The sequence below is a fragment of the Providencia sp. PROV261 genome (genome assembly GCF_028477945.1).
In the GTDB taxonomy this organism is placed as follows: domain Bacteria; phylum Pseudomonadota; class Gammaproteobacteria; order Enterobacterales; family Enterobacteriaceae; genus Providencia; species Providencia stuartii.
Genome location: NZ_JAMPMC010000020.1, coordinates 57672 through 102219 on the forward strand (window position 1 = coordinate 57672; position 44548 = coordinate 102219).

Annotated in this window: 37 protein-coding genes, 1 tRNA gene and 1 other RNA gene (1 of these 39 running past the window's edge); 16 read left to right on the top strand and 23 right to left on the bottom strand. The window is 41.2% G+C overall.

All coding sequences use genetic code 11. The features are described 5' to 3' along the window. Positions 1–3841 carry the 5' portion of a glutamate synthase large subunit gene (gene gltB / locus PR675_RS12825; protein WP_036943074.1) on the bottom strand. It extends 623 nt beyond the left edge of the window, so 3841 of the gene's 4464 nt are visible here — the first part of the coding sequence; the start codon lies at positions 3839–3841; its stop codon lies off the left edge, out of view. 961 nt (positions 3842–4802) lie between these two features. Here gltB and arcB point away from each other — a divergent pair. The 3 genes from arcB (at position 4803) to mtgA (ending at position 8766) form a co-directional block, all read left to right on the top strand. Continuing rightward, a complete protein-coding gene (arcB, locus tag PR675_RS12830) occupies positions 4803–7148 on the top strand; it encodes an aerobic respiration two-component sensor histidine kinase ArcB (protein ID WP_014657582.1) in 2346 nt (781 codons plus the stop codon). Between the two features lie 233 nt (positions 7149–7381). After that, complete coding sequence (gene elbB, locus PR675_RS12835; RefSeq protein WP_014657583.1) at positions 7382–8032, top strand: isoprenoid biosynthesis glyoxalase ElbB; 651 nt, start codon at positions 7382–7384, stop codon at positions 8030–8032. Positions 8033–8040: 8 nt separating this feature from the next. Then, entirely contained in the window at positions 8041–8766 is a 726-nt protein-coding gene (gene mtgA / locus PR675_RS12840) for a monofunctional biosynthetic peptidoglycan transglycosylase (RefSeq protein WP_014657584.1), read from the top strand. A 60-nt stretch (positions 8767–8826) separates the two neighbouring features. Here the strand turns inward: mtgA and dolP are convergent, their stop codons facing one another. Genes dolP through PR675_RS12860 form a run of 4 tightly spaced genes read right to left on the bottom strand, consistent with a single transcriptional unit; the run spans position 8827 to position 12210 of the window. Further along, complete coding sequence (dolP, locus tag PR675_RS12845) at positions 8827–9402, bottom strand: division/outer membrane stress-associated lipid-binding lipoprotein (protein WP_004925393.1); 576 nt, start codon at positions 9400–9402, stop codon at positions 8827–8829. A gap of 9 nt (positions 9403–9411) precedes the next feature. Beyond that, complete coding sequence (gene diaA, locus PR675_RS12850; protein ID WP_036943080.1) at positions 9412–10002, bottom strand: DnaA initiator-associating protein DiaA; 591 nt, start codon at positions 10000–10002, stop codon at positions 9412–9414. 20 nt (positions 10003–10022) lie between these two features. Continuing rightward, the gene (locus PR675_RS12855) at positions 10023–10406 is read right to left on the bottom strand and encodes a YraN family protein (RefSeq protein ID WP_004925388.1); all 384 of its coding nucleotides are present in this window, start codon (positions 10404–10406) and stop codon (positions 10023–10025) included. 49 nt (positions 10407–10455) lie between these two features. Continuing rightward, a complete protein-coding gene (locus PR675_RS12860; RefSeq protein ID WP_036943084.1) occupies positions 10456–12210 on the bottom strand; it encodes a penicillin-binding protein activator in 1755 nt (584 codons plus the stop codon). Positions 12211–12270: 60 nt separating this feature from the next. On the opposite strand from PR675_RS12860, the gene rsmI reads away from it, so the two are divergent. The 3 genes from rsmI to PR675_RS12875 all read left to right on the top strand — a co-directional run bounded on the left by rsmI (position 12271) and on the right by PR675_RS12875 (position 14970). Beyond that, entirely contained in the window at positions 12271–13146 is an 876-nt protein-coding gene (gene rsmI, locus PR675_RS12865; protein WP_036943087.1) for a 16S rRNA (cytidine(1402)-2'-O)-methyltransferase, read from the top strand. A 49-nt stretch (positions 13147–13195) separates the two neighbouring features. Then, an RNA gene (gene rnpB, locus PR675_RS12870) (RNase P RNA component class A) lies at positions 13196–13568 on the top strand. 229 nt (positions 13569–13797) lie between these two features. Beyond that, positions 13798–14970, top strand: a complete 1173-nt coding sequence (locus PR675_RS12875) for a tetratricopeptide repeat protein (protein WP_060561390.1) — start codon at positions 13798–13800, stop codon at positions 14968–14970. Positions 14971–15602: 632 nt separating this feature from the next. Here PR675_RS12875 and dagF read toward each other — a convergent pair. The 10 genes from dagF to PR675_RS12925 form a co-directional block, all read right to left on the bottom strand. After that, a complete protein-coding gene (gene dagF / locus PR675_RS12880; protein ID WP_004925371.1) occupies positions 15603–16343 on the bottom strand; it encodes a 2-dehydro-3-deoxy-phosphogluconate aldolase in 741 nt (246 codons plus the stop codon). Between the two features lies 1 nt (position 16344). After that, positions 16345–17457 carry a DgaE family pyridoxal phosphate-dependent ammonia lyase gene (locus tag PR675_RS12885; protein WP_004925369.1) on the bottom strand — a complete coding sequence of 371 codons (1113 nt, stop codon included), beginning with the start codon at positions 17455–17457 and terminating at the stop codon, positions 16345–16347. Next, positions 17441–18580: an amidohydrolase/deacetylase family metallohydrolase gene (locus PR675_RS12890; protein WP_014657590.1), complete on the bottom strand. Its 1140-nt coding sequence runs from the start codon at positions 18578–18580 to the stop codon at positions 17441–17443. Before PR675_RS12890 ends, PR675_RS12885 begins: the two co-directional genes overlap by 17 nt. Before the next feature lie 25 nt (positions 18581–18605). Beyond that, positions 18606–19256, bottom strand: coding sequence for a DUF4310 family protein (locus PR675_RS12895; protein WP_004925362.1), 651 nt, complete (start codon positions 19254–19256; stop codon positions 18606–18608). 2 nt (positions 19257–19258) lie between these two features. Beyond that, entirely contained in the window at positions 19259–20050 is a 792-nt protein-coding gene (locus PR675_RS12900; protein WP_014657591.1) for a DUF4311 domain-containing protein, read from the bottom strand. A gap of 27 nt (positions 20051–20077) precedes the next feature. Next, complete coding sequence (locus PR675_RS12905; protein WP_004925357.1) at positions 20078–20374, bottom strand: DUF4312 family protein; 297 nt, start codon at positions 20372–20374, stop codon at positions 20078–20080. Beyond that, positions 20374–20739 carry an SFCGS family glycine-rich protein gene (locus PR675_RS12910; protein ID WP_004925354.1) on the bottom strand — a complete coding sequence of 122 codons (366 nt, stop codon included), beginning with the start codon at positions 20737–20739 and terminating at the stop codon, positions 20374–20376. Before PR675_RS12910 ends, PR675_RS12905 begins: the two co-directional genes overlap by 1 nt. An 18-nt stretch (positions 20740–20757) precedes the next feature. After that, positions 20758–21096: a transcriptional antiterminator gene (locus tag PR675_RS12915; protein ID WP_004925351.1), complete on the bottom strand. Its 339-nt coding sequence runs from the start codon at positions 21094–21096 to the stop codon at positions 20758–20760. Between the two features lie 648 nt (positions 21097–21744). Beyond that, positions 21745–23706, bottom strand: coding sequence for a BglG family transcription antiterminator (locus PR675_RS12920; RefSeq protein WP_004925345.1), 1962 nt, complete (start codon positions 23704–23706; stop codon positions 21745–21747). 183 nt (positions 23707–23889) lie between these two features. Continuing rightward, on the bottom strand, positions 23890–24591 hold the full coding sequence (locus PR675_RS12925) for a pirin family protein (protein ID WP_004925342.1): 702 nt from the start codon (positions 24589–24591) through the stop codon (positions 23890–23892). A 136-nt stretch (positions 24592–24727) separates the two neighbouring features. Between PR675_RS12925 and PR675_RS12930 the strand changes: the two genes are divergently transcribed. Next, positions 24728–25624 (top strand): LysR family transcriptional regulator, encoded by an 897-nt coding sequence (locus PR675_RS12930; RefSeq protein WP_272582758.1) that lies wholly within the window; start codon positions 24728–24730, stop codon positions 25622–25624. 94 nt (positions 25625–25718) lie between these two features. Here PR675_RS12930 and PR675_RS12935 read toward each other — a convergent pair whose 3' ends face one another. The 5 genes from PR675_RS12935 to PR675_RS12955 form a co-directional block, all read right to left on the bottom strand. Next, entirely contained in the window at positions 25719–26114 is a 396-nt protein-coding gene (locus PR675_RS12935) for a DoxX family protein (protein ID WP_004925336.1), read from the bottom strand. A gap of 231 nt (positions 26115–26345) precedes the next feature. Further along, a complete protein-coding gene (locus tag PR675_RS12940; protein WP_014657593.1) occupies positions 26346–26645 on the bottom strand; it encodes a YqjK-like family protein in 300 nt (99 codons plus the stop codon). Beyond that, positions 26638–27036 (bottom strand): phage holin family protein, encoded by a 399-nt coding sequence (locus PR675_RS12945; protein ID WP_004925329.1) that lies wholly within the window; start codon positions 27034–27036, stop codon positions 26638–26640. Before PR675_RS12945 ends, PR675_RS12940 begins: the two co-directional genes overlap by 8 nt. A gap of 5 nt (positions 27037–27041) precedes the next feature. Then, a complete protein-coding gene (locus PR675_RS12950) occupies positions 27042–27347 on the bottom strand; it encodes a DUF883 family protein (RefSeq protein ID WP_004925327.1) in 306 nt (101 codons plus the stop codon). Positions 27348–27606: 259 nt separating this feature from the next. Further along, positions 27607–28275, bottom strand: a complete 669-nt coding sequence (locus tag PR675_RS12955; protein ID WP_004925324.1) for a DedA family protein — start codon at positions 28273–28275, stop codon at positions 27607–27609. Between the two features lie 621 nt (positions 28276–28896). Between PR675_RS12955 and PR675_RS12960 the strand changes: the two genes are divergently transcribed. Beyond that, the gene (locus PR675_RS12960; RefSeq protein ID WP_036943093.1) at positions 28897–29856 is read left to right on the top strand and encodes a TerC family protein; all 960 of its coding nucleotides are present in this window, start codon (positions 28897–28899) and stop codon (positions 29854–29856) included. Positions 29857–30129: 273 nt separating this feature from the next. After that, positions 30130–31383 carry a serine/threonine transporter SstT gene (sstT, locus tag PR675_RS12965; protein ID WP_036943096.1) on the top strand — a complete coding sequence of 418 codons (1254 nt, stop codon included), beginning with the start codon at positions 30130–30132 and terminating at the stop codon, positions 31381–31383. Between the two features lie 84 nt (positions 31384–31467). Here sstT and PR675_RS12970 read toward each other — a convergent pair whose 3' ends face one another. Continuing rightward, positions 31468–33489 (bottom strand): NADPH-dependent 2,4-dienoyl-CoA reductase, encoded by a 2022-nt coding sequence (locus tag PR675_RS12970; RefSeq protein ID WP_036943099.1) that lies wholly within the window; start codon positions 33487–33489, stop codon positions 31468–31470. 249 nt (positions 33490–33738) lie between these two features. Here PR675_RS12970 and PR675_RS12975 point away from each other — a divergent pair, with 249 nt between their 5' ends. After that, a complete protein-coding gene (locus PR675_RS12975; protein ID WP_014657597.1) occupies positions 33739–34335 on the top strand; it encodes a GNAT family N-acetyltransferase in 597 nt (198 codons plus the stop codon). A 371-nt stretch (positions 34336–34706) separates the two neighbouring features. Beyond that, a tRNA-Ile gene (locus PR675_RS12980) sits at positions 34707–34783 on the top strand. Between the two features lie 1939 nt (positions 34784–36722). Here PR675_RS12980 and PR675_RS12985 read toward each other — a convergent pair. Next, positions 36723–37910 carry an MFS transporter gene (locus tag PR675_RS12985; RefSeq protein WP_060561392.1) on the bottom strand — a complete coding sequence of 396 codons (1188 nt, stop codon included), beginning with the start codon at positions 37908–37910 and terminating at the stop codon, positions 36723–36725. Positions 37911–38158: 248 nt separating this feature from the next. Next, entirely contained in the window at positions 38159–38500 is a 342-nt protein-coding gene (locus PR675_RS12990; RefSeq protein WP_014657599.1) for a tetratricopeptide repeat protein, read from the bottom strand. Positions 38501–39448: 948 nt separating this feature from the next. Here PR675_RS12990 and PR675_RS12995 point away from each other — a divergent pair. From PR675_RS12995 to PR675_RS13015, 5 genes are all read left to right on the top strand, one after another. Beyond that, positions 39449–39808: a helix-turn-helix domain-containing protein gene (locus PR675_RS12995; protein WP_014657600.1), complete on the top strand. Its 360-nt coding sequence runs from the start codon at positions 39449–39451 to the stop codon at positions 39806–39808. Positions 39809–40000: 192 nt separating this feature from the next. Then, positions 40001–40528, top strand: a complete 528-nt coding sequence (locus PR675_RS13000; RefSeq protein WP_014657601.1) for a fimbrial protein — start codon at positions 40001–40003, stop codon at positions 40526–40528. Between the two features lie 38 nt (positions 40529–40566). Further along, positions 40567–41106 carry a fimbrial protein gene (locus tag PR675_RS13005; protein WP_060561394.1) on the top strand — a complete coding sequence of 180 codons (540 nt, stop codon included), beginning with the start codon at positions 40567–40569 and terminating at the stop codon, positions 41104–41106. Between the two features lie 64 nt (positions 41107–41170). Continuing rightward, positions 41171–43696 (top strand): outer membrane usher protein, encoded by a 2526-nt coding sequence (locus tag PR675_RS13010; RefSeq protein ID WP_060561395.1) that lies wholly within the window; start codon positions 41171–41173, stop codon positions 43694–43696. Positions 43697–43775: 79 nt separating this feature from the next. Then, positions 43776–44540, top strand: a complete 765-nt coding sequence (locus PR675_RS13015; protein WP_014657604.1) for a fimbria/pilus periplasmic chaperone — start codon at positions 43776–43778, stop codon at positions 44538–44540. Positions 44541–44548 lie beyond the last annotated feature (8 nt).

Genomic DNA, 44548 nt, shown 5'->3' on the forward strand with positions numbered 1-44548 from the left:
CGCCAAAGCTCTGCCCCGCTGTTCCTGTAAAATAGAGTTGTAACGGCGTTGCTGCAAAGCCTTGGTCACCAAAACGACGAGCAATTTCACCAGAGAGTGCGGCACCAACGGAACGATCGGTATTCATGATATCGTAGAAAAAGGTTTTTGATTGTTTTTGGGCTAAATAAGGCTCTGCATCACGTAAAATACGTTGGTTTAATAAACCTTCATCAAAAGAAGGGTTCTTTTCAGTACAAAACACCGCTGTGCCAGCCTGTGGTACGCTCGTCGCTAATAGGCTTTGCAAGTTAATTTTGCTCTGTTTTGCCGTAGTACCTTCAATAATTTCAAGTAAATCTGTGCGACCAATTAAATCAGTCAGTTTAGTCACACCCAATGCCGCCATTAGCTCGCGGGTTTCCCTTGCAATAAATCGAAAGTAATTAATCACCCGCTCAGGTAACCCATGATAGTGATGTTGCCTCAGGGAATCATCTTGTGTTGCAACACCGGTTGCACAGTTATTGAGATGGCATATGCGTAAGTATTTGCAACCTAATGCAACCATGGGGCCTGTGCCGAAACCAAAGCTTTCGGCGCCTAATATAGCGGCTTTGATGATATCAAGGCCCGTTTTTAGGCCGCCATCTGTTTGTAGCCGAATTTTATGACGTAACCCATTGGCGACAAGAGCTTGCTGCGTTTCTACAAGGCCAAGCTCCCATGGGCACCCAGCGTATTTAACCGAGGTAATTGGACTCGCTCCAGTTCCGCCATCATAACCTGCGACGGTGATCAAATCAGCATATGCCTTTGCAACCCCCGTCGCTATAGTGCCAACACCCGGCTCAGACACCAGCTTGACGGAAATAAGAGCGTGAGGGTTGACTTGTTTGAGGTCAAAAATAAGCTGTGCCAAATCTTCAATTGAATAAATATCGTGATGTGGTGGTGGTGAAATTAAGGTGACGCCGGGCACGGAATAACGTAAACGTGCAATATACGGGGTGACCTTGTCTCCCGGTAATTGCCCACCTTCACCCGGTTTCGCGCCTTGAGCCACCTTGATTTGAATGACATCAGCATTGACTAAATAAGCCGGAGTGACGCCGAAACGCCCAGAGGCGACTTGTTTGATACGTGAACGCTTTTGTGTACCGTAGCGTGCGGGGTCTTCTCCGCCTTCGCCTGAATTGGAAAAACCACCGAGCGTGTTCATTGCGATGGCTAACGCTTCATGTGCTTCTGGGCTTAATGCCCCAATCGACATTGCAGCGGTATCAAAACGTGAAAATAGCGCTTCTTCAGGCTCTACATCGTCCAGCGAAATTCCATTATCTGAAAATTTTAAGGCGAGTAAATCACGGAACGTCGTGACTGGGCGATTATTCACCAGTTGCGCATATTTTAGATAATCGTTGTAGTCACCACTGTGGACGGCTTGCTGTAAGGTTTTTACCACATCAGGGTTGTAGGCATGGTACTCACCATTGTGCATATATTTGAGTAAACCGCCTTGCTCTATAGGTAGACGCGGTAGCCATGCTTTACGGGATAAATTAAATAGGTCTAATTCAAAGTCACTAAAGTTAGCTCCACTAACTCGACTGACTACACCGTCAAAGCACAGTTGGGTGACTTCTTCATGTAAGCCAACGGCTTCAAACAATTTTGAACAGCGATATGAGGCCACTGTCGAAATCCCCATTTTCGACATGATCTTATATAGCCCCTTATTAATACCATTGCGGTAATTCAGCAAAACGTTACCAAGAGGCTTATCAAACAGCTGTTTTTCCGCCATTGCTGCGAGTGATTCATAGGCTAAGTAAGGGTAGATAGCCGTTGCTCCAAAACCTAATAACACCGCAAAGTGGTGTGGGTCTCTGGCGCTGGCTGTTTCGACAATTAAGTTAGCATCGCAACGTAAATGGTTTTCAACTAAACAGTGCTGGACGGCACCTACGGCCATTGCGGCAGGAATAGGCAAGCGCTCTGGTGAAATATTACGGTCAGAAAGCACTAATAATACGGCGCCATCACGCACTTTTTGCTGTGCTTCTTGGCACAGATTTTCAATCGCTTGTTTTAATGAATAAACAGAAGGTGGATAGGTAATATCGACAGTGGCTGTTTGATAGTAGCGACTATCTTGTTGGCATAATTGCTGGAAATCAGAATAGAGCAAAATAGGGGATTTAAAACTGAGCCGATGCGCTTGCCCTTCCGCTTCACAAAACACATTCATTTCTCGCCCAATACAGGTGGCAAGCGACATCACATGTGCTTCCCTAAGTGGATCGATAGGGGGGTTAGTGACTTGTGCAAATGACTGGCGAAAGTAATCATAAAGAATGCGTGGACGCTGTGAAAGCACGGCAAATGGGGTGTCATCCCCCATTGACCCTGTGGCTTCTTGGCCATTTTCACCAAGGACTCGGATAACTTGCTCTAACTCTTCGCTGCTGTAAGCAAATTGCTTTTGATATGAGGCAAGGGTTTGGTTGTCCATGGAGCGTTGCCCTACCGCATCTTGCGCTTGCTCCATGGCTTCAAATGGCGTTAACCGAATAACGTTTTTTTCAAGCCACTCTTTGTACGGATGACGACTCTTTAGGTCATTATCTGTTTCCGCACTGTGCAAAATACGCCCCTCTTGGGTGTCGATTAGCATTAGCTCACCGGGGCCAACACGGCCTTTTTCGACCACCTCATCAGGTTGGTAATCCCAAATGCCAACTTCAGAAGCGCATGTAATGAGCTTATCTTTGGTAATCACATAACGGGCTGGGCGTAGACCATTTCTATCTAGGTTACAAGCAGCATAACGGCCATCAGACATGACTAAACCTGCTGGGCCATCCCAAGGCTCCATATGCATGGAGTTGAAGTCAAAAAAGGCTTTGAGATCTTCATCCATGTCGGGGTTATTTTGCCAAGCGGGAGGAACAAGTAAACGGATCGCTCGAATAAGATCCATCCCTCCATTGAGCAATAATTCGAGCATATTGTCGAGAGAGCTTGAATCTGATCCGGTTTCATTGACAAAAGGTGCCGCTGTTTGCAAATCGGGGATCAGGGGGGTACGAAACTTGTATGAGCGCGCCCGCGCCCATTGGCGGTTGCCTGTAATGGTATTAATTTCCCCGTTATGCGCTAAATAGCGAAATGGCTGGGCCAGTGGCCAACGTGGTACGGTATTGGTTGAAAAGCGCTGGTGGAAAAGGCAGATAGCAGATTCCATTCGTAAGTCGGCGAGATCAGGGTAAAAACGGGGCAGATCCGTTGCCATACATAACCCTTTATAAATGGTGACAAGGTTAGATAGGCTACAGATATAAAAATCATCGTCATGAATACGTTTTTCGATACGACGACGGGCAACGAATAAGCGTCTTTCAAGGTCTCGTGGTCGCCAGCCGGCAGGGGCATTGATAAATAGCTGCTCAATTTTCGGGAGGCTAGAAAGTGCAATGCTGCCAAGAATTTCACGGTTAATAGGAACTTCACGCCACCCAACAATCGCTAAGGTTTCATCTAAGATCTCTTCTTCAATAATACGTCGGCAATCTGCTGCAATGGTTTCATCTTGACTTAGAAAGATCATCCCAACGGCATAGTTACGCGCTAAACGCCACCCTTGCTCTTGTGCCACTAAATGGAAAAAGCGGTCAGGTTTCTGTAACAATAAGCCGCAACCATCGCCTGTTTTTCCATCAGCGAGGATTGCACCGCGATGCTGCATTCTGGCGAGTGCATGGATAGCGGTTCTGACGATTTTATGGCTAGGTTCACCTTCGATATGGGCAATCAGGCCAAAGCCACAGTTGTCTTTCTCTAATCTTTTATCGTACAGCATAGATTCTCCGTCGTCTTTCGTACTACAACGTTATTGCTATGTTTTTTCCGCTGAATAGAGAGTGTTGCTCTACTTTCAGGGAACCGGTTCTTTATGCCTAGTTGTAGCGCGAAATATCTAGGAAATAGCTACCGTAGAGGTTTTAACTACAACTGTATTGGCGTACTTCTTTGCTCTTCACTGTAAATAAATTCAATGGGTTATCTTGGTTTCTTCTATTTATTGCTCTGGCTTATTGCTTTGGGTTAATTCATTCATTTACTCATCTTTTTTGCTGGTTATCTTTTGAGCACACCAAACAACAGCGCCAATGAGTCGCTGTTTCTATTCTTAATAAAAAATAAACAGTGTATGGGAGTAATTGTTATGTATACGTCATCAGCAGAGAGGGCGGTACACGGTCAGGTTTTAACTTAGCGAGATTCTTTTTCTAGGTCAAATAGTGCGTAATAAGCATTATTTGCAAGATAAAATAATGTTATTTATTTGATAAAGAAAGAAAAACTTATCAAAAATGCTTTTGTGATGCACGTCTTGTTTTTGTAAATACTGTGATATACATCACCAATAAATTGATTTTTTTTGCGCTAACTCTATCGAGTTTTACTTATTAAATAATTAAATGTTTTTAGTTTAAGAGTTAGGCTGGTTTTTTATTCTGTTTTTTGTTGTTTTATAAAATTAATAATGTAGTTGTTTGTTATTATAAATGCTTATATTTTTGAAAAATAAAGTGTATTTTAGATAAGGAACGTGCTTCAATTAAAGAATATCGCGTATTATTTTATTTTTGAATAATAAGGTATCGAGCATAAAGACCGTGAATAAAGAGGGGTGGTAATCGTATGAGTAACAAAAAATCCCTTTTATTGATGAGCAGGATCGACATTTCTTATCAACAATGACTCGGATTTGCCTTATTTGATATATGATTCAATGAGTATCATATTAAGGGGTGGTTATGAAAGTACTTCGCGGTCTTGCGCAATATTATGTCGATTTAATGATGAAGCTCGGACTCGTCCGGTTTTCGCTCTTACTCGCATCTGCATTGGTTGTTCTCGCAATGATAATGCAAATGGCGGTGACAATTGTATTGCGTGGTCAAGTTGATAGCCTTGATTTGGTTGGCTCTATTTTCTTTGGTTTAATTATTACACCATTAGCTGTCTATTTTTTATCGGTGGTGGTTGAACAACTTGAAGAGTCTCGGCAGCGCCTTTCTCGCATGGTCGATAAGCTGGAAGTGATGCGTAAGCGCGATGCTGAACTTAATACGCAATTGCAAGGCAACATAGAGCAGCTTAATCAGGAAATTATTGAGCGGGAAAAAGCGGAAAGCGCGCATCTTGAATTGCTTGAGCAATTAAAACAAGAAATGAAACACCGCGAGCAAACACAAATTGAGCTTGAGCAGCAGTCCACATTATTGCGTTCGTTTCTTGATGCATCGCCAGATTTGGTCTATTACCGTAATGAAAACAATGAGTTTTCAGGGTGTAACCGGGCAATGGAGCTGTTGACAGGCAAGAGTGAAAAACACCTTGTTGGGTTAACCCCGTTAGATATTTATGATGTTGAAATCGCCTCTAAAGTGATGGAAACCGACGAAAAGGTATTCCGCCACAATGTTTCTCTCACCTATGAACAGTGGCTCGTTTATCCGGATGGGCGAAAAGCGTGTTTTGAGCTACGTAAAGTGCCGTTTTATGATCGGGTTGGTAAGCGACATGGTCTAATGGGCTTTGGGCGTGATATTACAGAGCGTAAGCGCTATCAAGAGGCATTGGAGAACGCAAGCCGCGATAAAACGACATTTATTTCAACAATTAGCCACGAACTTCGCACGCCGCTCAATGGTATTGTCGGGCTAAGCCGTATTTTGTTAGACACCGACCTAACGGCGGAACAAATGAATTATCTGAAAACCATCCATGTTAGTGCGGTCACATTAGGGAACATTTTCAATGACGTGATCGAAATGGATAAGATAGAACGTCGTAAAGTTCAATTAGATAATCAACCTGTTGCTTTACCTCAATTTGTCAATGACTTAGAAAATCTCAGTGGTCTTTTAGTTCAACCGAAAGGGTTGAAGTTTGTCATGGATGTGGCGGCTGGACTGCCTGAAAAAGTGCTGACAGATGGCACCCGACTTCGTCAAATTCTCTGGAATCTCATTGGAAACGCCGTCAAGTTCACTCAGCAAGGTGAAGTTAAATTGAGTATCTGGCGAGAAGGGGAAGATAAGCTATTCTTCCGTGTTCAAGATAGCGGTATTGGTATTCCGAAAGATGAGCTAGATAAAATTTTTGCGATGTATTACCAAGTAACAGACAGTGCGGGTGGCAAACCCGCAACAGGCACAGGGATCGGGCTGTCGGTATCACGCCGCCTCGCACAAAATATGGGCGGGGATATTCAAGTTGAAAGTGAAATTGGGCAAGGCTCAATTTTTACGCTATCCATTGTAGCACCTGTTATTGAAGAAGAAGTGATTGATTCACAAGTCAATGACGATGAGTATCCACTACCTGCTTTACATATCTTGCTTGTGGAAGATATTGAGCTAAATGTCGTCGTAGCCTGCTCTGTGCTGGAGAAATTAGGAAATACCGTTGATGTTGCCATGAACGGTAAAGAGGCATTAACGATGTTCGCTCCTGGTGAATACGATTTAGTGCTACTAGATATTCAACTGCCAGATATGACGGGAATTGATATTGCTCGTGAATTGAATCAACGCTACCAGAAAGAGGATCTCCCTCCATTAATCGCACTGACGGCGAATGTTTTGAAAGATAAGAAAGAGTATTTCGATGCAGGCATGGATGGCGTATTAAGCAAGCCATTGGCCGTCTCAGCCCTTAAACAGGTCATTGAGCAGTTCTGGGGTGAGCATGCGAATGAAACGCCTCAGAAGGGCATACAAAGCGTTTGCGGCGATACTGATGAGTCCGTGCTAGATTGTGAGATGCTGGAACAGTATATGGAGTTGGTTGGCCCGCAAGTTATTTATGACGGCCTCGAAGTCTTTGAAAAAATGCTACCAAGCTATTTAGCGATTTTAGATTCCAATATGGTGGCAAAAGATCAGAAAGGTATCGTCGAAGAAGCGCATAAAATTAAAGGGGCCGCAGGCTCTGTAGGATTGAAAAATTTGCAAAAAATTGCACAACAAATTCAATCACCTGAACTACCTGCTTGGTGGGATAATGTACAAGAGTGGGTGGATGAGTTAAAACAGGATTGGAAGTCGGATATAGAAACTTTGAGAAACTACGTTGACGGGCGTGCAAAAAAATAACCCCAACCGAAGTTGGGGTGCGCGAATACTGCGCCAACACCAGGGAAATCGTTGATCTACCTATGGTTTTCTTTTTGGGCAGACCTTTAGAATCTGTTTACTGCTTAAGAGAATAATACCAAGATACCAAATATTAGCGAATTTGTTACAAGATTCATTAAAATCTGTGATGAAGATTGATGTTTATTCCCTTTTTGCGGTTCAGTGATAATTTACTACAAATGGAGCGAGATATGAAATCAATTGCGGTTATTTTAAGTGGATGTGGTGTTTTTGATGGAAGCGAGATCCATGAGTCAGTATTAACTATGCTAGCTTTAAGTAAAAAAAATGTCGAAGTCCACTTTTTTGCACCAGATGAAGATCAACCTACTGTTATAAATCATATTACTGGTGAAGTAAAAACAGAAAAACGCAATCAAATGGAGGAGGCTGCAAGAATTTCTCGTGGGAAAATAGCGCCTTTATCCTCTGCGGATGCAAATAAGCTAGATGCCCTCATAATTCCTGGTGGTTTTGGTGCAGCAAAGAATTTATGTGATTTCGCGGTTAAAGGAAGTGACTGTGAAATTAATAAAGAACTATTAAGTTTAGTCCAACAAATGCACCAACAGAAAAAGCCATTAGGCCTAATATGTATTGCGCCCGTTATGCTTCCTAAGCTTTTAAATACATCAGTTGAATTAACAATTGGTAACGATAAGGAAACGATTGCCCACATTGAAAAGATGGGAGGTAAGCACATTACCTGTACTGTCGATAATATTGTGGTCGATCATGCTAACAAAGTCGTTACAACACCTGCTTATATGCTGGCTCAATCGATCTCAGAGGCTGAAATCGGTATTAATAAGCTCGTTGAGAAAGTATTAGAAATGGCATGATCAACTAAATGAGAGTGAAAATTTCTCTATTATGGCGCTGGTTAAGGAAAGTTTTTCTTTCATTAGCCGCTTTTTGGTTTTTGACTGTGATTGCATTTAAGTTCTTACCAGTGCCATTTTCTGCCGTCATGATAGAAAAGCAAATATCCGCATGGATAAACTTAAACTTTTCTTATGTTTCTCATTCTGAGTGGGTTGATGAAAATCACATTTCTCCCTATCTGTATTTGGCGGTAATAGCCGCCGAAGATCAAAATTTTCCTCATCACTGGGGTTTTGATCTCGAAGCGATAGAGAGGGCTTATAAGCATAATATGAGTAAAAAAAAGACGATTCAAGGCGCGTCAACTATCTCTCAACAAACAGTAAAAAACCTTTGGTTATGGAATGGGAGAAGTTGGATAAGAAAAGGGCTTGAAGCAACGATGACTCCTATTATGGAAGTTATGTGGTCTAAAACACGAATCCTTACTGTTTATTTAAACATAGTTGAGTTTGGTGATGGGGTTTTTGGGGTTGAAGAGGCATCAAAAAAATTCTTTAAAAAGTCAGCAAATCAATTAACTATGGAGGAAGCTGCACTATTAGCAGCAGTTCTACCAAATCCTCATCGATTTAAGGTAGAATCACCTTCTTCTTATGTGTTAAAGCGGCAGGCTTGGATCTTGAATCAGATGTACCTTCTTGGAGGTAGGAATTATCTGAAAAGCAACGCTATTGGTCCGACCAAATAAAAAAGTCATGAATTTTTACTCATGACTTTTGTTTTTATAACAATATATTATTGTTTATGATTAATTGAGATAGGTAAAAGCGGTCGTGACACGACGGACACCATCTGTTTCACTGGCAATTTTTGCAGCAGCATCACCTTCTTGCTTAGTTAAAACACCTAGCAAGAATACTTCACCATTTTCAGTAATCACTTTCACACTGGAGGACTTCACCGCATCGCTAGTGAGAATTTTGGATTTGATTTTGGTTGTGAGCCAAGTATCTTTTGACGCTGTTCCTAAAGTAACGGGCTCTCCTTGGCGGACCTCATTATAAACCGCATTGGTTCCCTCGACATTTGCTGCTATCTGCTTCGCTCGCTCAGCCCATGACATATCAGGACTTTGGCCGGTTAGCAGAACATTTCCCTTATATGCTGTCGCAATAATGCGCGCTTTGCCTGTAATGTCTTTATCTTTGTTGAGTTGACCACTGACACGAGCTTCTAACGTGCCATCATCAACTTGCTGACCGACCGTACGAGGATCTGTCGCACTTTTGGTGGCAACCGCCGCTGAACCAACAACGGCAGCGCCAATACAGCCTTGTAGCATTGTCATGCTGACAACAATGGCTACTATTGGGAGTAATCGCATTTTTGCTCCTTAATCATCCTGATGGGGGAAAAGTGTATTATCGATGAGATCACAAAGACAATTCACGGTAAGAAGGTGGACCTCTTGGATCCTGACACTACGTTGTGATGGAATGCGTATTTCCACATCTTGAGGGCCTAAGAGGCCAGCTAGCTCGCCACCATCATAACCCGTCAGTGCTACAATCGTCATATCTCGCGTCACAGCAGCTTCAACCGCTTTGATAATATCGCTACTATTTCCATGTGTTGAGATAGCCATTAAAACATCACCATGCTGACCCAGTGCTCTCACCTGTTTAGCATATATTTCAGCTGGTTGTTTGCTACCAGAAATCGCGGTTAAAACGGCATTGTCCGTATTTAGTGCGAGTGCGGGAAGACTCGGACGCTCAGTTTCAAACCGATGGATCATACTCGCGGCAAAACGTTGTGCTGTTGCCGCTGAAGCACCATTTCCACAGCACAAAATTTTATTACCATTTAGCAGTGATTGAACCATCATCATTGCTGCCCGTGATATTGCATCCGGCAATGCTTCTGCCGCTGCTATCTGAGTTTGAATACTTTCTGTAAAACAGACTTTAATTCTATCCAGCACTTGCTTATTTTCCTGTGAAATTAACCAACATGTTCACTATCGTTAAAGGCATTCTGTATCCATTCAAACTGACGACCAGTAATCGCACAGATATCAAAACGACATGCGGTAGTTTCGAAGCTTTCTTGTTTTTCGGCAAGCCAATATTTAGCGGTGGCAATCAGTTTTCTGCGTTTGCACCGATCAATTGATAACAGTGCTCCACCATATTGCTTATCTTGGCGAAAACGTACTTCAACAAATACCCAACCAGTGCTATCACGCATGATAAGATCAATTTCACCATGGCGATTTCTGGCATTTCGTTCAATAAATGTTAACCCCTGTTGTTGCAGGAAAGCCAGTACCCGATTTTCATAGTACCGGCCAGTTAACCATTTTAATGTTTTTTTGAGAGGTTGCATGACGTCCTTGTCTTAAAGTTTGGCAATTATCCTAATTGCGCGACAAAATTTATTTTGCCAATTTGATTTGCCCTTGATTGAATTGCAACCAAGGAAGATCGCGGTATACAACACAGTTTTTATCGACACTTAAGGCACCAGATGCACCTTGTAAGCGGAATTGAGCATTGTGTTGTAATTGATCATAGTTATTCGCGAGTGCCCAAGCATCGACCCCTAACGCATAAAGACGTAATAGGGAATAGTCATTGTTGAGCTTTTGTTGAGCTTGTTTGCGCAAATTATTATTTGCACCCGCTAACAATGGAATATCACTGAATTTAACCCCTTCCATTTCGAAACGGAAATCAGCGCCATTACCTGCTTGGTTACTGCGTGAGCTAGCATAGAGCGCAGGGCGTTGGCGGCTACTAATCGCCATTTCAATCATTGGTTTGATTAAAGTTAATTCATCACGAGTCGCCACAATATAGACCGCATCAACGGCACTCGCTGAACTTACTTGCGGCTCAGGCTGAGTAAGCTCAGGATAATTTTGTCCATCGATTGATTTTGCGGCCACTTGCTGATTAACAATAACAGGTATACCTGTCATGCGAATACCCGCACCGCGGTTTATCGACTCTTTGAGCGATGCAGTAGATCCAAAGGACTGTTTGAGTACGGTTGCGCCACCTTTTGATTGCCACTCTTCAGCGAATGCTTTAGCAATACGCTCACCAAAGGCATTTGAAGGAACGAGAAGCAATGGAGCACGTTTCCCATCGGCCATCATATGTGCAGCAGCATTTTTGGCCTCATCTTCTGGCGACAAGGAAAAATAGCAAAGATTTGGGCGTGGCTGTAGCTTATCGGCATCTAATTCATTCAGTGCCAGTACACTTAATGGCGATCCTGCTTGCGCAATCGCTTGTACTTCAGGTTTCAATAGTGGACCAACCACTAACGTGAAGCCTTCACTTTGTGCTTGTTGCAGTAACTGAGGCAGTGACTTCCCATTCGTATCAAAGACTTTGACACTTTGGGTATTGGTTGGCGCGGGCGCAATGTTCAACGAAGGATTGACCACTTCAGACTCACTGCTTGGGCTACTATTACCTGTGGTCGCTGCAACTTCCGCATAGATTTGCTCTAATACATCGTTACCGCTATTTGCCTCAGGTGTTGCTACTGGTGCACTATTGCTGGTTGCTACAGGGGCTTGTGGTAAGCCTTTTTGTGCATCCATAAAGCCCCGCATAATAGCTTCACCAAAGACTTTCCCTTGACCGCTCATAGGAAGGAAAAGCGCAATTTTTGGTGAGGTTCCAACTGGTGGTTGCAATGACTGAGTAAGTTGATTTGGTGGGGTTTTTACCGCTGGGTGATCCGCATAACGGATTTTCCAGTCATTAATACCGGCACGTAGTGCATCAATATCGTCACGGTTATTGAGGTAGATATCCAACAAATCAACCCATCCAGCGAGGGTATTTTCTTCGACTCCAATTCCCTCCACCTGATTAGGTGTCATTTGTGTTAACATTTGCCACGTACCATCGATATTTGCCTGATGAGCAGCTTGTTCTGTTAGCAATGGCTCTTGGCTGATATAGGCACGTAAAGCCTCAACGGAAGGCTTACCTTGTGCAGAATCAATGATAGACTGATAACGACTGACTTCAGAGCTGATTTGCTCAGGTGTCGTTGGGGTGATCGGTGCTCTGTTATCCCCTGTGAGTTGACAGCCTGACAACACTAAAGCAGATAGCATTGCCGTGCAGATTAACCCTTTTTTTACATGCAAAAAAATTGAAGGACGCATACTGTATCCAGTGGTGTATTTTCAGTTGCTTAATTTTAAACCGGCTATTCGGATGAAACAATGAATCAACCTAATCAAGCAGTGGTTATGGCATCCACGCTGTATATTGTGCCTACCCCTATCGGTAATATGGGCGATATCACGCAACGTGCGCTGGATGTTCTTAAACATGTTGACCTTGTCGCTGCAGAAGACACACGGCATTCAGGAATGCTGTTGCAGAATTTTGCCATTAATGCACGCATGTTTGCCTTACATGATCATAATGAACAGCAGAAGGCAGATCAATTAATTAGCAGACTTCAACAGGGTGATAGTATCGCATTAGTTTCCGATGCAGGTACACCTTTAATTAACGATCCTGGTTATCATTTAGTCACTCGCTGCCGTGAAGCCGGGATCCGCGTTGTTCCATTACCGGGAGCATGCGCCGCTATCACTGCCCTCAGTGCTGCGGGGTTACCTTCTGACCGTTTTTGCTATGAAGGTTTTTTACCCGCAAAAAGTAAAGGTCGTAAAGACGCCCTTAAAGCACTTGAACGAGAAACTCGCACATTAATTTTTTATGAGTCAACACATCGCTTACTCGATAGTTTAGCAGACATGGTTGAAGTGTGGGGGCCAGAACGGCATGTTGTACTTGCTCGTGAAATAACCAAGACTTGGGAGTCAATCGAAGGGCGTCCTGTCGGTGAATTATTAGCGTGGGTTAAAGAAGATGAAAACCGTCATCGAGGCGAAATGGTGCTGGTTGTTGAAGGCTATAAAGCGAATCTAGATGAGGATGATATTTCACCGGAAGTGATCCGTACCTTAAACTTATTACAGCAAGAGTTGCCACCGAAAAAAGCGGCTGCGATTACCGCCGAAATATACGGGGTGAAAAAGAACCGCTTATATAAATTGATGCTTGAACAATCAAGTGACGAGGAATAACGGTACAAACCCCTATACATGAATAGATAAAGTGCCTATAATCCGCCTCGGAGTTGGCTAGACAACCGCTGCTTTATCGTTGTCCTTTGGGAGACGGGTAGAGGGGAGGAAAGTCCGGGCTCCACAGGGCAGGGTGCCAGATAACGTCTGGGAGGCGCAAGCCTACGACTAGTGCAACAGAGAGCAAACCGCCGATGGCCTGTTTACAGGCTCAGGTAAGGGTGAAAGGGTGCGGTAAGAGCGCACCGCGCGGCTGGTAACAGTCCGTGGCACGGTAAACTCCACCCGGAGCAAGACCAAATAGGGGTTCATATGATGCGGCCCGCATTGAACTCGGGTAGGTTGCTGGAGCCAGTGCGCAAGTGCTGGCCTAGATGAATGGTTGTCCACGACAGAACCCGGCTTATCGGCCGACTCCTCAAATAAACGCCCCAACGTGCATGAGTACGGTGGGGCATTTTTTATACTCATATGCGATAGTGCCTATCTTTTGGGGGCCTAAAGGCTGCATCTTTTTTCATTGGTACGTTTTTATAGGGTGTCATGCATACCAAATTTTTATAGTAAATTATCGTATTCGAATAATATTGGTAATACCATATAATGAAGTCCGATAAGAGAAATATCCCATTCTAAAAGAGAGTTTATACAATGAAATATCTCGCTTTATTTCTAAGTCTTATAGTGATAGACGCGAATGCTTATTTACTTGATTATAAGCCAATTGATATAGAATCAATAATAAATGAAAAAGCGACAACACAAAAAATTAATCTTTTTTCAATAATTGAAAGTTGCGATAATGTTAATTTATTAAAAGAACAAGTCACAGAATTAGAAAATACTAAATTTATTGACTGTTCAATGATTGATGGGCGAGATTTCCTTGTGCTTGAAACGTCGATTGATTTAGGGGGAAGTTCATCACCAAAGACATTATCACTTCATGCAAATGGTAACGATGAATTTGGATTAGACGTCAATGATGAATGGATGATGAAGCTCAATGAAATTGCTCATAACTATTTATTTCTAATTAAATTAAAAAATAATAGTGATAAGCATTATCAAAGTGTATCAAGTACATCTGCCCCCATATTCAATAATTATCCTTCTAATGTGAATCGTCATTGGCTAAAGCCTGACGAAGAAGTCAATGTTATCGTTCCGTTATTATCGCCTAATTATAAGCCATTAATGGAAGGGCAAAAATTAAGAGAACCCTCTAAGCTGTTTATTAAAACCAATAAACTGGCAGATACTGGGAATGCTGAGGCGCAGTATCAGCTAGGTAACATGTATGAAAAGGATACCGTTCATATTCAGCGTGATAGAGATATGGCATTTGAATGGCATAAAAAGGCGGCAGATCATGGGGATGCTATTGCGCAATATATCACCAGTGAAAACGATTATTGGATGGCTAATGTTAAAAATAAGGTCAATATGAAACGCCTCAGCATTGAATATTTAAACAAATCAGCCGCTCAAAATGACCCCGTTGCACAAAAACATCTTGCTGAACATTATCTAACAGGGAGCTATCTTAAAAAAGATCCGCAAAAAGCATTATTACTATTGAAAGCCTCGGCGGAACAAGGAAATGAGCGCGCTCAAACAGATTTGGGGCGACAAACTTTTAACATGGGAGATAAAGTTACAGGTTACGCATGGTATTCGATAGCTGCTTATTCCGTTAAATACGATGAGGATACGTTAAATAACATGGAAAAACAGATGACCATTGATGAACTAAGAAAAGCAACGATATTATCGAAAGAGCTTAAGCGCAAATACCCAGTGAAAAAAATTGCATATGAATAGCTAATTAAATAGCTCATATATAATAGCGTATTGTCCGTCAAATAAGCTATATTTTTGCTTTGTGTATTTCTTTTTTTGCCTTTTTATAATGTGTAAGTTGAGCGCTTTAAAAATAATAAAAACGTTATCACTATTAAAGATAAAGTAATGCTGGAAAAGTGATGAGTAGAAAATAGTATATTTAGTCATGAATGGAGATTAAGTCAGTTAGATGGAATTTAAAAGTGTCGTTTGTTTAAGAAGTAATAAATAGGTGAGCCAGTCATTATTAATGATACAGAAAGAAAAATACGCAACTATCGCGATGAAAAAACTTTAATTTAGATATAGCCTGTTGCAGTAAAAAATTAATAGAGTTTTTTGCGAATAAGGATATTCATTACTTTATTAGAAAAATATTTTTCAGTTTCCCCGTTGGTAATATGGGTTTACAAGAGAAATGAATGAGATAAAAAATTATCGGTCTGATTTTGGTTCCGGTGGAAAAGCGATATACCAGTCAACATAGTTATGGGCGATTAATAGGGGGAGCTATGGATATGAATTTTATTCTTTATGATAGACAAAATAATAGATGTTTATTGTAGAGGGGAAAATATCCCCCTCTACTCTTTGAGGCAAAGTGATTAACGCTATTTTAGTGCTTGTTTAACCATTGTGAGCAGTTGGCGTACATCTTCTGGACGTGTATTTCCACTCTCTTTATCAATGATTGAACTATAGATATGAGGGATGATTTTTTTCACACCAGCATCTAATGCAATCTGTAAAATTTGGGAAAAGTTTTCCAAATCAATCCCCCCTGTAGGTTCAAGGGAAAAGTCAAATTTGGCACAGGCTTGTGCAACGACTTTATACTCTTCAATATAAGTTAACCCTTTCATATTAAAGAATTTGATTGAACTAGCTCCCATGTCTTTAAGCATCATAATCGCCGTTTCTACCGGCACGATACCATCAGGTGCTTGGGAGCTTAATGGCCCCGTTGATATTTTCACCATGCCTTTTGTTCCACTTGGTGAAACCAGCGCATTGACAAAGGTTTCATCCTGCCCAAGCAGGGCGCGGCTAATTGGAGCGCCTGTGAAGACTTGGTTAACGTGTTGCGGTTGGATCGCTTTTGAAATCAACGAAACCATTGTGGATTGGTTAGGGTCACCGGCCCCTAAACCAACAGAAAGCGCATTATTGGTTTCTTTTGCATAGATGCGCATATCTGCAATGGCACTGGTTAAATCAGGGTAATTTTTAGAGAGCACGCCAACGACCACAAAGGTTTCCGCGGCTTCATAAATATCTTTGGCATTTTGATGGCTGCCTGCGAGTACATTTAAACATACCCGATCTTGATAAAAATTTGGTGATAATTTCATACTACATTCCTTTAACTAACAATCGGATACGTTCAGCAATCGTATTAAGTTGCTCATTGCTAACACTACGAATATCAGCTTCCACTTTGCCTTCATTCGCTTTGTATTCACGGAAATAGATTGCCGTATCCCCTTGTTTTAATTCATTCATGATTTGGTAAGTTGTTTTACCTATCATTTTTTCATCGAAACTAATTTCAGCACGTGCAATATCACGTCCAGCCGCATCCCAAACGATACGTGCTGAAATGGCAGGCAGCGAATTGAGTGCTTCGATAAATTCACCCATGCGCTCAACCATCTCCGCGCCAGTTTCTTTAGTGGCTGTCAAATATTGCTCGATCGCGAGCGTCAGGCCTAAAATCCCTTCTTTTCCGACTTTCATGGCTCGGCCAATACCTTGGCTCTGACGTTTTACCCATTCCACATAGGTTTTTTTACCGATCACTAACCCACTTGTAGGGCCTTCAATGGCCTTTGCGCCACTGTAAATAACTAAATCAGCGCCGGATTGGTAGTAACTGGTGAGATCTTCTTCCGCAGCAGCATCAACAATTAAAGGAAGATTGTGTTGGCGAGCAACGGCAGCCGCTTCGCTAACACTGAGCATACTTTTTTGAACTGTATGGTGAGATTTAATATAGAGGATGGCTGCTGTTTGTGGCGTTACCTTAGCTGATAGTTGTGTAGGTGAACACTCATTGGCAAAGCCCGCTTCGATAACCTTACCACCACCTAATGCCACCATAGTATCGACAGGCGCACCGAAATTCACATTATGGCCTTTCGGTAAAATGATTTCCCGTGGTACGTTTTTTGACGATGAGTGCAGATTTAGCAGTAAATCATCATCATCACGCACGATCACCGCAGCAATCGCCTGTGCTATCCCTGCTGAAGCACAAGAGACGACAACGGCGCTTTCGACATTGAGCAATTTGGCAATATAATCGCCCGTTTTATTAACCAGATCTTTGATCTCAAAGTAATGGTTTAGGCCGTAAGCTACGCGTTCGACAACTTCTGGACTCGGCGTAGAGACGCCGAGTATGGTCATGCGGCCAGAGGCGTTAATCACATGTCTTAGCTGATATTTCTCATAAATCGATTGCATATTCAGATTCACCTTCTGCATGAACAATATGTTTTCCGCCAATAATTGCCGCTATAGGCACAAAGCGATGAGTGCCAGTACGACATTCTCCTTCTGCATCCGTCAGCTCTGTGCGTTCTTCTTTCAGGTCAAATAGCGTGATATCAGCATCAAAACCAGGTTTTAAGTAACCTTTTGCGGGAAGCGCTAATAAATCGGCAGCTTTTTCTGTTACACAACGAATTATTTTTTCAGCACTAAAGCCCATGCAAAGGAATTTCGTCATCACAAATGCAAGGCTGTAGACAGGGCCATTAACGCGGTTACGGTGGTAGATATCGGAACTAATAATGTCTGGGTAGGTACCAATACGCATGGCTTGTTCGGCGACTTTAAAACTAAAGCTTTCAGCGCCATGACCCACATCCAAAATCACTCCTCGAGCTAATGCTCGGGCAATAGAGGGTTTTAAGTTACCATCACTACCGAGAATTTGATTCGGTTTACCGTTGAAACAGTGAGTAATAATATCGCCGCGTGTTAAGAGATCGGCAATTTCATCAATATTGGGTGGGTTATTACCGATATGTACCATAAGTGGCAGTCGATGTTTTTTCTGCATTTGTTTCGCTTTAAGCAGCGGTTCAATACCGTTATCACCAACAACACTTTTACTCATGCGAGCCTTCATACCAACGACAAAACCCTCATGGCGCTCAATCGCTTGCTGAAAACAGGTTTCATCAATATTCTTCATATCTGATAACTCATTTTGCGCGATAATACCGATACGAGAGATATTTAATAATGAAAAGACGTTGGTTTGGGCTTTTTGGGTTAATTGATAAAATTTGTCGATATCATCAGCACCAACACTGCCTGCATCAACTAATGAAGTAACACCTCCTGCAGCACCGGCTAAATCTGGTTGATCGAAATAGATAGGAGACTCAACAAAACAGTGAGCATGTGAATCAATCCATCCGGCACTGACGTAGATTTTTCCTTTCAGATCAATCCATTTTTCAGCTTGTTGGTTGCAGGCCAACTCAGGGCCTGCAGCTTCGATTTTTCCATCTTTAATAAGAATATCAATGTGTGTTCCATCGATACGTTTACCCTGTTTGATGATTAGAGAATACATAGTTACCTTCTTTTTTATCATGAGGTTAGGCTGCAAGAGGGAAGAAATACCCAAATAGCATCGCCCCTAAAATTGCGCCACCTGCGACGGGTTTTTGCCATACATAGAAGATCAATGAACCAATTAGTGACCCAATACCAATTGGTATCGATGCAGCCATAGCGGCGAGGATAATCAAAGGCCCTAAGAAGCGACCTGAGGTATTACCAGCCCCCATCATGATGTCTGCACCAAAGGTGGAGTTGGCTTGTGCAATGGTAAATTTACGCGCAAAGATAATGATCAGGCCGATAATTAAACCAAGCACTAAACCTGTGACCAGTGAGATCCAGAAATTGGTAACTAAAATATCCCATCCGGCGGCAAGGAACAGTGCAGGAACACCGAGGCCTATCCCTGTTTGTAGTGCACCGCCAATATCTAAAATACCAACCAATGAACCTTCGATAATACGAGCAAATAGGAAGCTGGCACCAAATGCGGCGACCGCACCGTAAACCCCCGTATCTAAGCCGGCTTTTAACATTGCCACGAACGCAACTTCGTTAAATGCCCCGAACCCATAAACAACATACATATGAGTACCGGCAAAAATTCCAGCAGATAACAGTCCGACAAAGATTGGGAAGGACCACTCCGCGTACCAAAAATCTTGTTTGTTAATTTCAGTTGTCATGATTATTTCCCGCTCAATAGTCCATGGATGTATTCAAGCCACAGAGGTTTATCCAGATGGAAAGAGGTGATCATCTTCAAGTCAAATTCACGGAAGAAGCCACTCAAAACAAACAGCAATACGACAGTGATCATCATTGTGCGTGTCACACGGTTCCAGCCGTTATCATCAACGCCTTTACCGATCAGGATACCGAGGACTAAACCTGGGATAGCATTTCCCATAATCAGCTGAGCACAACCACCGAAAAGGGTTGCCCAGAAGCCAGAGCGTCGACCTGCATCCATAGCGGCTAGCCAGAAAATCACAGGCATCACTGTGTTAACCAACAGGTTTGCCGCAGGAACTAACACATTAATTGCGGTTGTTTGCAGCGCAGCAGGAACAGCAGAAGCGGTCGTATTTAAGAACGCGACGACTAAGGCCCCGATCACGGTACAGGCAATCGCCATTTTTTTCGGGTTATGCAGTGTTTCAGCCACATTACGATTTTTGGATAATAAAGCGGCTGCCCCCCAGTTAGGAATAATGCGGTGATCAACGTCTTGTGTGAATGCACCCGCGGCCACGGATGATGCCCATGCGTTGAAAAAGAATCCTAAACCGAATGAGAAGTGAGATGCGGGATCTCCTTCACAGGCATTAAGTTCCCCAAGTGTACGGAATGCCCCCATTCCTTGCACTGTAGGGGCATGGAACATACGAGCAGCCCCTGCACCAAGGCCAAAGCCACATAGGCCGCCGATGATGAGGGACATACCCAATATTTCTAAGAAAGATGCAGTTTCACTCATAGAAATGCCTCCAGACCTGAATTGTTTTTATTGTTCTGTAAATGGTATTTCGTTGACAGAAAGTAGGGTGACATCTAGCGAAACGTCGAGCACCACACGGAAATGTTCACGTTTACGCGGCAGAAAGACGAAAAGAAATTTTTCTGTCCGCGAGTGCGAGTGTGCACTTACAACGGCAACATCCTTAGGTTCGATTCGCAGGATTATGTCATTGCTCTCTTTTAGTACCGTGCGTTGAACCGAGTTCAGTGCATCAGCGATCGCTTTTTGCTTGCTGTCACCTTGCCCCGAGACTCGCACAACCGTTTCGATAGATTTCTTCATTACGCGTCGCCGTATTTTTTGATATAAGCTTTAACCAAGCGCTCACCTAATTCTTCTTTATCCATAAAACCGAAACCTAATACAGTGCAGCCTTCTGCAATGGCGGTTTCTCCTTCTTCAATTGAACGCATACCGTAACGTGCTTTGTAGCCATATTTGGTTTGTGCAGTGATGGCTCCAGCGCCGCCACTACCACAAAACGAGATCCCCAAATCAGCGTGTTCGGCATTCATGACATCACCTAGCTTCATATCAGCGGCAACGCCAGGTACAACAATCGCTTTGCCACCTGCTGCCTCTACACCTGCGGCAACTTTTTGGCCTTTCCCTAAACGATCTCCGATAGCAACAACAACTTGTTTCATAGTGATATTCCCCAAAAATTAATCATTCGAACGGATAACTTCAAAGTGAACAGAGAGTAAAAATGTCTCTTCTGGCGCTAATCCAGGAAGTGCATCGACAACACGTTGTGATAATGCTATCGAGTGCGCCGAAATCTCATCGAACAAACTGATATCGACTTCTGGTAACGCTTCACCCGTTTTTGCTCTCGCAACCATGGCTCTCAGATGAGACTCCAACATCTGTTGTTGTACATCGGTGGTGTAGCAATCTTCTTGTTGAAGCCAGCCACTAATGATGACCAACAGCTCCTGTGTTACTTCATCGATATCGAGGTTATCTTCCGACATCTTGAAAACGACAACTGATTCACTCATAACTGTTTAAAATCCAAGGTAATAATGCAATTAAACCGCTTTGTTCCTTCATGATGAATACCTTAGTCGGTTCTATAGGAGTTGTGCAGACATTGAATTTCCACTTGTAAGTGGAAATAAATTGGAAGGGAAAATAAGTGTAATGCGTATAAAAATTAAACCAACCGGAAATAAAATGGAAAATAACTCAATATTGGAGTGTCTAAAATAAGCATAACTAAGTAATTTATTTATTAAATCTTTTGAAATTCAAATTATTAGCAATGTAATGATAGAACTGGAAAGGCGAAATAGCCGCTGTAAATAAAGTGGAAATCGAAAAGTGGAAATAGGTATAAAAGGGAACTGAGCATTTCCACTTAGAGAGGTTAGCCCTGAAACAGGCGATTTTTGGTGAAAAACAAAATAACAGAATTGCGGTTATGATCACGCAAAATAGTCGATTCTTCCCTTTTCCGCTAACAAGTGGAAGCGAGCGATGATCTACGTTAAAAGTTGCTGTAACCACAAAGATGTTGAACTCATTTCAGGCAACCGGAGGCCCTTGTGATTCGAGAGTAGGAAGCTACCGTTTTATCACACTGAATTTTTGCCTATCGTTTAATACGCAGTGAGTTAGGCAAAGTGATTGATAAATCGAGCAAACCACTAGATACGCGCCAGACTGTCTTTCGCGATCACTTGGAATTCATTGAAATTTTTAACCGTAATCAGCCTACGGGTGGTTTTCTCTTTTACGAAGGTAACGAAAAGATCATAAATCGCCATAGCCTCCTCATAGTCAGCCTTGCTAATCGCCAATAGGAAAACCACATAGGCGTTTTCTTTCGTCTCTTTGTTCCATTCAATACCTTTAGGGGCAACAATCGTCACGACAACCGTTTTATTTGCCAATAATCCCAGTGAATGAGGAAGCGCAATTCCTTCGCCTAATAATGTAGAAACAATCGATTCGCGCTCTTGTAATGATGGATAAAAATCCGCAGTCACATAGCCATCTTGTTGTAATTTATGGCAAACCGTTTGAAATAATGTTTCTTGGCTGATTTTGTCATTAATCACCATAAAGTAGCGTTCATCAAAGAAGCGCTCAATAATATAGGGGCGGGTTTGATCTATCATGGCTAATTTGCCGATCTGCTCTAGTTGATAAGGCGTCGGAAATGGCGCTATCTTGATCACGGGTTTATTTTTTTCAGAAATACGAACGGTGGTGATCACAAAGTCTTCTTCGACTTCATCTAATGACTCATATTCTTGTAGAGTTAACCCTCGGCTAAATTTGAGTTGTGGAAACTCACGCATGATTTTTGATTCAACGACTCGAAATGTGGAATTTCCCGCATCGGTGACAACTAGCACTTCTGTCTGGCGAATAGAGCCGGCACCATAATTCCTTTCCAAACTAACACCAATGTGAACGGCAAGGTAACCAAGCTCATCTTCATTGATTGGATAAGGAAGTAATTGCTTACTTGCACTGGTCAGTGCACTGAGCGTGACATCATAGGCGAAAGGATAATATTGCTTGATATCACTTAACAAAGGGTTAGGGGTAATAATGTGATATTGCAGACGTGTCATCAGGGCCGCAATATGGGTATTGAGATCCTTTTTGAGTTTCTCATCATCACGTAAGTCATAATTATATAATTCATTAATATAATTAAGAATATATTCAACCAATTCATGATGATGATGATTTTTTTGTTGAGTAATATCTTGGTGGCCAATGCGCTGTGCGATGATTTGATCATGCAGATAGCTGAGTTCTGCACTTGATAGATCACTGCCAAGAAAATAAATAAGCCCTTTCGAAACTTCTTCACAGGCTTTACGTAGCGTCTCTTCACTATCATGATCTTTAACGACAGATGTGAGTTCATGGCCTCGAGTGATCCGCAAAATAGTGACAGCGCAATTAAATACCAGATATAGATGCCCTTCATTACTTAAACGAACATCAAAACGGTTCATACTGTTATGGAGAACTTTATCGATATAGGTCAAATCAAGGTTATCTAAACATTCAGGCTGGAAAATGGATAAGTCTTGATTAATTTGCTGTGAAAAGCGGCGCCATAGGGTTTCGGTCATGCAAGCTCGGATGGCCCACTCACTACCGTTAAGACGGATCCCTTGATGTGGAATGCTTTCTAATAAGATCTGGTATTTTTGTAGATGCTCTCTGACAACACTCATATCTTGCTGTAGCGTTCCACGGCTAATAAACCACTCTTCCGCGATATCGTCCAATTTTACGGGTAAAGAGAGCATCAATAGTTTTAGCAATAACGCATCAACACGCTCTTTACTGGTACGAGGAATACTATTTTCGACTTGGTTTTGCTGGGTAAGTTTAGCAAAAAGCGCTTCATCATCGACTTTTAAACGGTAACCATGGCCTCGCTCATAGAGGATATGAGCGCTGTAATTTTGTATGAGTGCATTTATCTCATTAATGTCAGAGCGAATTGTTCGGGTTGATACCGAAAAACGCTTAGCTAGCTCATCTTGAGGCACTACCTCATCAAGGATACTTGCAAAAATTTGATTGAGTCGCTGTTGAGTGAATAAAGCCACGAAAATACCTTCTCGACCTAAAACCATAAGCTTAATAGCCAAAATAGTTCTTTTATTTTGGCTGACTATGGATTGGACTCTATCATAAGCCTATCAACATACCGAGTATGGCAGATCATAAATTTGAGAATATCTTCGCAAAAACCGAGAGATTTTAAGAAATAGTGCACTTTTTGTATGGGCCAAAAAGGTCATTTGGCCCATTGAAGATCATGCACCGAGGTCAATGAGTAAAGCGCGCATTGATTTTGATGATGAGAGTGTTAGTGCATTTTCATTTTGAATAAATACACCATCATTACAACTCATTTCTATGGTTTCGCCATTTTCTGCTTGGAGAGTCGCTCCTCCACGAATGGATTGGAGATAAGCATTTTTCCCCTTAAGCTTAATATGTTGAGCACTTTCAGGCGTAATATTGAGCTGTGTAATCCAAATTTGTTGACGTAATTGAATGCTCTCATTTTCGCCATCAGGTGAAGCAACTAACATATTACTATCAGGCGGTAATTGAATTTTTTGGGCCGGATAGTACTCTTGCTGTGGGCAAGCATTTAGCCATAACTGCAAACGAGTTAACGGCTTATATGGACACATATTATGTTCACTGTAACTTAAATCAGGACGGGGTGAGAAACGAATACACTCGCCTTCACTTACATTGATTTTATTACCTAAACTATCGCGATATTCGGCACTTCCTTGTAGTATAAAGTTAAGAATATCGACATGTGGGTAGCTTTTAGGCTGAAACGCACTTTCAGGTGCAATAACTTCCTGATTGAGTACTCTTAGTGTCTTAAACCCCATAAAATCAGGGTCAAAATAATGGCCGAAGGAAAACGCATAACGTGCCTGTAACCAGCCATAGTCAGCCTTTCCACAGTGCTTAACTGCCCTTAATGTCATCATGGTGGCTAACCCTCCTTCGCTCGACAAAAATACACAAAAATTGATAAATTTATAGAGTTATCATAAATAGCTGGACGTTGAATTGTTAGCCAGTTAATCTGTTTACTTCATTCAAATTTCCTGAAAGAGATATCCCATGAGTAAAGAGAGAGCATTAACACTTGAATCATTAAGGGTGATGGATGCAATCGACCGGCGTGGTAGCTTTGCTGCTGCTGCTGACGAATTGGGCCGAGTGCCCTCAGCACTCAGTTATACCATGCAAAAGTTAGAAGAAGAGTTGGATGTTATTCTATTTGATCGTTCAGGACATAGAACAAAATTTACGAATGTCGGTAGGATGTTGTTAGAACGAGGTCGAGTATTACTTGAAGCCGCAGAAAAATTGACATCCGATGCAGAAGCGCTCGCTAAAGGTTGGGAAACTCACCTTACCATTGTTTGTGAAGCATTAGTTCCTGCGTATTACTTATTCCCGTTAGTGGATAAATTAGCTGAAAAATCCGAAACGCAACTTTCTATTTTAACTGAAGTACTTGCAGGGGCGTGGGAACGGCTAGAAAGTGGAAAGGCGGATATTGTTATCGCACCGGATATGCACTTTCGTTCCTCCTCCGAGATAAACTCTAAGTCGTTATACAGCGTTAACCATGTCTATGTTACTAGCCCTGATCACCCGATCCACCAAGAGCCAGAGCCGCTGTCAGATACGACACGTATTAAATATCGAGGTATTGCGGTGGCCGATACCGCACGTGAACGACCAGTTATTACAGTACAGTTATTAGATAAACAGCAAAGATTAACGGTCTCCACTATTGAAGATAAGCGTAGTGCGCTATTAGCAGGGTTAGGTGTAGCAACGATGCCATATCCAATGGTAGAGCAAGATATTCGTGAAGGGCGCTTGCGTGTAGTCAGTGCAGAATATAGCCATCAGACGAATATTATTATGGCGTGGCGCAGAGACAGTATGGGTGAAGCAAAATCGTGGTGCTTACGAGAAATACCTAAATTATTTGCTAATAAATAAAGAGTAAAAAAGCACCTCTATATAGCACTATAGAGGTGCAACCAAATTCGGTTATCAATTTATCAAGTAAAGGTTAATGATGAAAAAGCAACTTTTACCATTTTCTATTCAATAAATGGTCAATACTAAATTTACCAGGGCCTGTGACTGCCAGTAATAAAAAGCCACCTGCAATAGTCATGTTCTTCATAAACATCAAACTATTTGGCTCTACACTGAAATTAATGTGGAAGAGCAGGGATGTTAATACACAAAAAACAGCAGTAAAAATAGCCACTGTTCTGGTGAGAAAACCAAAAAGCACAGCAAGCCCGCCACCCAGTTCTAATAAAATAGTCAGGGGAAGTAAAAAGCCGGGAACACCCATCGCTTGCATATATTGTTGAGTGCCTGCATAAGCGTCACCTAACTTACCATACCCAGCAACAATAAACAGAATCGGCATCATAATGCGGGCAAGTAATAGCACGCTATTTTCTAAATTTTTCATTAAGATTCTCCAGCTAACTAGGTCAGCAAGTGTCAATAAAATGAGATACACATCGCGATATAAATTATTTTTTTAGCATTAAATGACAAGAAATCACCTAACGACGCTATGGTAGTGATTTGCTGGTTCAATAAAAAGCAAAGGTTATTAACAAAGATGGACAAAAATATTGAATAATGGCAGGGAGAGGAAACCTGAAATGGTCAGATTTCAGGTTTGGAGCAGAGTAGGTTATTTTTTACCCGTATTAACAACGCTTTGGAGGGTTCGCACTAAACTCCAAGCGGCAATCGCTTTTTTGCCTAGGGAAAAAATACGCTGAGGCCGTTTAATGGTATAAAGAGAAATAAGACCGGCAGCGGCAACAAAAATAGGCCGGAAGGTGACAAAGATTTGCCATGAGCGATCGTAAGGCTCTGTCATCTGTAACCAATCTTTGGAAGCCGCAGAGAGTTCAGAACGCTGTTGCTCAATTTGTTTGATTAAACGCTGTTTCTTTTTAACCAATAATAGGCGCTTGCTTTTATTCATCTTTTGACCCCATTAACGCTTTAGAATCTTCCTTTAACTGCTCTCGAGTTGCGCCGAGTAAGGTCGATTGTCTCGCTTTTTTTAGGGTCCAAATTGCGCCAATAATAGCGAGTAATATTAAAACGCCTGTAGTAATCGCAAGGGCTTGATAGCGATAAATAGGATCAACTGACCAAAAGATCAAACCAATGAGGCACATTAGACCAAAGGCAGTAAAAAGTAGGGTGATACCCGCCATTAAAATGAGTTGAATAAGAGTGGTTTTTTCTTCCTCTAATTCAACTGCGATTAATTGGATCCGAGTTTCCACCATTTGCACGGCGATACCGGCGATGCGTTGTAAGGTATTAAGGACCCCTTTTCCGGGGCCCTGACGCTCTTGTTGTTCCATAAAAATTAACGCTTAGCGAGTAATACGCCAAGAACGACGCCAACAGCAGCACCGATACCGATGCCAGTCCACGGATTTTCGCGCACATAATTATCCGCACGACCCGCGATTTCTTTTGTTTGCTCGGTGATTTTATCACCCGCGTTGCTCAGTTTGGCGCGTGAAGCGTGTAAGGCATCTTGAGCTTTTTGCTTCAGGCTGTCTATTTCTTCTTTCGATTTGTTTCCAGTATCGTTTAGCATCGCTTCGAGAGAGTCAGCCAGTGCTTTTAGTTCTGCGCGTAGATCTTCTGATGAGTTATTCGATGACATATGGAACCTCCTATCAATAGAAAAATATAGTTAGCAGCTTTAACAATAGCTATTTTTACAGTAAGTGCAATGAGGAGAGGGGGAATTATTGATTAAATTAATGTAAAAGAATGTTTTATTTCAAGTAAGAGAGAATAATATTATGTTTATGTTAAATAAAAAACGAATTTATATCCAAGATGGATGCTCTAATAAAGATGTATTTACTGTCAGAGAGAATAAACGAGAGGCGTAATTTGCCTCTCGCCTCGTGATGTGATCAGTTAACTTTTTTCGTGGAAAGTTTTTTCTTAATGACGACGGCAATACTTCCGATAAGACCAATGATAAGTAGGCCGACAGGGATCAGCATTAACACGTTCATAATATGCTGTTCATACTGTAGAAATATTGGGCTTTTCCCAAAACCAAAACCAATAGCTGTTAAGATTAAGACCCAAAGAAGACCACTTAGCCAGTTAAATATTTGGAAGCGGCCATTCTGTAGCCCTGCTAGACCAGCAATTGTAGGCAGGAGCGTCCTGACAAAAGCTAAAAAGCGACCAATCAATAATGCTGCTAAACCATGGCGATGGAATAAGCCGTAAGCACGTTGATGATAATGCTCAGGAAGATGGGCTAGCCAACCTTTCACCAGTTTCGTGTTGCCAAGCCATCGACCTTGAATATAACCAACCCAGCAACCAAGGCTAGCGCCCGCAGTCAAAATAACAATCGTCAATGGATAACTTAGTGTACCTTTTGCTATGAGAACACCAACGAGGATCAATAAGCTGTCACCTGGTAGGAATGCGGCAGGGAGAACCCCATTCTCAAGAAAAAGAATAGCGAATAACATAAGGTAAATAGCCCAAACCAACGTAGGGTTGGAGAGCGTGACATAGTCTTGATGCCAAAGGGCAAAAAATAATTCTTTAACTAATTCCATTAATGTTTCCTAAACGGCAATAACAGCAACAATTTTATTGTTGGGTAGGGAGACATGGATTATGCGAATACCTAAGTGAAAAGTCATGTTTCCTCAGGCTGTTAGTTCAAAGCCTCTCCACTTTAACAAAACAAAAAATAACTAAACAGCGAATTCTCGTTCTATTTTTAGAATTCATTTAAGTTTTGCGGAAAAACGCAATCTTCTTCCTCACGTTTTTTCTACAATAAATGGTGTGAAAATGGGCTTTACCAAGATGTTTCTTGACAAAAATGGTAAAAAAAGGTGTTTCCTTATTCAATAGTCTTTAAATATTTTTACTCAAATTATACCTATGGATTATTGATTTTTAGGACTAATTACCCTAATTTATCAGTCATAGCAAAGGGGAGTAACTTCTTCTTGTCGGTTTATCGTCATTACGGTGCTCATCATATTGCACCCGGTAGCCGAGCACCACAATTTCCTAACCTAGGATTATTGTGTTGTAAGTGAGACCTTGCCAGAAGGCAAGGTTTGCTCATCGTTTACAACCAAAAGATAGTCACTCTAGGTTAAAAACAGTTAAGCGGCTGATGCCTTCTGAGGTGTCAGCCGTTTTTTTGTAATTAAGGAAATTATATGCACTCTGTTGGTAGCCCTATTTTATGGGGAAGTTTCGCGGTTATCATTCTCATAATGTTGCTTGTTGACCTATTATGGCAAGGCAAACATAAAGACCAAGTTATGTCGATGAAACAAGCGGCGATTTGGAGCACGGTGTGGGTGACGCTAGCATTGATGTTTGCTGGGGGATTTTGGTGGTATCTCAAAGATACGGTAAGCCTTGAATTTGCTAATAGCCAAACAACGGCTTTCTTAACGGGTTATGTATTAGAGAAAGCTTTAGCGGTTGATAACGTATTTGTGTGGTTAATGTTGTTCAGCTATTTTGCGATCCCAGCGAACCTACAAAGACGTGTTTTAGTTTATGGGGTACTCGGTGCGATTATACTGCGTACCATTATGATCTTTGCAGGCAGTTGGCTCGTATCTCAATTTAGTTGGATTCTTTACATTTTTGGCCTGTTCCTTCTCTTTACAGGTATCAAAATGGCTTTTACAAAGGAAGATGACTCTCCAATTACCGATAAGCCCTTGGTAAAGTGGGTTCGTTCTCATTTACGCATGACTGATGAATTACACGGTGAAAAGTTTTTCATTAAACGAAATGGGTTACTTTTTGCTACACCACTTTTTTTAGTCTTGATCCTTGTTGAAATCAGCGATGTGATTTTTGCGGTAGATAGCATTCCCGCTATTTTTGCTGTCACCACGGATCCGTTTATCGTATTAACCTCAAATCTTTTTGCTATTTTAGGCTTACGTGCAATGTATTTCCTACTGGCTGGGGTCGCTGAAAAATTCACTATGCTTAAGTACGGTTTGGCGGTGATTTTGACCTTTATCGGTGTGAAAATGCTTTTAATGGATATTTATCACATTCCAACGATCATCTCTTTGGGGACGGTTGCAACAATTTTAGTCGCCACTTTAGTGATTAATGTTATCGTTAATAAAAGAAACGCTTCTAACGGCTAATCTTTCACTGCTTAATTAACTCAAGCACTCGGCATAAAAACCGAGTGCTTTTTCTCTTTAACAGACTGAAAAATATCATAGATTTCTTAGTTTCCTATCCTACTATAAGAAACAAAATACAATTAGGATCACAGATATGTAAATATATTGTTAAAATAAAAAAATTATTGTCTATATTTAAAATAATCGCCTTTCCATAAGGTATTTATTCCTTATACTGGCAGAGCAAACACATTTAATTCCTAATAAAGATAAATAATGTATGGGTCTCTTATGGAAACAAACAAAACAGGGTTATGGCAGGTTATTACGAGCGGTAGCTTAGTTAAGCAAATACTCGTAGGCCTGATCGCAGGTATTTTATTGGCATGGTTATGGCCATCAGCAGCAAAAAATGTTGGGTTATTGGGCGATTTGTTTGTTAGTGCGCTAAAAGCGGTTGCTCCTATACTCGTTTGGGTACTGGTCATGGCATCCATTGCGAATCATCGCAAAGGGCAAAAAACCAATATCCGTCCTATCTTAGTATTGTATATATTAGGTACGTTCTTCGCGGCGTTGGTAGCCGTTATTGGTTCTTTTATATTCCCATCCAGACTGGTATTAGCACTCGGTGATACTCAGTTAACACCTCCTGGAAATATTGCAGAAGTGCTTAAAGGCTTGTTAGTGAATATTTTTGCTAACCCAGTCGATGCATTGATCAAGGGGAACTATATCGGGATCCTCGCATGGGCGATTGGTTTAGGTATCGCTTTACGCCATGCTAGCGAGACGACTAAGAACCTGATTCAAGACTTCTCAGAAAGTGTGACACAGCTTGTTAGAGTGGTGATCCGCTTAGCGCCTCTTGGGATTTTTGGTCTCGTTTCTTCAACAATCGCAATAACAGGTTTTGCAACATTAAAAGGCTACTTCCATGTTCTCGCTGTGCTTATTGGTTGTATGCTGATTGTGGCATTAGTTGTTAACCCTCTGATTGTATATTGGAAAATTAAACGTAATCCGTATCCACTCGTTTTCGCATGTTTACGTGAAAGTGGTGTAACCGCCTTCTTTACGCGTAGCTCTGCTGCAAACATTCCAGTGAATATGGGGATGTGTCGTCGCATGAATTTGCATGAAGATACCTACTCGGTTTCTATTCCTCTGGGTGCGACGATCAATATGGGCGGGGCTGCGGTTACCATTACAGTACTGACCTTAGCGGCAGTGCATACTTTAGGGATCCCTGTTGATATTCCGACAGCGCTCTTACTGAGTGTGGTTGCTGCGGTTTGCGCATGTGGTGCTTCTGGTGTTGCGGGTGGCTCCTTACTGCTCATTCCATTAGCCTGTAACATGTTTGGTATTTCGAACGAAATCGCTATGCAAGTAGTTGCTGTTGGGGTGATGATTGGTGTGCTGCAAGATTCAGCAGAAACAGCACTTAACTCTTCGACTGATGTACTATTTACAGCAGCGGTTTGCCTTGCTGAAGATGAGAAATTGGCTGATCCTACAGCGCAATTATCACAAAAAGACTAGTTTAGTCTCGATAAATATCCATAGAAAAACCCGCTGACGGATAGCGGGTTTTTTTATAGGTTAGCATTATAAATATGGCGCTTTTTATAGCTGATAGGCTACTTTCATTCCCTGTTCAATTGCTCTTCTTGCATCAAGCTCAGCAGCGACATCAGCGCCACCAATGACGTGAGCTTGAATCCCATGCTCTGCGAGAGGCTCTTTTAATGGGTGATATGGCTCTTGGCCTGCACAAAGAATGACATTATCGACGGGGAGGCAATGTATTTTATCTTGATAGCGAATATGCAAGCCATCATCATCAACTCGCATATATTCAACACCATTAAACATCTGCACGCCACGCTTCATGAGTGATAAACGATGAACCCAGCCTGTGGTTTTACCTAGCCCAGCGCCAACTTTACTGTTTTTGCGTTGTAACAAATAGAGTTGGCGAGAAGAGGGGATAGGATGAGGAGATTGGCTCAATATTCCTCCGGTCGAATTGATGCTGGTATCAATATTCCACTCTTGATTAAATAACGATATATTCAAACTGCTGCTTGGGCCTTTTTGGCTTAAAAACTCAGCAATATCAAAGCCAATTCCCCCGGCACCAATGATAGCAGCCGAACGGCCTACCAAGCGCTTTCCAGTTAGTACATCAATATAGGAGAGTACCTTCTGGTGTTCACGCCCTTCTAGATTAATGGTTCTGGGCACAACCCCCGTTGCAATAACAACTTCATCGTAAGCAATAAGGTCACGAATATGCGCTTGATGTTCAAGCTTGACTTCAATATTTAGAATTTCCAGTTGGCGGCAGAAATAGCGGATTGTTTCGTGGAACTCCTCTTTTCCGGGGATCTGTTTAGCCATATTAAATTGGCCACCAATTTGATTGGCTTTTTCAAATAAAGTCACTTTATGACCGCGCTTGGCTGCATAAATGGCACAAGAGAGTCCGGCAGGGCCTGCACCAACAATGGCTACTGTTTTTATTTGTGTCGCCTGTTCATCGGGATAATTCAATTCTTTTACGGCCCGAGGATTCACTAGGCAGGTAGCGAGCTTGCCATTAAAAATTTGATCAAGGCAGGCTTGATTGCAGCCAATGCAAGTATTGATTTCATCAGCACGATTTTCTTGTGCTTTCCGAACAAATGCTTCGTCGGCAAGGAATGGGCGAGCCATCGATACCATATCCGCTTGACCTGAACTAATGATCCGTTCGGCAACAAAGGGATCGTTGATCCTATTCGTTGTGATCAAAGGAATGGTGACTTTTCCCATTAATTTTTCTGTTACCCAGCTAAATGCATGACGTGGTACTTGTGTTGCAATAGTTGGGATCCTCGCTTCATGCCAACCAATACCTGTGTTGATCATTGTTGCGCCAGCTTGCTCAATCGCTTTCGCTAAATATTCAATTTCTTCCCAGTTGGAACCTTCCTCTACGAGATCTAACATTGAGAGGCGATAAATAATGATAAAGTTTTCACCCACTGCCTGACGGATTTTACTGACAATTTCGAGAGGGAAGCGGATCCTATTATCGTAACTTCCTCCCCATTCATCAGTTCTATGGTTTGTGCGCTTAGCGATAAATTGATTAATAAGGTAGCCTTCTGAGCCCATTATTTCGACGCCATCATAGCCTGCTTGCTGTGCGAGTTTTGCTGTGGTGACAAAATCATTAATCGTTTTATTAATTTGTTCTGTTGTGAGAGCGTTGGGGGTAAATGGAATGATCTCAGCTTGGATGGCACTAGGGGCAACAATATGAGGATGAAAACCATAACGACCCGCATGTAAGATCTGCAAAGCAATTTTACCGTCAGCGCTGTGTACTGCTTGGGTGATTTCTTGGTGAAAAGGCAACTGTTCCGGAGTATTGAGCACCGCGCCATGAGCGGTTAAGGCACCTTCTTTATTTGGTGCGATCCCTCCTGTAATTATTAAGCTAACACCATTTTCTGCGCGTAACCGATAAAAATGAGCCAAACGCTGGCTTCCTTCCGGATGTTCTTCAAGCCCCGTATGCATGGAACCCATTAAAATACGGTTTTTTAGTACTGTGTGCCCCAAATTCAGTGGGGTAAAAAGATGTGGAAAATTGCTCATATTTTTGCTCCCCTGCGGGGTTTTATTAACAGGTCAGATGAGTTAACTCTAGCGCAATGATGGGGACAATAGAAAAATATGTTAAAAAAATGTGATATTTATCATATGATTTATTGGTAAATTGCAGGTAGTCTAGGTCGGCACAGGCGATTTTATTTTTTTGTCATAATTGGCGTGTAAAACAGGGTGGCTATTAGGGAACTTAACCAGTAAAGCTATTTTACCATTGTACGAAAAAGGATGGTTACGATGAAAACGATTTGCGAGGCTATAGAACTTGAAGGGGGCTTTGTAAAACTGGAGCTGCTGTCCCACCAATATGACTCTGAGTTTATGGAAATTATTCAACGAGATAGTTTACATAAACTATGGTATACCTCAGTACCTGAACCAGAAAACCTTGCTAAAGATGTTGAACGGCGTTTAAAGCTATATCAGCAACAAGAAATGTTACCCTTTGCAGTGATGAATAAAAAATCAGGTAAAGCTGTTGGGATGACCGCCTACAATAAAATTGACCAAGAGACTCGTCGAGTTGAAATTGGTGCAACCTGGTATAGTCGAGAAGTTCAACGAACTGCAATTAATACAGAAGCGAAATTCTTGTTACTCCAACACGCGTTTGAAACCTTATCTTGCGTTGCCGTGGAATTTAGAACTCATTTTTTAAATCAGCAAAGTCGAAGGGCGATAGAGAGACTGGGCGCTAAACTTGACGGGGTACTAAGAAGTCATATGTATACTCGTACTGGTGAATTACGGGATACCTGCGTATACAGTATTATTGCGTCAGAGTGGCCATCGATAAAACACCATCTACAGTGGCAATTGGAGAAACCTCGCTAGTAGCCATTCGCTGAGTTTATAAAAAATAAGTCTCTGTGATTAATCAATAAGAGAGGTTGGTTAATCGGTGCTGTTTTCTGTTTAAGAAATAGTCATTATCAATTAAATCGTTTGATTTTTATATAGTTAGACTAATTTTTTTGATTTTTTATGCATAGCATTTGGTTGTTATCAGTGCTGAGTTGTAAAAATACTTGTTTAAAAGGCAGAGGGAAGAGGGATAAATGCGGCTCTTTGAACAAGAGTTATCATTTTGAGTAATGATATCTTGCTGAATGATAAAGTAGAAAATGGAATTGCGTAGAAAATCACCATACAGTTTTGAAAGACTAGACCTGAGAGAAAACAGCACGTATAATCGCTTCCACTTTGGCCCCTTAGCTCAGTTGGTTAGAGCAGTCGACTCATAATCGATTGGTCGCTGGTTCAAGTCCAGCAGGGGCCACCAAATTTTAGCTGTTAAATCAGTACATTAAGCCACTTCTTAGTAAGTGGCTTTTTTGTTTCCACCCTATTCCTTTAGTTCAAGAAATCTCTTCACTGAAGTTCTCCCTATCTATTGAGAATAATGAATTTAAACTATTCGCTTCAAGATTAATTAGGTATCCGTTCCAGTTAAGGACCTAATGATAAAAGTATTTCTTTATGCTGCTAATGGGAGTTTGACTTCTACAAGATATGGTTTATTTTTATTTAATTGTCATATATAGACTATCTATTTAAGGTTGGTTGAGTAATATTTATTTTTAAATGAGAAAGAAGTATTCCCATAATCATTAAAACTATTCCTTTATGAGTGTTTAATTAATTATAAAAATCACCATTGAGAATGTTCTTAATAGTGATCAGATTGATGGATTTTATAGGTGTTTCGTGATGACAACTTTGTTGTATGTTTAATCATGCACATTGGTTTAAAGAAAATCCCCTCATAAAAATCACGATTAATTTTAAAAAGCATATATCTGTTAAGATTTTAAATTATATTATTAATAAAAATTTAAAGTGAGAAAGAAATATTTTTATATAAAGAAGTGTTTTTCTTGTTAATTGGTCTAATTTTTTATAATTAATGGAATTTAAAAATATATTATGGCATTTATGTGGTGTTTAAATCTATTTAGTTATCCTTTATTGCGTTTTTGTAGGCTGTAATTGTAGGTTTTCGTATTTTTATAGTTGTTTTTACTTATGTGGTTATTGTTCTATGGTGAGATTAGTCTTAAATGGTGTTTTTTTATTTTTTTGAAATCTTTTGTAATAAGTTTGTTTTAATTTATTCTGACTTATTAAGTTCATGATTATTAATGAGTATTTTTAATTTTATAATTTAACCATTACAACTTTAAAGGGTTTTTGGGGAATTTTAAGCTATTGAATATTTAAAATTGCTGGAATATTATTAATCCCGAATTAGGTGTAACGACGATTGAAATATATTGTTTAAATTTAGTTTGCACATAAATGTATATAAAGTGTTGTCCTCCCAGGTTTTACTTTAATATGGTTGTTGTGCACTCTGAAGTTTAATTTTTTGTCCATGTTACTATTTCTACAATTACAATAATTTATTAACGCTTGGTTACTATATTTTGTGTTGTAGAAATAGTTTCTTTTTGAAAATAACTGTAGGAGTTAGGTAAAAAGCTCCTTAATGTTAAAGCGCCTACCTTAATCATACAATCATAATCTTATCAAGTTGACAAAAGCGAACTGAGAATGAGTGATTTTATATGTTCGTTATCGGTCGGTATATTTTTACAGCTATAAATATTTGAACGTTTCGATAAATAAATTGTTTTTGATAGCGACTATCTATTTGAATTGCTACCTTGGCGGTATTATTGTTTTCACACAGAAGGAAATGGTGCGATTGTCGTGATATAGCTAATTTAGCAACTTGAACTAGGGAACGAGTATTTCATTACTCAACAGAGGATATTGATAACATATCAGGTTCACGTAATCTCAGTGCTGAATTTTAACTTGGGGTCACTTAACGGGGTCTAGGCTAAAATAACACTGTATCTAAAGCTATCAATGCGTTAATCAACCATAGATGAATAGCAGGCAGTTCAAGTGAAAGCCTAAAGGCATTCACAATAAGCCTCACCGATGAATAAAAAAATCAGCCGGTTGCAAGCACACAATACAATTCAAGAAAGCTACCGCACTGCTGATACTAGACCTTCTGTATAATTCGCGATAGCTCAAGTGCTGTGGGCAAATTTTATTGACCATGACAATTTTGAGAGAAAACCACTTTCCAATATTTCCTCATAAGACAAAATGAGCTTACTGAAAATGGATAGAGTCATACGTTATCATTAATGTGAAGAAAACCTCGACTTATCAAAAGTAAGAAAATTATTATTTTATAACTTAAATTATGACTTCGACTGTTTTATAAAGTAAGCAACTAAGGCGAATGAGCATAGGGTGCATAACGCTGCAAAACTAATAAAGGTCAACATTTGTGTCGAATTGACTAAAATATATCCACCAATGGCAGGGCCAATAGCCATTCCACCACCAATTACCAAATTTATGTTATTCATGAGCCTACCGCTGGTATCAAGCTGGGAGACCGCTCCCATAATAAAAGGTAAGACAAATGTCCATGTGAATTTAAACAATAAGGCGGCAACAATAAACCGTATTACGGTAGGTGAACCAATCAATAACAAGATACTTGCCATTAATAATCCATATCCTAAAAACACTAATTTATTGGTTTTAAACCGATTAGAAACAGTTGCCGCAATCACCGCACCAACCATACCTAAAATGGTGGCGATCGCTAAAATCTGACCATTCTCTTCAGCATCTAGCCCGCTATTTTGGCCAAATACACCTATGAATGTCCAAACTTGGCTCAAACAAATATAGAAAATGAGTATCGCAATAATGGCCATCGACTTATTAATAAATGCATTTCGCGGGTGAGTTGATGAGTGATGATGTTGATCTTTTTCCATTATCACATTAGGAAATGCTCGAATTAATGGAAAAAAGATGACCATAAAAGCAGCGAGAATAAAGTAAACGATACGTAATCCGTAGAGTTCAAATAACGGTGGTAAGACAAGTAGTCCAAGTGTACCTAATGCGAGTTGACCTAAAACCCAAAAAGCGTACATGCGGCTCGGGTTTTCTGTTTTTCCGGCACATGAAATACACAGGATCATTAATGTACCACCAGCTAATGATGCTATGACGCGAAAAATTAACAAGGTGATATAGGTGGCCGCGAAAGCAGAGAGTAGGTTACCTATGATAAAAATAATGGCAGAGATAATGGCTATTTTTTGCCAATTAATACGGTTGATCCAATACCAAGCAGGAACAGTTGCAAAGCTCATAGCCCCTAATTCTGCTGAAAAAAGATAACCTATTTTATCGGCCGATAACTGCCATTGAGAGCCCAATTGAGTTGCAACTGCCGGCGCTGTCATCAAAATACCTGGGGCAATGGCCGCAAAAATAATAATTGCGAGTAGTAAACTCAATGAAGATTTTAGGATGACTTTTGGTGGCATGGCATTGACATCTTGTGTGTGCAGCGATTCGTTCATTTAAGCACCTCGTCAATAATAAGCAGTACCTTCGGTGAATGTTAATAAAAAGTTAATAATTACTTGTCGATTTTAGGGTGAAATAACGAAAGGTGACTATCATTCTTAAGAACGAAAAATAGGGCTTTTTTTGTTTTTTAGCGGCAACATCAAGAAATTTGCAGATTATCTGATAGGTTGAATAAACATACATTGGGAAAAGTTAATGGGATTTAAGTTCCCATTAACGTTTAAATAGAGAGGCTGTTTTAGAAATGTTCGCTATGCGATTTTTCTAGCGCGAAGCAGGCTTTTTCTAAGCCCCCTTTGCAGGCCAACTCAAAATAGTAGCGTGCCGCATAAGGAGAAGCATTTTCGACCTCACCTTTTTGCATGAGCCAGCCAAGGTTATATTGTGCATATGCATTGCCCTGTTCTGCTGCACGCATAAACCATTTCTGTGCTTGTTCAATGGAAACAGGAACTCCATCTCCTTGATAGTACATTAAGCCAAGGTTGAGCTGTGCATCTTTATCCCCCAGTTCAGCGCTGGTTTTTGTTTTTTCTGATTCTTCGAGTCGTTGACTTAACAAGTTTATATTATCAATCAAATTAAAATATTCATTTTTTCTTATTTCTAGATATGGGGTTTTATATTGCTTCTTAAAAATATCTAGCACTTAAATTTTATTGTTTAGCGATTTTTATCTCCATTTCGGTAGTTGAATTCCACTTTGAGCAATATCATTAATTTCATTCTAATTTATATTTTTCATCATTTTTTATTGTATTCATGAGTAAATGTCAATAGGTCAGAGGGGGGGCTTTTATTCAAGGATAGTGAATATGAAAAAATAAGTGTTGTAAAGATATTAATAGATAATTTGTATGGTGAGCAGCTATCTTCATAATATGATCTCGAAAATAATAAAGTGAGTGTCATTTAATGATGATTTCTCTAAAGGTGATGAAGTTAGCAATAATGATTTTTTAATTAAGAATAGCTCTGTAAGAATATAAATAAAAAACGTGAAGTGAAAATAAACTTCTGTTTTATTTAATCCTAAACAATTAGTTTGATTAGAACAATATTACAGATATTGCAAAATATTATATCTAAAATTGAAGTGTTAATTAAAATTACCACGCTATTCAATGCATTGATTTTATTGAGTTTATTTTATTTTGTTGGATTGATGGATTTTTCCATATATTTTTTTCGTTAAGTGTTATTACTTAACCTCTGAAAAAATATGAATTTCAGAATTATAAATCTAATTTTAAATCTTTTTGGGATTCTTGTAATATATAATTCTGGTCTAATTTGTATTCTCTTAATAGGAATGTTGAATGTACCAAGCTAATGTGGTTTTTTGTGTTTGAATTACTCATTATTTGGATATTTAACTTATATCAATAACTGCTTGGTAGATATAGCTTTGTTTGATTTTGAGCAGCAGGTACAGTAAATTTATCTGCAACAGAGCAAGGCGTAAATATTTTCGTGCAAGCGGGCTTTAATAAATGAAGTTTGTTGTATCAGGAATTGAGGGCCTAATATGATAGTGGAACATGAAGTGTCAAAAAATATTTTTATGATTGCTGTTGGTAAAGAGATATTTCGTTTAAGGAAAAAGAGAGGGTTAACAGGAAAACAGTTAGCTGAAAAACTAAATGTCTCGCAGCAGCAAATATCTCGATATGAAAGAGGTGTGTGTAATATTAATGTTGATACCCTCTTTGTTATTTTGCATGAATTGGATTGTAGTTTAAGTAATTTCTTTAGTGCTGTTTATCTTAATGTTAATGATACAGAAAAAAAAGTTGGTTCTCATTATATTAATTTGTTTTTACCTCCATCTCCTTACTATAAAGGTGAGGATGCTTTTTCAGTAAAGATGAATAATTTGGTTGGCTAATTATAGTCGGCCAAATAATAAACTATTAAAGATTTATGTTTAACTGAGAATAAAGAAAATACTTTCTGTTCTCAGAAAGTATTTTATTTGTTTTTATTTATTATTTAATAAATAAATTCTATTAATTATTTAACCAAGTGAGCTAATTAATAGCTTACTTTTTTTAGTGTTCATCGTAAAGGCGTAACCAATATGAAAAAGATTCTTTTAGCAACTCTGATTTCTGGCGCAATGAGCGCATCAGCTATGGCTGCTCCAGTCAGCGCAGGTCAAGGTACTGTGACATTCTACGGCTCAATCATTGAAGCCGCATGTGGTATCGCGCCAGAGTCTACAGACCAAACGGTTAACCTAGGTCAGGTAGCATCAGCACAATTAGCCGATGGTGGTACTTCTCGTCCAGTGCCATTCACTATTGAGCTGGTTGACTGTGATACAACCACGCTGACAGACAATACGGCGACCGTCACCTTTACGGGTGGTGTGAATCCTAACTTAGCTGATTCACTGGCTATTCAAGGTCAAGCATCTGGCGCAGGTGTTCAAATTGCAGGTCTGGGTGGTGTACCAGTGAAATTAGATGGCTCTGCTGGAACTGACTTAAAAATTCAAAATGGTGATAACTCACTGCTGTTCTCTGCTTATTTGAAAGGTGATGGCAAAACTATTGTTCCAGGTGAATTTACAGCACTCGCTAACTTCACAATGAGCTACGAGTAATCAGAACACTAGTGTGTTATTCAAAGGAGGGTAAAACCATGGGGTGTCAAGCTGTATTCGGATGGAGTGTATTACTCCTCACTACGAGTTTTACCTCACCTTTGGTGCACGCAGCTGGGCAAGGTGCAGGTACGGTGACTATGAACGGTGAAATCACCGATGCTGCCTGCACAATTGCCATGGAATCACGTGACCAAATCATTGATATGGGTGTGTTGCCGATTGGTACGATCCGTCAAGAAGGCCAAGGCCCCAAACAAGATTTTGAAATTCAATTAGTTAATTGTGATTTAGTCAAACACAGTGATCCGACTCAAACTTGGCGTGCCTTGCGCATGACCTTTGATGGACCTTCCGATAACGGGTTGTTTCAAGTATTTGGTGAAGCGCGCGGCGTAGGGTTACTTATGCAAGATGCACAATCGCGTCAAGTGGTACCGGGGGAAGCATCTCCGGAGCAAGATATTGTACCGCCGAGTATGCGATTAGCTTATCAATTACGGTTAGTCTCTGACTCTCGCCCACTAAGAGCAGGATATTACCAAAGCTTGATCCGTTTTAAAGTCGATTATTACTAATTAAGCCGGTTGAATTTATTTTTCTCTTTATTGTTATTGTGAATGTTCACGAGGGATATTTTTTATGTCTTCACCAAAGGCTACTTATTTTCGCCTTGCATTGCTGTCGCTGTCCATTGCGTTTGCTTTGGGTGAAAGCCAGATAGCATTGGCATCATCTGATGTTATCCAATTCAATATGGATGTATTGGATGTGGAAGACAAAAAAAATATCAATCTAGAACATTTTTCGCGTGCTGGTTATGTGATGCCAGGAACCTATAGCTTAGCGCTTAAGGTCAATGACGATACGTTACCAGAAGTGAAAGTACCATTTTATCCCCCTGAGAATGATCCTCAAGGCAGTGAGCCGTGCTTATCACCCGATATCACTGCCCAATTAGGGCTGACCGCAGACAGCTTGAAAAAGCTGACATGGTGGCACGATGACCAATGCTTAAATTTGGAAAGTTTGCCGGGAATACAGGTGCGTGGGGATCTCTCAACTTCATCCTTATACGTGAGTATTCCACAAGCTTACATGGAGTATACGGCTCCTAATTGGGATCCACCATCGCGTTGGGATGAAGGGATTGCTGCGATTTTGTTGGATTACAACATTAACGGTAACACTTATCGCCCGCACAACAAAGGTCATAATACCTACACCTTAAACGGTAACGGGGTGGCGGGGGTAAACTTAGGTGCATGGCGTTTTCGTGCAGATTGGCAAGGCCGTTTAAATCATGCAACAGGCTCAAACCAAGCTATCAATCGTGATTTTCAATGGAATCGATTTTACGCCTTTCGTGCGCTGCCGGCTCTCGGAGCCAAACTGATTTTGGGTGAAGATTACCTGAACTCAAATATGTTTGATTCATTCCGTTTTATTGGCGCCAGTTTGCGCTCGGATTTGAACATGTTGCCGCCGAATTTACGCGGTTACGCACCGGAAGTAACAGGGATCGCACAATCCAATGCGACGGTGACGATAAGCCAGCAAGGGCGTGTGATTTATACCGAACAAGTGGCACCGGGGCCGTTTCGTATTCAAAACTTGAGCGATGCGATTAGTGGTACGTTGGACGTCAAAATTGAAGAGCAAGATGGTACGGTACAAGAGTATCAACTCGATACAGCTAACTTACCTTACCTAACTCGTCCGGGACAGCTTCAATATAAGTTGGCATTGGGTCAGCCGAATGATGTTAACCGGCACAAAGAGGGTGATAACTTTATCACTGGTGAGTTTTCGTGGGGGGTGAATAACGGTTGGTCACTGTTCAGTGGTTTGCTTGGCAGCAAAAACTACCAAGCGATTTCAGCGGGTATTGGTCGAGACTTACTGGCGTTCGGTGCGTTGTCATTCGATGTGACTCAGTCGTTTGCGCGTTTGGCAGGTGAAAACACTATTAACGGTGGATCTTATCGTGTCAGCTACGCAAAACGTTTTGATGCTATTGATAGTCAAATTCAATTCGCGGGTTATCGCTTCTCGGAGCGAGACTTTATGAGTATGTCAGACTTCTTACAGGCAAGGAAAACAGGTATTCGTTATGGTGGTAGCAAAGAGCTGTACACCATTTCACTGAGCAAAAATTTCCGTGATATCGGTATGTCTGTGTATTTGAACTACAACCACCAAACCTATTGGGATCGACCGGAAAACAACTATTACAGCCTGACGTTATCCAAATATTTTGATGTGGGAACGATTAAGAATGTCAGCGTTAACCTGTCGGCAAACCGCAGTATGTATAACGGGGTGACGGATGACAGTATTTATTTATCGACCTCATTTCCGCTGAGTAATGGTGCTAATGTGGGGTATTCCTTAAATAGCAGCCGTTATGACACGGTCAATCGAGTGACTTACCATGACCGCATTGATGAGCGTACCAATTATCAATTGGGCGTAGGATCAAACCGTAAAGGAGCGAGTGGAACTGCGTATCTGACTCACCAAGGCGATACCGCGCGAGTCTCGGGTAATGCGAGTTACGCCAATAACCAATATACCGCGTTTGGATTATCAGCAACTGGTGGGATCACGCTGACGGCAGAAGGTGGTGGTGTACATCGCATGAGCATCCCTGGAGGAACCCGTTTACTGGTGGACACCGATGGCATTGCTAATGTGCCTGTCAAAGGGTTTGGAGCTCCGGTTACCACCAATATGTTTGGTAAAGCGGTGGTTGGTGACATGAACAGTTACTACCGCAGCAAGGCACAAATTGACTTGAACGCGCTGCCAGATGATGTGGATGCACAGCAATCGGTGGTGCAAGTGACCTTAACCGAAGGGGCGGTGGGTTACCGCGAATTTGCGGTTGTGGCAGGGCAAAAAGCGATGACGGTGTTGCGCTTACCGGATGGCAGTTACCCTCCGTTTGGGGCGCAAATATTCAATACAAAAGGCCAAAGCACCGGCATCGTAGGGGATAGCGGCAGTGCGTATATCAGCGGTATTGAACCAAATTCCCTAATGACCATACAGTGGGGAGACGAGGACGGATGCCAAGTGGCTTTCCCTGAGAGTATCGATATCAACAATCCATCGCTGTTGTTGCAGTGTACTCCGCTAGCAGCAAAGCAGTTAGCGCAGCGATAACACGCGTTAGCACGGTATGAACAGAATTTGCGGTGACGCGATGGTGTCTCCGAGATGACATTAAAAAGGTTATAACAGCATGAAACTGAATAAAAAATACGCTTTGATAGCGGGTGTGATGGGCATGATGTGGTTAAGCAGCATGGCACACGCGGCGATTGGTCTTGACCGTACTCGGGTGATTTTTAACGGTGACCAAAAATCGATGTCACTCAACATTTCTAACAACAATAAACAATTACCGTATCTAGCACAGGCGTGGATTGATGATGCTGAAGGCAACAAAATTACTTCGCCATTGGTGGTATTGCCGCCAGTGCAGCGTGTGGAGCCCGGCAAATCTAGCCAAGTGAAAATCGAAGCCCTGCCAGCGGTTAGTACCTTGCCACAAGATCGCGAGAGCTTGTTTTACTTTAACTTGCGTGAAATACCGCCTAAAAGCGATAAGCCCAACACGTTACAGATTGCCTTACAAACCCGCGTAAAAATGTTCTATCGGCCAAAAGCGATTGTGCCGGCCAAAATGGGCACACCATGGCAAGAAAAATTAACCCTGCAAAAACAAGGCGATACGGTAATGGTCAAAAATCCCACGCCGTATTATGTGACAGTGATTAATGCAGCAGAAAGCCTTAAGGCATTGGACAACAAAGATAAAAAAGAATTTAAACCCATCATGTTGCCACCGTTTGGTGAAAGCGCGTTGGGGGTGAGTGCCAATGCATTAGGGCAGCGTCCGGTCGTGACTTACATCAATGATTACGGCGGGCGTCCAAACTTGACCTTCCAATGTCAAGGTAGCCAATGTCACGTGGTACCGAACGATAAGCCTGCGACACCGTAAACCATTAT

Coding starts and splice junctions, on each gene's coding strand:
- arcB (WP_014657582.1), top strand. CDS start 4,803: ATGAAAGTACTTCGCGGTCTTGCGCAATATTATGTCGATTTAATGATG.
- elbB (WP_014657583.1), top strand. CDS start 7,382: ATGAAATCAATTGCGGTTATTTTAAGTGGATGTGGTGTTTTTGATGGA.
- mtgA (WP_014657584.1), top strand. CDS start 8,041: ATGAGAGTGAAAATTTCTCTATTATGGCGCTGGTTAAGGAAAGTTTTT.
- dolP (WP_004925393.1), bottom strand. CDS start 9,402: ATGCGATTACTCCCAATAGTAGCCATTGTTGTCAGCATGACAATGCTA.
- PR675_RS12855 (WP_004925388.1), bottom strand. CDS start 10,406: ATGCAACCTCTCAAAAAAACATTAAAATGGTTAACTGGCCGGTACTAT.
- PR675_RS12860 (WP_036943084.1), bottom strand. CDS start 12,210: ATGCGTCCTTCAATTTTTTTGCATGTAAAAAAAGGGTTAATCTGCACG.
- rsmI (WP_036943087.1), top strand. CDS start 12,271: ATGAATCAACCTAATCAAGCAGTGGTTATGGCATCCACGCTGTATATT.
- PR675_RS12875 (WP_060561390.1), top strand. CDS start 13,798: ATGAAATATCTCGCTTTATTTCTAAGTCTTATAGTGATAGACGCGAAT.
- dagF (WP_004925371.1), bottom strand. CDS start 16,343: ATGAAATTATCACCAAATTTTTATCAAGATCGGGTATGTTTAAATGTA.
- PR675_RS12885 (WP_004925369.1), bottom strand. CDS start 17,457: ATGCAATCGATTTATGAGAAATATCAGCTAAGACATGTGATTAACGCC.
- PR675_RS12890 (WP_014657590.1), bottom strand. CDS start 18,580: ATGTATTCTCTAATCATCAAACAGGGTAAACGTATCGATGGAACACAC.
- PR675_RS12895 (WP_004925362.1), bottom strand. CDS start 19,256: ATGACAACTGAAATTAACAAACAAGATTTTTGGTACGCGGAGTGGTCC.
- PR675_RS12900 (WP_014657591.1), bottom strand. CDS start 20,050: ATGAGTGAAACTGCATCTTTCTTAGAAATATTGGGTATGTCCCTCATC.
- PR675_RS12905 (WP_004925357.1), bottom strand. CDS start 20,374: ATGAAGAAATCTATCGAAACGGTTGTGCGAGTCTCGGGGCAAGGTGAC.
- PR675_RS12910 (WP_004925354.1), bottom strand. CDS start 20,739: ATGAAACAAGTTGTTGTTGCTATCGGAGATCGTTTAGGGAAAGGCCAA.
- PR675_RS12915 (WP_004925351.1), bottom strand. CDS start 21,096: ATGAGTGAATCAGTTGTCGTTTTCAAGATGTCGGAAGATAACCTCGAT.
- PR675_RS12920 (WP_004925345.1), bottom strand. CDS start 23,706: ATGGTTTTAGGTCGAGAAGGTATTTTCGTGGCTTTATTCACTCAACAG.
- PR675_RS12925 (WP_004925342.1), bottom strand. CDS start 24,591: ATGATGACATTAAGGGCAGTTAAGCACTGTGGAAAGGCTGACTATGGC.
- PR675_RS12930 (WP_272582758.1), top strand. CDS start 24,728: ATGAGTAAAGAGAGAGCATTAACACTTGAATCATTAAGGGTGATGGAT.
- PR675_RS12935 (WP_004925336.1), bottom strand. CDS start 26,114: ATGAAAAATTTAGAAAATAGCGTGCTATTACTTGCCCGCATTATGATG.
- PR675_RS12940 (WP_014657593.1), bottom strand. CDS start 26,645: ATGAATAAAAGCAAGCGCCTATTATTGGTTAAAAAGAAACAGCGTTTA.
- PR675_RS12945 (WP_004925329.1), bottom strand. CDS start 27,036: ATGGAACAACAAGAGCGTCAGGGCCCCGGAAAAGGGGTCCTTAATACC.
- PR675_RS12950 (WP_004925327.1), bottom strand. CDS start 27,347: ATGTCATCGAATAACTCATCAGAAGATCTACGCGCAGAACTAAAAGCA.
- PR675_RS12955 (WP_004925324.1), bottom strand. CDS start 28,275: ATGGAATTAGTTAAAGAATTATTTTTTGCCCTTTGGCATCAAGACTAT.
- PR675_RS12960 (WP_036943093.1), top strand. CDS start 28,897: ATGCACTCTGTTGGTAGCCCTATTTTATGGGGAAGTTTCGCGGTTATC.
- sstT (WP_036943096.1), top strand. CDS start 30,130: ATGGAAACAAACAAAACAGGGTTATGGCAGGTTATTACGAGCGGTAGC.
- PR675_RS12970 (WP_036943099.1), bottom strand. CDS start 33,489: ATGAGCAATTTTCCACATCTTTTTACCCCACTGAATTTGGGGCACACA.
- PR675_RS12975 (WP_014657597.1), top strand. CDS start 33,739: ATGAAAACGATTTGCGAGGCTATAGAACTTGAAGGGGGCTTTGTAAAA.
- PR675_RS12985 (WP_060561392.1), bottom strand. CDS start 37,910: ATGAACGAATCGCTGCACACACAAGATGTCAATGCCATGCCACCAAAA.
- PR675_RS12995 (WP_014657600.1), top strand. CDS start 39,449: ATGATAGTGGAACATGAAGTGTCAAAAAATATTTTTATGATTGCTGTT.
- PR675_RS13000 (WP_014657601.1), top strand. CDS start 40,001: ATGAAAAAGATTCTTTTAGCAACTCTGATTTCTGGCGCAATGAGCGCA.
- PR675_RS13005 (WP_060561394.1), top strand. CDS start 40,567: ATGGGGTGTCAAGCTGTATTCGGATGGAGTGTATTACTCCTCACTACG.
- PR675_RS13010 (WP_060561395.1), top strand. CDS start 41,171: ATGTCTTCACCAAAGGCTACTTATTTTCGCCTTGCATTGCTGTCGCTG.
- PR675_RS13015 (WP_014657604.1), top strand. CDS start 43,776: ATGAAACTGAATAAAAAATACGCTTTGATAGCGGGTGTGATGGGCATG.